This is a genomic window from Pseudomonas sp. BC42, assembly GCF_021560055.1.
Classification (GTDB): domain Bacteria; phylum Pseudomonadota; class Gammaproteobacteria; order Pseudomonadales; family Pseudomonadaceae; genus Aquipseudomonas.
In genome coordinates, this window is the sequence record NZ_CP091067.1 from 4,292,456 (window position 1) to 4,349,016 (window position 56,561).

The 56,561-nt window shown below is 65.5% G+C and carries 48 protein-coding genes (1 of these 48 cut by a window edge); 25 read left to right on the forward strand and 23 right to left on the reverse strand.

Annotated features, from left to right (window positions below; genetic code table 11):
• A protein-coding gene (locus tag L1O02_RS19200) for a hypothetical protein (protein WP_235758503.1) crosses the window boundary here: on the forward strand, positions 1-729 show its 3' end. 1,314 nt of this gene lie to the left of the window's left edge; the window shows 729 of its 2,043 coding nt (coding positions 1,315-2,043); its start codon lies off the left edge, out of view; the stop codon is at positions 727-729.
• 339 nt (positions 730-1,068) lie between these two features.
• Here the strand turns inward: L1O02_RS19200 and L1O02_RS31170 are convergent, their stop codons facing one another.
• From L1O02_RS31170 to L1O02_RS19220, 5 genes are all read right to left on the reverse strand, one after another.
• Positions 1,069-1,230, reverse strand: a complete 162-nt coding sequence (locus tag L1O02_RS31170; RefSeq protein ID WP_348636706.1) for a PoNe immunity protein domain-containing protein — start codon at positions 1,228-1,230, stop codon at positions 1,069-1,071.
• 339 nt (positions 1,231-1,569) lie between these two features.
• A complete protein-coding gene (locus L1O02_RS19205; protein ID WP_060838667.1) occupies positions 1,570-2,118 on the reverse strand; it encodes a cupin domain-containing protein in 549 nt (182 codons plus the stop codon).
• Positions 2,119-2,366: 248 nt separating this feature from the next.
• Positions 2,367-3,647: an FAD-binding oxidoreductase gene (locus L1O02_RS19210; RefSeq protein ID WP_060843181.1), complete on the reverse strand. Its 1,281-nt coding sequence runs from the start codon at positions 3,645-3,647 to the stop codon at positions 2,367-2,369.
• Positions 3,648-3,702: 55 nt separating this feature from the next.
• Positions 3,703-5,193 (reverse strand): aldehyde dehydrogenase, encoded by a 1,491-nt coding sequence (locus L1O02_RS19215; RefSeq protein WP_060838665.1) that lies wholly within the window; start codon positions 5,191-5,193, stop codon positions 3,703-3,705.
• A gap of 33 nt (positions 5,194-5,226) precedes the next feature.
• A complete protein-coding gene (locus L1O02_RS19220; RefSeq protein WP_060838664.1) occupies positions 5,227-6,603 on the reverse strand; it encodes a glutamine synthetase family protein in 1,377 nt (458 codons plus the stop codon).
• A gap of 266 nt (positions 6,604-6,869) precedes the next feature.
• Here L1O02_RS19220 and L1O02_RS19225 point away from each other — a divergent pair, with 266 nt between their 5' ends.
• From L1O02_RS19225 to L1O02_RS19260, 8 genes are all read left to right on the forward strand, one after another.
• Complete coding sequence (locus L1O02_RS19225; RefSeq protein WP_108542857.1) at positions 6,870-7,625, forward strand: gamma-glutamyl-gamma-aminobutyrate hydrolase family protein; 756 nt, start codon at positions 6,870-6,872, stop codon at positions 7,623-7,625.
• A 250-nt stretch (positions 7,626-7,875) separates the two neighbouring features.
• A complete protein-coding gene (gene potA, locus L1O02_RS19230) occupies positions 7,876-9,018 on the forward strand; it encodes a polyamine ABC transporter ATP-binding protein (RefSeq protein ID WP_060838662.1) in 1,143 nt (380 codons plus the stop codon).
• 44 nt (positions 9,019-9,062) lie between these two features.
• Positions 9,063-9,944: an ABC transporter permease subunit gene (locus L1O02_RS19235; RefSeq protein WP_164990763.1), complete on the forward strand. Its 882-nt coding sequence runs from the start codon at positions 9,063-9,065 to the stop codon at positions 9,942-9,944.
• Complete coding sequence (locus L1O02_RS19240; RefSeq protein ID WP_060838660.1) at positions 9,941-10,837, forward strand: ABC transporter permease subunit; 897 nt, start codon at positions 9,941-9,943, stop codon at positions 10,835-10,837. The genes L1O02_RS19235 and L1O02_RS19240 overlap by 4 nt, the downstream gene beginning before the upstream one ends.
• 143 nt (positions 10,838-10,980) lie before the next feature.
• Positions 10,981-12,087, forward strand: a complete 1,107-nt coding sequence (locus L1O02_RS19245; protein ID WP_308811068.1) for a polyamine ABC transporter substrate-binding protein — start codon at positions 10,981-10,983, stop codon at positions 12,085-12,087.
• Between the two features lie 350 nt (positions 12,088-12,437).
• On the forward strand, positions 12,438-12,962 hold the full coding sequence (locus L1O02_RS19250; RefSeq protein WP_060838658.1) for a DUF2867 domain-containing protein: 525 nt from the start codon (positions 12,438-12,440) through the stop codon (positions 12,960-12,962).
• 25 nt (positions 12,963-12,987) lie between these two features.
• The gene (gene solA, locus L1O02_RS19255; RefSeq protein ID WP_235758505.1) at positions 12,988-14,157 is read left to right on the forward strand and encodes an N-methyl-L-tryptophan oxidase; all 1,170 of its coding nucleotides are present in this window, start codon (positions 12,988-12,990) and stop codon (positions 14,155-14,157) included.
• 169 nt (positions 14,158-14,326) lie between these two features.
• Positions 14,327-14,767: a CBS domain-containing protein gene (locus L1O02_RS19260; protein ID WP_060838656.1), complete on the forward strand. Its 441-nt coding sequence runs from the start codon at positions 14,327-14,329 to the stop codon at positions 14,765-14,767.
• Positions 14,768-15,371: 604 nt separating this feature from the next.
• Here the strand turns inward: L1O02_RS19260 and L1O02_RS19265 are convergent.
• Together L1O02_RS19265 and L1O02_RS19270 are read right to left on the reverse strand one after the other, a co-directional pair.
• The gene (locus L1O02_RS19265) at positions 15,372-16,715 is read right to left on the reverse strand and encodes an ATP-binding protein (RefSeq protein ID WP_108542853.1); all 1,344 of its coding nucleotides are present in this window, start codon (positions 16,713-16,715) and stop codon (positions 15,372-15,374) included.
• Positions 16,712-17,371, reverse strand: coding sequence for a response regulator transcription factor (locus tag L1O02_RS19270; protein ID WP_060838654.1), 660 nt, complete (start codon positions 17,369-17,371; stop codon positions 16,712-16,714). The genes L1O02_RS19265 and L1O02_RS19270 overlap by 4 nt, the downstream gene beginning before the upstream one ends.
• A 234-nt stretch (positions 17,372-17,605) precedes the next feature.
• Here L1O02_RS19270 and L1O02_RS19275 point away from each other — a divergent pair, with 234 nt between their 5' ends.
• From L1O02_RS19275 to L1O02_RS19300, 6 genes are all read left to right on the forward strand, one after another.
• Positions 17,606-18,076: a DUF2271 domain-containing protein gene (locus L1O02_RS19275; protein WP_235758507.1), complete on the forward strand. Its 471-nt coding sequence runs from the start codon at positions 17,606-17,608 to the stop codon at positions 18,074-18,076.
• A gap of 26 nt (positions 18,077-18,102) precedes the next feature.
• Positions 18,103-20,292 (forward strand): PepSY domain-containing protein, encoded by a 2,190-nt coding sequence (locus L1O02_RS19280; RefSeq protein WP_235758509.1) that lies wholly within the window; start codon positions 18,103-18,105, stop codon positions 20,290-20,292.
• Positions 20,282-21,256: an FAD:protein FMN transferase gene (locus L1O02_RS19285; RefSeq protein ID WP_235758511.1), complete on the forward strand. Its 975-nt coding sequence runs from the start codon at positions 20,282-20,284 to the stop codon at positions 21,254-21,256. Before L1O02_RS19280 ends, L1O02_RS19285 begins: the two co-directional genes overlap by 11 nt.
• 54 nt (positions 21,257-21,310) lie before the next feature.
• A complete protein-coding gene (locus tag L1O02_RS19290; protein WP_060838650.1) occupies positions 21,311-22,012 on the forward strand; it encodes a VIT family protein in 702 nt (233 codons plus the stop codon).
• Between the two features lie 611 nt (positions 22,013-22,623).
• Positions 22,624-24,849, forward strand: coding sequence for an LTA synthase family protein (locus tag L1O02_RS19295; RefSeq protein ID WP_060843174.1), 2,226 nt, complete (start codon positions 22,624-22,626; stop codon positions 24,847-24,849).
• Positions 24,850-25,061: 212 nt separating this feature from the next.
• Complete coding sequence (locus tag L1O02_RS19300; protein ID WP_235758512.1) at positions 25,062-26,693, forward strand: methyl-accepting chemotaxis protein; 1,632 nt, start codon at positions 25,062-25,064, stop codon at positions 26,691-26,693.
• On the opposite strand, the gene L1O02_RS19305 is transcribed toward L1O02_RS19300, so the two are convergent.
• Positions 26,683-27,894, reverse strand: coding sequence for an MFS transporter (locus L1O02_RS19305; protein ID WP_235758514.1), 1,212 nt, complete (start codon positions 27,892-27,894; stop codon positions 26,683-26,685). The genes L1O02_RS19300 and L1O02_RS19305 overlap by 11 nt on opposite strands.
• A 159-nt stretch (positions 27,895-28,053) precedes the next feature.
• Between L1O02_RS19305 and L1O02_RS19310 the strand changes: the two genes are divergently transcribed.
• Together L1O02_RS19310 and L1O02_RS19315 are read left to right on the forward strand one after the other, a co-directional pair.
• On the forward strand, positions 28,054-29,019 hold the full coding sequence (locus tag L1O02_RS19310) for an AraC family transcriptional regulator (RefSeq protein ID WP_235758516.1): 966 nt from the start codon (positions 28,054-28,056) through the stop codon (positions 29,017-29,019).
• Between the two features lie 83 nt (positions 29,020-29,102).
• Positions 29,103-29,945, forward strand: coding sequence for an NAD-dependent protein deacetylase (locus tag L1O02_RS19315; RefSeq protein ID WP_060838645.1), 843 nt, complete (start codon positions 29,103-29,105; stop codon positions 29,943-29,945).
• Position 29,946: 1 nt separating this feature from the next.
• Here the strand turns inward: L1O02_RS19315 and L1O02_RS19320 are convergent, their stop codons facing one another.
• Entirely contained in the window at positions 29,947-30,849 is a 903-nt protein-coding gene (locus L1O02_RS19320) for a LysR family transcriptional regulator (RefSeq protein WP_060838644.1), read from the reverse strand.
• Between the two features lie 229 nt (positions 30,850-31,078).
• On the opposite strand from L1O02_RS19320, the gene L1O02_RS19325 reads away from it, so the two are divergent.
• The 3 genes from L1O02_RS19325 to L1O02_RS19335 are packed head-to-tail and all read left to right on the forward strand — an operon-like array spanning position 31,079 to position 33,664.
• Positions 31,079-31,777 carry a CoA transferase subunit A gene (locus L1O02_RS19325; RefSeq protein ID WP_060841913.1) on the forward strand — a complete coding sequence of 233 codons (699 nt, stop codon included), beginning with the start codon at positions 31,079-31,081 and terminating at the stop codon, positions 31,775-31,777.
• Positions 31,778-31,814: 37 nt separating this feature from the next.
• Complete coding sequence (locus L1O02_RS19330; protein WP_060838643.1) at positions 31,815-32,474, forward strand: CoA transferase subunit B; 660 nt, start codon at positions 31,815-31,817, stop codon at positions 32,472-32,474.
• An 11-nt stretch (positions 32,475-32,485) separates the two neighbouring features.
• The gene (locus L1O02_RS19335; protein ID WP_060838642.1) at positions 32,486-33,664 is read left to right on the forward strand and encodes an acetyl-CoA C-acetyltransferase; all 1,179 of its coding nucleotides are present in this window, start codon (positions 32,486-32,488) and stop codon (positions 33,662-33,664) included.
• Positions 33,665-33,720: 56 nt separating this feature from the next.
• On the opposite strand, the gene L1O02_RS19340 is transcribed toward L1O02_RS19335, so the two are convergent.
• Positions 33,721-34,644 (reverse strand): LysR family transcriptional regulator, encoded by a 924-nt coding sequence (locus L1O02_RS19340; RefSeq protein ID WP_060838641.1) that lies wholly within the window; start codon positions 34,642-34,644, stop codon positions 33,721-33,723.
• A gap of 129 nt (positions 34,645-34,773) precedes the next feature.
• Here L1O02_RS19340 and lysA point away from each other — a divergent pair, with 129 nt between their 5' ends.
• Positions 34,774-36,006 carry a diaminopimelate decarboxylase gene (gene lysA, locus L1O02_RS19345; protein WP_235758518.1) on the forward strand — a complete coding sequence of 411 codons (1,233 nt, stop codon included), beginning with the start codon at positions 34,774-34,776 and terminating at the stop codon, positions 36,004-36,006.
• A 7-nt stretch (positions 36,007-36,013) separates the two neighbouring features.
• On the opposite strand, the gene L1O02_RS19350 is transcribed toward lysA, so the two are convergent.
• Positions 36,014-37,741, reverse strand: a complete 1,728-nt coding sequence (locus L1O02_RS19350; RefSeq protein ID WP_235758520.1) for an alkaline phosphatase D family protein — start codon at positions 37,739-37,741, stop codon at positions 36,014-36,016.
• A gap of 37 nt (positions 37,742-37,778) precedes the next feature.
• A complete protein-coding gene (locus L1O02_RS19355) occupies positions 37,779-39,215 on the reverse strand; it encodes an MFS transporter (RefSeq protein ID WP_235758522.1) in 1,437 nt (478 codons plus the stop codon).
• A gap of 129 nt (positions 39,216-39,344) precedes the next feature.
• On the opposite strand from L1O02_RS19355, the gene L1O02_RS19360 reads away from it, so the two are divergent.
• Both L1O02_RS19360 and L1O02_RS19365 read left to right on the forward strand, forming a co-directional pair.
• The gene (locus tag L1O02_RS19360) at positions 39,345-40,262 is read left to right on the forward strand and encodes a LysR family transcriptional regulator (RefSeq protein WP_060838637.1); all 918 of its coding nucleotides are present in this window, start codon (positions 39,345-39,347) and stop codon (positions 40,260-40,262) included.
• A gap of 32 nt (positions 40,263-40,294) precedes the next feature.
• Positions 40,295-40,750 (forward strand): hypothetical protein, encoded by a 456-nt coding sequence (locus tag L1O02_RS19365; protein WP_060838636.1) that lies wholly within the window; start codon positions 40,295-40,297, stop codon positions 40,748-40,750.
• 75 nt (positions 40,751-40,825) lie between these two features.
• On the opposite strand, the gene L1O02_RS19370 is transcribed toward L1O02_RS19365, so the two are convergent.
• The 9 genes from L1O02_RS19370 to L1O02_RS19410 all read right to left on the reverse strand — a co-directional run bounded on the left by L1O02_RS19370 (position 40,826) and on the right by L1O02_RS19410 (position 52,128).
• Positions 40,826-42,868 (reverse strand): methyl-accepting chemotaxis protein, encoded by a 2,043-nt coding sequence (locus L1O02_RS19370; RefSeq protein ID WP_233789360.1) that lies wholly within the window; start codon positions 42,866-42,868, stop codon positions 40,826-40,828.
• 93 nt (positions 42,869-42,961) lie between these two features.
• A complete protein-coding gene (locus tag L1O02_RS19375) occupies positions 42,962-43,255 on the reverse strand; it encodes a DUF3144 domain-containing protein (RefSeq protein ID WP_060838634.1) in 294 nt (97 codons plus the stop codon).
• Positions 43,256-43,428: 173 nt separating this feature from the next.
• Positions 43,429-44,541 carry a M50 family metallopeptidase gene (locus L1O02_RS19380; RefSeq protein ID WP_129406807.1) on the reverse strand — a complete coding sequence of 371 codons (1,113 nt, stop codon included), beginning with the start codon at positions 44,539-44,541 and terminating at the stop codon, positions 43,429-43,431.
• A 173-nt stretch (positions 44,542-44,714) separates the two neighbouring features.
• Positions 44,715-45,761: an RNA 3'-terminal phosphate cyclase gene (rtcA, locus tag L1O02_RS19385; protein WP_235758524.1), complete on the reverse strand. Its 1,047-nt coding sequence runs from the start codon at positions 45,759-45,761 to the stop codon at positions 44,715-44,717.
• 8 nt (positions 45,762-45,769) lie between these two features.
• Positions 45,770-46,558 carry a nucleotidyltransferase domain-containing protein gene (locus L1O02_RS19390; protein ID WP_108542823.1) on the reverse strand — a complete coding sequence of 263 codons (789 nt, stop codon included), beginning with the start codon at positions 46,556-46,558 and terminating at the stop codon, positions 45,770-45,772.
• A gap of 16 nt (positions 46,559-46,574) precedes the next feature.
• A complete protein-coding gene (locus L1O02_RS19395) occupies positions 46,575-47,219 on the reverse strand; it encodes a hypothetical protein (protein WP_235758526.1) in 645 nt (214 codons plus the stop codon).
• 18 nt (positions 47,220-47,237) lie between these two features.
• Positions 47,238-48,581: a PBS lyase gene (locus L1O02_RS19400; RefSeq protein ID WP_235758528.1), complete on the reverse strand. Its 1,344-nt coding sequence runs from the start codon at positions 48,579-48,581 to the stop codon at positions 47,238-47,240.
• 4 nt (positions 48,582-48,585) lie between these two features.
• A complete protein-coding gene (locus L1O02_RS19405) occupies positions 48,586-49,812 on the reverse strand; it encodes an RtcB family protein (RefSeq protein WP_235758530.1) in 1,227 nt (408 codons plus the stop codon).
• A gap of 765 nt (positions 49,813-50,577) precedes the next feature.
• Positions 50,578-52,128: an RNA-binding protein gene (locus L1O02_RS19410; protein ID WP_129406811.1), complete on the reverse strand. Its 1,551-nt coding sequence runs from the start codon at positions 52,126-52,128 to the stop codon at positions 50,578-50,580.
• A 204-nt stretch (positions 52,129-52,332) separates the two neighbouring features.
• Between L1O02_RS19410 and rtcR the strand changes: the two genes are divergently transcribed.
• Entirely contained in the window at positions 52,333-53,925 is a 1,593-nt protein-coding gene (rtcR, locus tag L1O02_RS19415; protein WP_060843156.1) for an RNA repair transcriptional activator RtcR, read from the forward strand.
• 283 nt (positions 53,926-54,208) lie between these two features.
• On the opposite strand, the gene L1O02_RS19420 is transcribed toward rtcR, so the two are convergent.
• Entirely contained in the window at positions 54,209-54,628 is a 420-nt protein-coding gene (locus L1O02_RS19420; RefSeq protein ID WP_060843155.1) for a PaaI family thioesterase, read from the reverse strand.
• A 196-nt stretch (positions 54,629-54,824) separates the two neighbouring features.
• Between L1O02_RS19420 and L1O02_RS19425 the strand changes: the two genes are divergently transcribed.
• The gene (locus L1O02_RS19425; protein WP_235758532.1) at positions 54,825-55,622 is read left to right on the forward strand and encodes a DUF4349 domain-containing protein; all 798 of its coding nucleotides are present in this window, start codon (positions 54,825-54,827) and stop codon (positions 55,620-55,622) included.
• A gap of 154 nt (positions 55,623-55,776) precedes the next feature.
• On the opposite strand, the gene L1O02_RS19430 is transcribed toward L1O02_RS19425, so the two are convergent.
• Positions 55,777-56,370, reverse strand: a complete 594-nt coding sequence (locus tag L1O02_RS19430; RefSeq protein WP_235760261.1) for an ATP phosphoribosyltransferase regulatory subunit — start codon at positions 56,368-56,370, stop codon at positions 55,777-55,779.
• Between the last annotated feature and the right edge of the window lie 191 nt (positions 56,371-56,561).

The following is a 56,561-nucleotide window of genomic DNA, read 5'->3' on the forward strand; positions in this document are numbered from 1 at the left end:
TTCGACTACTCTGGTTGGTATCGATCATTAGTATCTGGCCAGGGGCTCTTATCTGGACTCCAAAATGGAATTCCCGGCATTTACCCAATTGCCTGGAATCCAGACCACAACCCATACTCAAAAGGGAAATGGTGCATAAAATTCAACCTAGAAGATGGAAGCACTCGCTATGCACATCAACGAGGCCAAGTACAAAAAATGAGCGAACAAAGCGCTATAGATTGGGCTGAAAAATTCAACACCATGTTTTCTGAAAAAAAGGAAAACGACCCCATATGCTACTCATCCAATGGCGACTCTTTCAGCACATACTCTCAACTAGTAAAAATCTTATCTAGTGATGAATACTGCGTACCATGCGTAAATGCAGAACCTGAAAAACTAGACCGCTCAATAGAAAACGCATATTCAAACATAAAGCAATTCCACGCACCTTTATTCTTATTCCTCGATCAAGATTCAGGCCTACCAATAATTCATGGGAATTTCGCTTTTCTATTAAGCGACCCATTAAAAATTAATAACTATATAGACAATTGGAAAAGAGCCGGCATCGAACTCCCTGACTATTCAATCTCTATAATACATACAGACCATGAGTTCGACAAAACCATCGAAGAATACAAATCAGATGGACTAGAAGTTTTAATAGATCCAATATTGAAACCCAATGGAGAACTTGCAAAAGGATTAGTTATTAAAAATATCAACGAAGTCACTCCAAGCTAACACCTCAAATAGCCCATACTGTAGCTGTATGGGCTAACTACCCTGCTCAGCAAGAACAATCTGAAACTCATACACTGATAAAATCAATAACACCTTATACAGACCTATCACTCAAACAAACTAGCCTTTGAAACAAAATAATCATTACACCCTACCTCTACACTACCCAATACCAGACGGTCTCCCTCTCAAACCCAGGCATCTCTTCCCCCTCTTCAAAGCAGCTCCGCGACTCCGGCTCCGCCGGCGTAAACCAATAGCTGGCCTTGCTACACGACTGCCCTGCCGCAACAGGCGCCACCTGTTGCGGATGGCTTGGCCGCAAATGTCTTGCTTAGGTCACCAGGTCTTGGGGTAAACCCTGTGCTCTACCTCGCTGTCGTCGAGGCCGTATAAAAAGACAATGGCAGCCGCCTCGAACGCCCAGTATCCGCAGTAGCTATCCTCGTCCCCTTGCAGGTGCTGTCGTGCCAGGGTGCCTGCTCGAATGCGGGATACCAGTTGTCACAGTACCGCTATAGGAGTTCGCTGGCCTCGGCCGGGTCGTCCGCGTGGATGGCCTGTATCAGCGGCGTGTAGAGCTCGTGGTACCAGTCATCACATCGGTGCGGTCGGGAACAGTTTGCTCAGCAGGTCATCGTAGAGGGTGTCGCCCCCTGCGTAGCCCGCCGGGTCGATCAGGAATACTTGTCTTCCGTCCTTGATCACCGGCTTTCTTGCTTTGACGCTGTAACGGTATTCGCCTGGCTACTTGGGCAGGGCACAAAAAACAAAGCCTGCACACAAGGCGCAGGCTGGATAGGGTTGCAGCAGGTCGTACTGGATCAATCACCCAACCACTTAGAAGTTCGCCGGGGTATTGGCGCTGATGATCTCCGCCTCATCCTGCCCAATATTCCTAAAGCTATGAGGCAAGGTGGTCGGAAAGTAATACCCATCCCCCGGATTCAACACACTCACCTGCCCATCCACCGTCAACTCCACAGTTCCACGAACAACCAGCCCGCACTCTTCGCCTTCGCTGTGCACGATGGCCTCTTCGCCGGAGCTGGCGCCGGGGGCGTATTGCTCGCGCAGAAAGCGCATCTGCCGGTTGGCCACCGGGGCGCCGATCATCAGCAGGCGCAGGCCGTCGCGGCCCAGGTCCGGCTGTTCGTTGGCGCGGAACACGTATTGGTGCTCGCGGGGCGGTTGGTCGAAGGTGAAGAAGTCGGCCAGGGACATGGGGATGCCTTCCAGCAGCTTTTTCAGGGAGCTGACGGAGGGGCTGACGCGGTTCTGTTCGATCAGGGAGATGGTGGCATTGGTGACGCCACTGCGACGTGCCAGCTCGCGCTGGGAGAGTTTGTAGCTTTCGCGAACGAGTTTGAGTCGGGTGCCCGTGTCCATAACAGCCTTATGCGAGAAGTACTTAAGGGTATTTTTGCGGCGGTTGGGTCGCGAATGTCGCGATTTGGCTGCCCTGGAGCCTGAAAAGGCGGCTATTTAAACATGTTTGACAGGCAAGCTGTAAAGACTGGCGATGAGGGGTGCCGCGGGGGAAATGTGGGCGCTGTCGGGGGCGTCGGGAGGTCCTGCGGACCTCGTCGCAGCTTGCGGCAGCGGCTACAGAGTGGGGCTGTAGCCGCTACGTGCATTTAGATGCCGAAGCGGTCGCGCAGGGCGTAGTACGCGGCGCCCATGGCGGTCAGCGGGGCCTGGAAGGTGCGCCCGCCGATCATCGGCATGTGTGGCAGGGAGGCGAAGGCGTTGAAGCGTTCGGCGTCGCCGCGGATCATTTCGGCAATCAGCTTGCCGGCCAGGTGCGAACAGGTGACGCCGTGGCCGCTGTAGCCCTGCATGTAGTAGGCGTTCTTTTCGATCCGGCCAAATTGCGGCATGCGCGACATGGTCAGCAGGAAGTTGCCGGTCCAGCGGTAGTCGATCTTCACGTCCTTGAGCTGGGGGAAGGTCTTGAGGATCTTCGGCCGGATCAACTGGTCGATGTCGTCCGGTTCCCGGGCGCCATAGACCACGCCACCGCCGTACAGCAGGCGGTTGTCGCCGGTGAGGCGGAAGTAGTCCAAGAGGTAGTTGCAGTCTTCCACGCAGTAGTTGTTGGCGATCAGGCTGCGGGCCAGTTGCTCCGGCAGTGGCTCGGTGACCACGATCTGCGAGCCGCAGGGCATGCTCTTGCGGGTCACTCGTGGATCGAGGTCTTGCTGCAGGTAGGCGTTGCCGGCGATCAGCAGGTACTTGGCGCGCACCACGCCCTTGGCGGTGCGCACCACGTTGGGTTCGCCGTAGGTGATTTCCACCGCCGCCGACTGTTCGAAGATCTTGCCGCCCAGGCCGATGATGGCGCTGGCTTCGCCCAGGGCCAGGTTCAGCGGGTGGATGTGGCCGCCCTGCATGTCCAGCAGGCCGCCGATGTAGTTCCTGGTGCCGACTTCGCGGTCGATCTGCGCCTTGTCGAGCAGCTTCAGGTTGTGGTTGCCCAGGCGTTCCCAGTTGCGTTTCTGTTCAGCCAGGCCCTTGAGCTGCTTGTTGTTCAGGGCGGCGAAGATGCCGCCGGGGCGGTAGTCGCACTGGATGTCGTAATGCTGGATGCGCTGGCGAATGATGTCGGCGCCTTCGAAGATCATGCTGCCGAGCACTTCGGCGCTTTTTTCGCCGTAGCGTTCTTCGATCACGTCCACGTCGCGGCTGTAGGAGTTGACCAGTTGCCCGCCGTTGCGCCCGCTGGCGCCGAAGCCGACCTTGGCCGCTTCGAGCACGGTGACGCTGTAGCCCGCTTCCGCCAGGAACAAGGCCGAGGACAGGCCGGTGTAGCCGGCGCCGATCACGCAGACGTCGCACTCCACCAACTCTTCCAGTTGCGGGTAGTCGGTGGTCTGGTTGCGGGTCGCCGCGTAGTAGCTGTTCACGTAGGTTTGCATGAGAAATTCCCCAGCGGGTACGGGCCCAGGCCCGCCGCCGCCGTTGTTATAAGAGTTAGAGCTTGATCCAGGTCGCTTTGAGCTCGGTGTATTTGTCGAAGGCGTGCAACGACTTGTCGCGGCCGTTGCCGGACTGCTTGAAGCCGCCGAACGGCGCGGTCATGTCGCCGCCGTCGTACTGGTTGACCCACACGCTGCCGGCCCGCAGGCCACGGGCAAAGCGGTGGGCGCGGCTGAGGTCGGCGGTCCAGACCCCGGCCGCCAGGCCGAAGATGCTGTCGTTGGCGATCTGCAACGCTTCTTCTTCGGTATCGAAGCTGATCACCGACAGCACCGGGCCGAAGATCTCTTCCCGGGCGATGGTCATGGCGTTGGTCACGCCGTCGAAGATCGTCGGCTCGACATACAGGCCGCCGCTGCTTTCCAGGGCGCGGACGCCGCCGGCCAGCAGTTGCCCGCCCTGCTCCTTGCCGATGTCGATATAGCGCAGCACGTTGTCCAGCTGGCGCTGGTCCACCACCGCGCCAACCCGGGTTTGCGGGTCGAGGGCATGGCCCGGTTTCCAGCCCTTGAGGGCCTCCACCAGCAGCGGGATGAACTGCTCGCGGATCGAGCGCTGCACCAGCAGGCGCGAGCCGGCGGTGCAGACTTCGCCCTGGTTGAAGGCGATGGCCGCGGCCGCCGCTTCAGCCGCGGCGCGCAGGTCCGGGGCGTCGGCGAACACCACGTTGGGGCTCTTGCCACCAGCCTCCAGCCACACCCGCTTCATGTTGCTTTCGCCGGAATACACCAGCAGTTGCTTGCCCACGGCGGTGGAGCCGGTGAAGGCCAGCACGTCCACGTCCATGTGCAGGGCCAGGGCCTTGCCGACGGTGTGACCGTAACCCGGCAGGACGTTGAACACCCCCTTGGGGATGCCGGCGTCCAGGGCCAGCTGGGCGATGCGGATCGCGGTCAGCGGCGACTTTTCCGACGGTTTGAGGATGAACGAGTTGCCCATCGCCAGGGCCGGGGCGAACTTCCAGCTGGCCATGATCAGCGGGAAGTTCCACGGCACGATGGCCGCCACCACGCCTGCCGGCTCCCGGGTCACCAGGCCCAGCTGGTCGTGGGGCGTGGCCGCCACTTCGTCGTAGAGTTTGTCGATGGCTTCGGCGTTCCAGCGAATGGCGTTGGCCGTGGCCGGAATGTCGATGGCCATGGAGTCGCCAATCGGCTTGCCCATGTCCAGGGTTTCCAGGAGCGCCAGTTCTTCCTGGTGCGCCAGGATCAGCTCGGCGAAGCGAATCAGGATGCGCTTGCGCTCGGCCGGGGCCTTGCCCGACCAGACGCCACTGTTGAACGCCTGGCGCGCCACCGCCACCGCACGATCGGCATCGGCCTGATCGGTGCTGGCGACGTTGGCCAGGAAGCGCCCGTCCACCGGGCTCAGGCATTCAAAGGTCGCGCCACTGGCGGCGGCGCAGTACTGGCCGTCGATAAAGGCACGGCCTTCGAGGCTGAGGGACTGGAAGTGCTGCTCCCAGTCGCTGCGGGATTTAGTCATGGCAAATACTCAAGGCAGGACGTGACACGGCCATCAGACCGTGTGCAGGTACCAGTTGTATTCCAAGTCGGAGATGGAGTTTTCGAACTCCGCCAACTCGCTTTCCTTACAGGCGACAAAGACGTCGATGTACATCGGGTCGATGTACTTGGCCATCACTTCGCTGTCGTCCAGTACGCGCAGGGCGTCCCGCAGGTTGGTCGGCAGGCTCGGCTCGCTCTGTTCGTAGGCGTTGCCTTCCATCGCCGGGCCGGGCTCGATCTTGTTGGTCAGGCCGTGATGGATGCCTGACAGCACCGAGGCCATCAGCAGGTAGGGGTTGGCGTCGGCACCGGCGACCCGGTGTTCGATGCGCACCGAGTCCGCCGAACCGGTCGGCACGCGCACAGCCACGGTGCGGTTGTCGACGCCCCAGGTCGGCGAGTTGGGCACGTAGAACTGCGCGCCGAAACGCCGGTAGGAGTTGACGTTGGGGCACAGGAAGGCCATCTGCTCGGGCAGGGTTTGCAACACGCCGCCGATGGCGTGACGCAGGGCTTCGTTGGTTTCCGGGTCTTCGCTGGCGAAGATGTTGTTGCCCTGCTTGTCGAGGATCGAAATGTGCACGTGCAGGCCGTTGCCCGCCTGGCCCGGGTAGGGCTTGGCCATGAAGGTGGTGTCCATTTCATGGTCGTAGGCGATGTTCTTCACCAGGCGCTTGAGCAGCACCGCGTAGTCGCAGGCTTTGATCGGGTCGCTGACGTGGTGCAGGTTGACCTCGAACTGCGCCGGGGCGCTTTCCTTGACGATGGCGTCGGCCGGGATGCCCTGCTCTTTCGCGCCCTCGAGGATGTCCTGCAGGCAGTCGACGTATTCGTCCAGATCGTCGATCAGGTAGACCTGGGTCGACTGCGGACGCTTGCCGGAAATCGGCGAGCGCGGCGACTGCGGACGGCCGTTCACGTTGTCCTGGTCGATCAGGTAGAACTCCAGCTCGAAGGCGGCGCAGATGGTCAGGCCCAGCGCGTCGAACTTGCTCACCACCTGGCGCAGCACTTCGCGCGGGTCGGCGAAGAATGGCTGGCCCTCGATCTCGTGCATGGTCATCAGCAGTTGCGCGGTGGGGCGCTTCTGCCAGGGTTCGACGCTCAGGGTGCCGGGGATCGGGTAGCAGATGCGGTCGGCGTCGCCGATGTCCAGGCCCAGGCCGGTGCTTTCCACCGTGGAGCCGTTGATATCCAGGGCAAACAGCGAGGCTGGCAGGTTGATGCCCTTCTCGTAGACCTTGTGCAGCGCGGTGCGCTCGATGCGCTTGCCGCGCACCACACCGTTCATGTCTGCAATCAGCAGATCGACGTAGAGAACCTCGGGGTGTTTTTTCAGGAAGGCGTTGGCTTCATTGAGCTGAATGGCACGCGGGGGGACCGACATGATGCACCTATTGTGTTAATTATTATGTTCACTGCTGTGACACGCCAGCAGTCAACCCGAAAGAAAAACCGGAGTCAATAGCCAACAGCGGCGGCTTTTCGTCAATTATTTTGCTCCACTGGAGACAAATAACCGGCGCAATCCGCGCCGCCTGCGGGTTTCGGACGAGTAACGTTTAGAATTTTTTACATGGAAGTTGTTAATTAAAATCAACGAGGATAAGCTCTGGAAAAACTCGTTCCAGCGTGAATTTCGAGGTGATAAAAATGGCATTCAAGCCATTGATCGGCGTTACTGCGTGCGTCAAAGAGATCGGCCTGCACCCCTACCACGTCAGCGGCGACAAGTACTTGCGTGCTGTCAGCGTCGCGGCCGAGGGCCTGCCCCTGATCATTCCTTCCCTGGCGGATCTGATCGATATCGACGATCTGCTGCACAACATGGACGGGCTGCTGTTCACCGGCTCGCCGTCCAATGTCGAACCCTTCCATTACCAGGGCACGCCCAGCGAGCCGGGCACCGCCCATGACCCGCAGCGCGATGCCACCACCCTGCCCCTGCTACGCGCGGCGATTGCCGCCGGCGTGCCGGTGCTCGGCATCTGCCGCGGCTTCCAGGAAATGAACGTGGCCTTCGGTGGCAGCCTGCACCAGAAGGTGCATGAACTGCCGGGCTACATGGACCACCGCGAAGCTGACGACCCGCGCATCGAAGTGCAGTACGCCCCGGCGCACCCGGTGGCGATCCAGCCCGGCGGCGTGTTCGAGGCCATGGGCCTGGCCGGCGAGATCCAGGTCAACTCGATCCACAGCCAGGGCGTCGACCGCCTGGCCCCCGGCCTGCGGGTCGAGGCCGTGGCCCCGGATGGCCTGATCGAGGCGCTGTCGGTGGAACACAGCGCAGCCTTTGCCTTCGGCGTGCAGTGGCACCCGGAATGGCAGGTGCTGTCGAACCCGGCCTACCTGCGGATCTTCCAGGCCTTTGGCGACGCCTGCCGGCAACGGGCCGCGCAACGCCGCTAACCGGCAAACCCCGGCCGCTGCGGCGGCCTTCCAGGCATTCAACGAGATTCACCACGCCCTGCCCCGCGGCGAGCGCGCCTGTGCGCGCCCGACGTCCGGCGTGAGCAACAAACGGCAAGACCACAACAACAAATAGCGTCAGGCCGCCAGGAAGGCAGCGCCGAATCAGCCCGCACCCCTTGCGGGCTGGCAATCAACCTTTAGGCCCGGCCGAATTGGCCAGGCTGCTGACACCTGTTGGGAGTTTCACATGGCAAACGCCTCCAGCACTTACCGCAAGGCCCTCGAAGGCACCCCGAGCCCGCAGAAGGTCCTGGTCAAGATCGACCGGGTGACCAAGAAGTTCGATGAAACCGTGGCCGTGGACGATGTGTCCCTGGAGATCCACCAGGGCGAGATCTTTGCCCTGCTGGGCGGTTCCGGCTCCGGCAAATCCACCCTGCTGCGCATGCTCGCCGGCTTCGAACGCCCCACCGAAGGCCGCATCCTGCTGGATGGCGTGGACATCACCGACATGCCGCCCTATGAGCGGCCGATCAACATGATGTTCCAGTCCTACGCCCTGTTCCCGCACATGACCGTTGCCCAGAACATCGCCTTCGGCCTCAAGCAGGACCGCCTGCCGCCCGCCGAGATCGAGGCCCGGGTCGAGGAAATGCTCAAGCTGGTGCACATGACCCAGTACGCCCGGCGCAAGCCGCACCAGCTGTCCGGTGGCCAGCGCCAGCGGGTGGCCCTGGCCCGCTCCCTGGCCAAGCGCCCCAAGCTGCTCTTGCTGGACGAACCCATGGGCGCCCTGGACAAGAAGCTGCGCTCGCAGATGCAACTGGAACTGGTGGAAATCATCGAACGCGTGGGCGTGACCTGCGTGATGGTGACCCACGACCAGGAAGAGGCCATGACCATGGCCCAGCGCATCGCCATCATGCACCTGGGCTGGATCGCCCAGACCGGCAGCCCGGTGGACATCTACGAGGCGCCGGTGAGCCGCCTGGTGTGCGAATTCATCGGCAACGTCAACGCCTTCGACGGCACCGTCACCGAAGACCTGGAAGGCTACGCCATCATCGACTGCCCGGACCTTGAGCAGCAGATCTATGTCGGCCACGGGGTCAGTACCTCGGTACAGGACAAGTCGGTGACCTACGCAATTCGCCCGGAAAAGATGCTGGTCACCACCCTCAAGCCCGACGCCCGCTACAACTGGTCCAAAGGCAAGGTGCACGACATCGCCTACCTGGGCGGCCACTCGGTGTTCTACGTCGAGCTGCCCGGCGGCAAGATCGTCCAGTCGTTCATGGCCAACGCCGAGCGCCGTGGCGCGCGGCCGACCTGGGACGACCAGGTCTACGTCTGGTGGGAAGACGACAGCGGCGTGGTGCTGCGGGCATGAGGACTTCGAGCATGAGCACTGTCAATCAGAAACTGTTCCGCATGCTGCCCAGCGGTCGCAAGCTGGTGATCGGCGTTCCTTTCCTCTGGCTGTTCCTGTTCTTCATGCTGCCGTTCTTTTTGGTGATGAAGATCAGCTTCTCGGAAGCGGCCCTGGCGATTCCGCCCTACTCGGAGATCTACAGCTACGCCGAACAGAAATTCCAGCTGCTGCTGAACCTGGGCAACTACGCCATGCTGGCCGGCGACGAGCTGTACTTCTCGGCCTACCTGGGGTCGCTAAAGGTGGCGCTGCTGAGCACCCTGATGTGCCTGGTGGTGGGTTTCCCCATGGCCTACGCCATCTCCAAGGCCAGCAAGGAAGCGCAGAACGTCTTGCTGCTGCTGATCATGATGCCGACCTGGACCGCGATCCTGATCCGCGTCTATGCCTGGATGGGCATCCTCAGCAACAACGGCCTGCTCAACAGCTTCCTGCTGTGGACCGGGCTGATCAGCCAGCCGCTGGAAATCCTCAACACCAACACCGCCGTCTATATCGGCGTGGTCTACGCCTACCTGCCGTTCATGGTGCTGCCGCTGTACGCCAACCTGGTCAAGCATGACCAGAGCCTGCTGGAAGCCGCGTCGGACTTGGGGTCGAGCAACTTCAACAACTTCTGGAAGATCACCGTGCCCCTGGCCAAGAACGGCATCATTGCCGGTTGCATGCTGGTGTTCATTCCCGTGGTCGGCGAGTTCGTGATTCCGGAACTCCTGGGCGGCCCGGAAACCCTGATGATCGGCCGCGTGCTGTGGCAGGAATTCTTCAACAACCGTGACTGGCCGGTGGCCTCCGCCCTGGCGGTGGTGATGCTGGCGATCCTGATTATTCCGATCCTGCTGTTCAACCGCAGCCAGGCCAAAGAGATGGAGGCACGGGCATGAAACGCTTCGAATTTTCCAAACTGATGCTGGTGCTGGGCCTGCTGTTCATCTACCTGCCGATGCTGATCCTGGTGATCTACTCGTTCAACGCCTCCAAGCTGGTGACGGTGTGGGGCGGCTGGTCAATCAAGTGGTACGTCGGCCTGCTGGACAACCAGCAGTTGATGGGCTCGGTGGCCCGCTCCCTGGAGATCGCCTGCTACACCGCCGTGGCGGCGGTGGCCCTGGGCACCCTGGCGGCCTTCGTGCTGACCCGGGTCACCCGCTTCAAGGGCCGCACCCTGTTCGGCGGCCTGGTCACCGCACCGCTGGTGATGCCCGAGGTGATCACCGGCCTGTCGCTGTTGCTGCTGTTCGTGGCCATGGCGCAATTGATCGGCTGGCCCATGGAACGCGGCATCGTCACCATCTGGATCGCCCACACCACATTCTGCGCCGCCTACGTGGCCGTGGTAGTCTCCGCGCGCCTGCGGGAGCTGGACCTGTCCATCGAAGAAGCGGCCATGGACCTGGGAGCGCGACCGTTCAAGGTGTTCTTCCTGATCACCATCCCGATGATCGCGCCCTCACTGGCGGCCGGCGGCATGATGTCCTTTGCCCTGTCCCTGGATGACCTGGTGCTGGCCAGCTTCGTTTCCGGCCCGGGTTCCACCACCTTGCCGATGGAAGTGTTCTCGGCGGTGCGCCTGGGGGTCAAACCCGAGATCAACGCCGTGGCCAGCCTGATCCTGCTGGCGGTATCGCTGGTGACCTTCCTGGTCTGGTACTTCGGCCGTCGCGCCGAAGCGGCCCGCAAGCGGGCGATCCAGGAAGCCATGGACTTCACCGCCAACGAATCCTGGCAGCCACCGGCGGCGAAAAAACCTGCGGTACCCGCGCCGGCGACGGCCTGACGGCCTCTTCGCCAGCCAGCTGGCTCCTACAGGGTTTGTATGGTCCCTGTAGGAGCGAGCTTGCTCGCGAAAGCCTCCACCCCGATATCCACCTTGCACACGCAGCAATCTGCACAATAAGAAATGGAGTTGTAGTAATGAAAATGCCTGGCAGGACACTGTTCGCCAAAACCCTGCTCTCAGTGTCCTTGATGGGCGCACTGTTGACCGGCGCTCAAGCCAACGACAAAGTGCTGCGCGTCTACAACTGGTCGGACTACATCGCCCCGGACACCCTGAAAAAGTTCGAGGCCGAAACCGGCATCCATGTCACCTACGACGTCTTCGACAGCAACGAAACCCTGGAAGCCCGCCTGCTCACCGGCAAGTCCGGCTACGACATCGTGGTGCCGTCCAACAGCTTCCTGGCCAAGCAGATCAAGGCCGGGGTCTACCAGGAACTGGACAAGTCCAAGCTGCCCAACTGGAAGAACCTCAACCCGGTGCTGCTCAAGAACGCCTCCGCCAGCGACCCGGGCAACGCCCACGCCTTCCCCTACATGTGGGGCTCGATCGGCATCGGCTACAACCCGGACAAGGTCAAGGCGGCCCTGGGCACTGATGCCCCGATCAACTCCTGGGACCTGCTGTTCAAGCCGGAGAACGCCGAGAAGCTCAAGGCCTGCGGCATCAGCTTCCTCGACTCGCCCACCGAAATGCTCCCCGCCGCCCTGCACTACCTGGGCTACCCGGTGACCAGCAAGGACAAGGCGCAGATCCTCGAAGCCCAGGAACTGTTCATGAAGATCCGGCCTTCGGTGACCTACTTCCATTCCTCCAAGTACATCTCGGACCTGGCCAACGGCAACATCTGCGTGGCCGTGGGTTACTCCGGCGACGTGCTGCAAGCCCGTTCCCGCGCCGAAGAGGCCGGCAACAAGGAGAAGGTCGCCTTCAGCATTCCCAAGGAAGGCGCCGGCAGCTTCTACGACATGATGGCCATCCCCAAGGACGCCACCAACGTCGACAACGCCTACCTGTTCATGAACTTCCTGATGCGCGCAGACATCATCGCCGAGGTCACCAACAGCCTCGGCTACAGCAACGCCAACGCGGCGGCCACGCCACTGGTGGACGAAGCGATCCGCAACGACCCGGCGTCCTACCCGCCACAAGAGGTACTGGCCACCCTCTACGCGGTGCCGGACCAGCCGATTGCCATCCAGCGCGTGATGAACCGCGGCTGGACCAGGATCAAGCTGGGCAAATGATCCAAGGTGCCCGCCGCGGGCGGGCACGGCTGCCCTTTTTCCGTTCATGTCGCGCCTTACCACCGCGACACTCCTGCGAACGGCTTCACCCGGCTCCCTCGGTTGGGGTGAATCCTTGGCGCCTTCGGGCGCCTTTTTTGCGTTCTCTGTAGCCGCTGCCGCAGGCTGCGAACGGCTTGGGCGGCAGACCGATGCAGCAGACGCAGCGATCCTGAAGGCAGCAGAGGGGCCTGCGGCCCCTGTCGCTGCCACAGGCTGTTCCCCGCTCCTGGAAGTGGTATTTTTTGCCGCTTCTGGCGTGGCTGATCGGCATATAGCCCCAGCCGCCAGTTCTACAGGGAGCCGTATCGATGAAAACCGCTGTTCACCCTTGCCCACTGCCCAGTGACTCCAGCATCGCTGCCCTGGCCCCGGGGGCGAGCTTCATCGACTGTCGCCGCACCCTGGCCGAGGACCCCGAGCGCAGCGCCATGCGCCACCTGCTGTGCCTGATGAGCCAGACCCCGGCCTGGATCGACCGCATGATGGGCCTGCGCAACCGCGTGGTGCAGCTGTTCGGTCTCAAGGACCTGGGGCGCCTGACCCGCATCGACCTGGCGCGCCCTGACGAGGATTACCAGCCCGGCGACCGGGTCGGCATCTTCACCCTGATCTCCCAAAGCCCCGACGAAGTGCTGGTGGTGGACCGCGACAAGCACCTGGACGTGCACCTGTCGCTCAACCTCCAGCCCCTGACCGCCGAGGGCCTGCGCCCGGTGGTGCTGAGCACCGTGGTGCATCCGCACAACCGCCTGGGGCGCCTGTACATGCTGCCGGTGGCGCCGTTCCACCGGATCATCGCGCCCATGACCCTGGCCACGATCAACCGTCGCTGAGCCGCCACCCTTCAAGGATCTTGCCGTGCAGACACCCGAATTCGATGTTGTCGTCGTAGGCCTGGGCGCCATGGGCGCCGCCACCCTCTATCAACTGGCCAAGCGCGGGGTCAAGGTGGCGGGCATCGACCGCTTCGCCCCGCCCCATGATCAGGGCTCCAGCCACGGCGACACGCGCATCACCCGCCAGGCGGTGGGCGAAGGCGCGGCCTACGTGCCCCTGGCGATCCGTTCGCAAGAGATCTGGCGCGAGCTGGAGGCCGAACTGGACGTGGCGCTGTTCGAGCAGTGCGGGGTGCTGGTGATGACCGCCAGCACCGACCCACAGCGCCCGGCGCAGGACCGGGACTTCACCGACAACAGCATCGCGCTGGCCCGGCACTACGGCATCGAGCACCAGGTACTCGATGCCGCCGAGATCCGCCGGCGCTTTCCGCAGTTCGCCCCGTTGGCCGACAGTGCCCGGGGCTACTTCGAACCCGGCGGCGGTTTTGTCCGCCCGGAACGCTGCATCGACGCGCAACTGACCCGGGCCCGGCAACTGGGGGCGACCCTGATCACAGGCCAGACCGTGCAGGAGCTCAAGTCCGACGCCGAGGGTGTGGACGTCATCAGCGCCGGTTCGCGAATTCGCGCCCGGCAGGTGATCGTCAGCGCCGGCATGTGGTCGGCGCAGCTGCTCGGCGCGCCCTTCGACGCCCTGCTGCAGGTCTGCCGCCAGCAGCTTTACTGGTTCCGCCTCGATGAGCCGCAACACTACCCGGCCCGCTCGCCGAGCTTCATCCTCCACAGCGCCGACGACGTCGACACCTGCTATGGCTTCCCGCCGATTCCCGGCGAAGGCAGCGTGAAAATCGCCACCGAGCAATACAGCGTCAGCAGCCAGCCGGACAGCCTCGACCGCCAGCCCAGCCTCGCCGATGCCCAGCGCCTGTTCCGCGAGCTGGTAGCCCCGCATATCGCCGGGCTCGCCCCGGAGCTGGTGAAGGCCAGCGTCTGCGCCTACACCGTGACCCCGGATTCGGGCTTCATCATCGACCGTCACCCGCGCCTGGCCAACGTCACCGTGGTCAGCGCCTGCTCCGGCCATGGCTTCAAGCACTCGGCGGCGATTGGCGAAGCCTTGGCCCAGTTGCAGGTGGACGGCCGCAGCGAAATCGACCTGCAGAGTTTCTCCCTGCAACGCTTCCACTGACAGCCACGGCCCCGTTATCGGGGCCGCGATGAAAAAAAATCCCCGGGCTGACGTTTTTCGCCGTTTATCTGCCGTTTTCAGCCTTGCCGGTTGGTCGAGTCTCTACGATTCTTTAGAAACCCCTCAGGGCGGCACATCGCCGCCCCACGTAGAACCCTCGGAGCGCCCCATGAAGAGCGTCGCAGAACTGCTGAAACTCAAGGCCAAGCACAACCAGCAAGTGCACACCATCGCCCCGCACCAGATGGTCCTGGAAGCGCTGATGCTGATGGCCGAAAAAAACGTCGGTGCCCTGCCGGTGATGGAGAACGGTGCAGTGGTCGGGGTCATCAGCGAACGAGACTACGCGCGCAAGCTGGTACTGCACGGGCGCTCATCGGTGGGCACCCCGGTCAGCGCCATCATGAGCTCGCCGGTGATCACCGTGGACTCGCACCAGAACGTGGAAACCTGCATGAGCATCATGACCGACCACCACCTGCGCCACCTGCCGGTGGTGGAGAACGGTCAGTTGCTGGGGTTGCTGTCGATCGGCGACCTGGTCAAGGAAGCGATTGCCGAACAGGCCGACCTGATCCGCCAGCTGGAGCAATACATTCGCGGCGAGTAAGCCCGCAAACCTTGCACCGCCCCAAACGGCCCCTTCGCTGGCCAGCCAGCGCCTACAGACGCCCGCTCAGCGGCAGCACATTGCGTAGGAGCCGGCTTGCCGGCGAACAGCCCCCACAAGCCTTGCACCAATCCAACCCGCATCTTCGTTGGCCAGCCAGCGCCTACAGACGCCCGCTCAGCGGCAGCACATTGCGTAGGAGCCGGCTTGCCGGCGAACAGACCCCACAAGCCTTGCACCAATCCAACCCGCATCTTCGTTGGCCAGCCAACGCCTACAGACGCCCGCTCAGCGGCAGCACATTACGTAGGAGCCGGCTTGCCGGCGAACAGACCCACAAGCCTTGCACCGATCCAACCGACGCCTTCGCCGACCAGCCAGCGCCTACAGACGCCCGCTCAGCGGCAGCACACTGCGTAGGAGCCGGCTTGCCGGCGAACAGACCCGCAAGCCTTGCACCGATCCAACCGACGCCTTCGCCGGCCAGCCAACGCCTACAGACGCCCGCTCAGCGGCAGCACATTGCGTAGGAGCCGGCTTGCCGGCGAACAGACCCGCAAGCCTTGCACCGATCCAACCGGCGTCTTCGTTGGCAAGCCAGCTACTACGATTGGCTCGGCCTCTCCAGGGGAAAGTGCACGCGCACTTCGAAGCCGTCGTCGCGGCCGCTGGCCGGTGAGGCCAGGTGCAGCTGGCCGCCGACTCCGTGGACGATGCTCTGGGCAATCGCCAGGCCCAGGCCCGAGCCGCTGGTTTCGCTGTTGCCACGCACAAAGCGCTCGGTCAGGCGCTGCAGTACCTCCGCCGGCACCCGCGGCCCGCCATTGATCACCCGCAAGCAACCGTCGGCGCCGAGGCTGACGTCCACCGGTTGCGCCGGATCGCCGTATTTCAGGGCGTTCTCGATCAGGTTGCGCAGCAGGATGCCAAAGGCGTCCGGATCGATGGCCGTGCACACCCGGGCCGCCTCCGGCAACTGCAGGTTGATCCGCGCCGCCGCGCCGCGGTTCCACTCCTCCACGCCATGGGCCAGCAACGGAATCAGGTCCTCGGGGGTTTGCGAGAGCAGCCCGCCGCCTTCGGCCTTGGCCAATTGCATGAGCTTTTCCGAGAGCCTGGCCAGTTCCCGCAGGGCGTTCTCGATCTTCGCCGCCCGCACCTGCAAGGGTCCCTGCGGCGCTTCCTGGCGCAGGCGCTGGATCTGCGCCAGGGTCGCGGCCAGGGGCGTGCGCAGTTCATGGGCGCTGTTGGCGGTGAAGCTGCGTTCCGCTTCCAGGGCTTTGCGCAGGCGCTCCAGCAGATGATTGACCGCTTCGGCCAACGGGTCGATTTCCGCCGGCAGGCGCGCCACCTGGATCGGCGACAGATCGCCCACGCCGCGCGACTCCACCGCGCGCCGGTAAGCCAGCACGCTGCGCAGGCTGATGCGCACGAACAGCCAGGTGCCCAGCAGGCTGATGGGAATCAGCCCGAGCAGGGGCAGCAACAGGGCCAGCAACGCCTCCCGCGATGCCTCGCGGCGGTGGGCCAGGGGCTCGGCGATTTCGATGACGATCGAGCCGTTCTCGATGCTGGCGCTGTACAGGCGGTATTTGTCCGTGGTGCTGAAGCCGGGGCTTGGGCGGTGGCTGAAGATCTTCAGTTTGGCGTCATGGGAGCGCATGAGGATCCGCCCGTCGGCATCGCGCACCAGGTAGGTCAGGTACTCGCTGTCCATCTTCAGGGTCGCCACGTGCCGCGCCCGGCGCGGCCCGCGACGGTTGCCGATCTCCAGCGCGGCCAGGGGCAGGATGCGCTGGGCAGTGGCTTCCAGGGCGCTGTCGAAGGTTTCGTCCAGCTCGTGCTGGACCACCAGCCAGGTGCCGGCGGTGGCCCCGAGCCAGAGCAGGGTCATGCCCAGGGTCAGGCCCAGGCTCAGGCGTTTCTGCAGGCTGATGGGACGCTTCATGCGGGCATCAGCCGATAGCCCATGCCGCGCACGGTTTCAATCAGCTCGCGGCCGAGCTTCTTGCGCAGGCGGCTGACGTAGACCTCGATGGTGTTGCTCTCGATTTCCGCGCCGAAGGCATACAGCCGCTCCTCCAGCTGGGACTTGGAGAGCAAGGCGCTGGGACGCTGGACAAAGGCCTCGAACACCGCCCATTCGCGGGCGGTGAGGTCGATGATGCTGCCGTCGCGCTGCACGGTACGGGCGTTCAGGTCCACCTGCAGCTCGCCGAGGCGGATCTGCGGGTTGGGGTTGCCGCTGTAGCGCCGGGCCACCGCGGCGACCCGCGCCGACAGCTCGAACAGGTCGAAGGGCTTGACCAGGTAGTCGTCGGCGCCGGCATTGAGCCCGGCGATGCGCTCGGATATCTGGTCCTGGGCGGTGAGGATGATCACCGGGGTCACGTCGCCGGCGCCGCGACGCTGGCGCAGGAACTCCAGGCCGCGCCCGTCGGGCAGCATCAGGTCCAGCAGGATCAGGTCGTAGGGCGTGCTGGCGACGCTGGCCCGGGCCTGCTCCAGGCGCTGCACCCAATCCACGGCGTGGCCATCGTCGGCAATCTGCTCGCGCACCGCGTCCCCCAGCCCTGCCGCATCCTCGACCAATAACACCCGCATCGACGCTCTCCTGTACCTGTGTGGTGCTGCACCTTAACCGCTGAACCTGACGCGAATCTGAAGACGCCGCCGGCCTGATCAGGGTAGCCAGTGTCGCGCCCGCGGGATGCGAGGCAGATCAGCAAAAGCCCGAGTCGCCGAGAGCACCACGACCTGAAGTTTTTTCCCGGCCTTCAGGTTGCTGTCAGCTAGACGGCCCAGGCTGCGGCCACATTCAGCAAAAAGGACAGCCTCATGAACAAGCTTGTGATCGCCGGTTGCCTCACCGCGGCCCTGGCCCTGCCGACACTGGCCCAGGCCCGTGAAGTGACCCTGACCACCCAGCTCAAGCCCTACAGCGGCAACGGCGCGTACCTGGCGGTCTACCTCACCGACGCCAGCGGCACCTACCAGAAGACCCTGTGGGTGGCCGGCAAGAAGGCCAAGTACTACAAGCACCTGTCAGGGTGGGCCCGCAGTGGCGGCGCGGCGGCCGGCCAGTACGACGGCGTCACCGGCGCCAGCGTCGGCAGCGGCGAGACCCTGACGGTCAGCGCCGACCTGGCGGACAGCCTGATCGACGCCGGGTATCAGATCCGCATCGACAGCGCCGTGGAAGACCAGCGCGATGTCCGCGCCGACGTGGTCCTGCCCCTGACCCTCAAGGGCAGCGGGCAACCCGCCAGTGGCAGCACCTACCTGCAGTCCCTGCGCTACGACCTGTAGCCCCTGCGCCCCGAGGAGGCCCGACCATGTTGCGCTCGTTGCACTCAATCCCCGGACTGCTGGCCGCCCTGCTGGTGATGCTGCTGGCCATCAGCGGCGCGACCCTGGCGCTGAACCCGGCCCTGGAACGCCTGCAGGCGCCACCGGCGGCGGCTGAAGTCAGCGTCGCGCAGCTGGCCGGGCGCGTGGCCGGCCAGCTCAGTGGGATCGAGCAGATCCGCCGCACGCCCTCCGGCACGCTGATCGTCTACCACCGCGAGCATGGCCAGACCCTGGCCAGCCGCGTCGATCCGGGGACCGGCGCGGTACTGGCGCCCTACACACCCTCGGCCTTTGCCCGCTGGGTCAAGGAGCTGCACCGTTCGCTGTTGCTCGACACCCCGGGGCATGTGGTGGCGGCCCTGGGCGCCCTGGCGATGCTGTTGCTGGCGGCGTCCGGCGCGCTGCTGCTGGCCCGCCGCGCCGGTGGCTGGAGCAAGCTGCTGCGGCCGTTGCGCGGCAGTTTCAGCCAGCGCTGGCACGCCGAGGTGGGACGCCTGACGATCCTTGGCCTGCTGCTGTCGGCCCTGAGCGGGCTGTACCTGTCGGCCGGCACCTTGGGCCTGATCGCCGACGACGCCCAGAACCAGCCCGCCCTGCCGGCCGCGATCAGCGCCGGCCCGGCCTTGCCGGTGGCGAGTCTCTCGGCGTTGCACGCCGTGGACCTCAAGGATCTGCGCGAGCTGGTCTACCCCGACCCTGACAGCCCTGGGGATCTGTTCAGCCTGCACACCCGCAGCGGCCAAGGTTATGTCGATCCGGCCAGCGGTGCCCTGCTGGCCTTCCAGCCCGAGGGCGCAATGCAGCAGGTTTCCGGGTTCATCTATCAACTGCACACCGGCGAAGGCCTGTGGTGGCTGGGCCTGCTGCTGGGCGTCAGCGCCCTGGGGGTGCCGCTGATGAGCCTCACCGGCCTGTGGCTGTGGTGGCGCCGGCGTCGCGACGCGGTGGCGATCGACGACAACTGCCCGGCCGACGCCGCCGACTGCGTGATCCTGGTGGGCAGCGAAAGCAACGGCACCTGGGGCTTTGCCCGGACCCTGCAGCAGGCCCTGGTGGCGGCGGGACGCCGGGTCCACAGCGCGCCCATGAACCAGCTGCGCAACGACTACCCCAAGGCCCGCCAGTTGCTGATCCTCACCGCCACCCACGGCGACGGCGATGCCCCGGCCTCGGCCCAAGGCTTTCTCGCACGCCTGCAACAGCGGCCGCTGGCGCCCGACCTGGCGTATGCCGTGCTGGGCTTTGGCGACCGGCAGTTCCCGCGTTTCTGCGGCTTTGCCGAACAGGTGCAGAACGCCCTGGACGCCGGCGCGGCGCAGTGCCTGCTGCCCCTGGAAACCATCGATCGCCAGTCGCCCCAGGCGTTCCAGCGCTGGGGCCAAGCCCTGGGCCGGGCCTTGGGCCTGCCCCTGGACCTGCAGCATCAGGCCCACGCCCTGCCCTGCCACCAGTGGCAACTGGTGGAGTCGGTGGCCTATGGCGATCAGGTCCAGGCGCCGACGCGGATCCTGCGCTTCAAGGCCGCCGACGGCAGCGGACAGCCGTTGCCCGAGTTCCAGGCCGGCGACCTGGTGGGCATCTTGCCCCCCGGCACGGCCCAGCCACGCTTCTATTCCCTGGCCAGCAGCCGTGCCGACGGGGTGCTGGAGATCTGCGTGCGCAAGCACCCGGGGGGCCTGTGCTCGGGCTTTCTCCATGAGCTGCACGCAGGCGCGCGAATCCAAGGTTTCATCCAGCCCAATCCGCAGTTTCGTCCGCTCAAGGGCGCGCAGCCGGTGATCCTGATCGGTGCCGGCACCGGCATCGGCCCCCTGGCGGGGTTCATCCGCGGCAACCGGGCCCGGCAGCCGATGCACCTGTATTGGGGCGGGCGTCACCCGGCCTCGGATTTTCTCTACGAGCCGGAACTCAAGGGCTATCTGGCCGACCGGCGCCTGACCGCCCTGCGCGCGGCCTTCTCCCAGGTCCAGGAGCGCGGCTACGTGCAGGACCGGCTGCTGGCCGATGCCCTGGCGCTGCGCCGGCTGGTGGAAAAAGGCGCCCAGGTGCTGGTCTGCGGCAGCCGGGAGATGGCCAAGGGCGTGATGCAGGCCCTGGACGAAGTGCTGGCCCCGCTCAACCTCAGCGTACTGACCCTCAAGGCCCAAGGACGTTACCGTGAAGATGTCTACTGAATCCGCCGCACTGCAGCGCTACAGCCTCAATGGCCCGACCATGGGCAGCCGCTACAGCGCGCTGTTCTACGCCGCCCCGGGCTTCGCCACCCAGGACCTCGGCGAGCGCCTGGCCCAGGCCGTGGCCAGGGTCGAGCAGCAGATGTCGGGCTGGAACCCCCAGTCCGATCTCAACCGCCTCAACGCCGCGCCCCGGCACCGCTGGATCAGCGTGCCGCGGGAGCTGATGCAGGTCATCAGCACCGCGCTGCGGGTCAGCGAGCAATCGCGCGGCGCCTTCGAGATTGGCGTGGGGGAGCTGGTGCGCAACTGGGGCTTTGGCCCCGCGCCGCGGACCCTGGAACCTGCGGCCTTGTGTGAACTGGGCCGGCAGCGCCGCCACTGTGCCGGCAGCGCCCTGGTGCTGGAACCCAGGCGCCACCGCCTGCGCAAGCGCGGCCCACTGCGCCTGGACCTCAACGGCATTGCCAAGGGCTTTGGCGTCGACGAACTGGCCCGGGCCCTGGACGCCTCGGGCATCCGCGACTACCTGGTGGGGATCGACGGCGAAATGCGCGCCCGGGGCCGCAAGCCCGGGGGCCAGCCCTGGAGAGTGGCCGTGGAGAAACCCCTGCGCGGGGAACGCCAGGTCATGGGGGTGATGGAGCTGGAAGATGCAGCCATCGCCACCTCCGGCGACTACCGTCAGTGGGTGGACATCGCCGGACAGTCCTACGCTCATACCCTGGACCCGACGACTGGCGAACCCCTGCGCAATCGTCTGGCCTCGGTCAGCGTGGTGGCCGGCAGTTGCATGCTGGCCGATGCCTGGGCCACCGCGCTGCTGGTGCTGGGCGAAATCGAAGGGCCACGGCTGGCCCAGGAGCGCGGTATGGATGCCTTGTTTGTGATCCGCGACGCGGGGCAGTTGCGGGAAGTGTCTATTGTGGGTGGGCAGTTGCAGGCCGACATCGAGGCCCGTTGAAGCCCGGGCCCACCCGACAAATTGTTCAGTGCCCTCCACCTGAGTCCATCGCCGATGAAATTCATGCACCGACACCGCGAACTGCACCGTAACGACCGTATTGGCTGGCTGCGCGCCGCCGTCCTGGGGGCCAACGATGGCATTGTCTCCACCGCCAGCCTGCTGATCGGCGTGGCCGCGGCCAGCGCCAGCCACGGCACGCTGCTGGTCACCGGCATGGCCGGGCTGGTGGCGGGGGCCATGTCGATGGCCGCCGGAGAATACGTGTCCGTGCACTCCCAGGCCGATACCGAACAGGCCGACCTGGCCCGGGAACGCGCCGAACTGGCCAGCGATCACCAGGCCGAACTCAACGAACTGGCCCACATCTACCAGAGCCGCGGCGTCAACCCGGAACTGTCCCGCCAGGTGGCGGTGCAACTGATGGCCCACGATGCCCTGGGGGCTCACGCCCGCGACGAACTGGGTATCAGCGAGGCCCTGGCGGCCAAACCGCTGCAGGCGGCCCTGGCCTCGGCGGCCAGCTTCGTGGTGGGCGCGGCGCTGCCGCTGGCGGTGACCTTCATCGCCCCGACCCACAGCGTGGTGCCGTGGATTGCCGGCATGTCCCTGGTGTTCCTCGGTGGCCTGGGAGCCGTGGCGGCCAACGCCGGCGGCGCCAGGGTGCTGGCGGGGGCCTGGCGCGTGACCCTCTGGGGCGCCCTGGCCATGGGCCTCACCGCCGCCGTGGGCAGCGTGTTCGGCACTGTGGTCTGACCGTGGGCGAACGGGTCCGAACGCCATGCACCGCCCGTGGGGCCGCCTTCGCTGGCAAGCCAGCTCCTACGGTCGCCCTGACACCGTGCGATATTCCCGTGGGAGCCGGCTTGCCGGCGAAAGGGCCCGCAAGCCTTGCACCGTCCATGGCAACGCCCTCGCTGGCAAGCCAGCTCCTACGGTCGCCCTGACACCGTGCGATATTCCCGTGGGAGCCGGCTTGCCGGCGAAAGGGCCCGCAAGCCTTGCACCGTCCATGGCAACGCCTTCGCTGGCAAGCCAGCTCCTACGGTCGCCCTGACACCGCGCGATATTCCCGTAGGAGCCGGCTTGCCGGCGAACAGGCCCGCAAACCTTGCATCGCCCATACGGTCACCTGCGCTTCTGAGCTGATCCGTAGACGGCGGCTTTTTAACACCCTGAAATAGTAAATCCCGCCACCATCAGACTCGGCCGCAGCCGCAATAAGACACCTGAATACGGGCCTTCAGCCCGGTCTTGAGCCTATCCAGGCCAATTCTCAGGCCGCCTGGAAATAAATTCCCCCCACTAATAAGAAACGTCTGAGCTGTCGCTCTTGTTACCATTGCGCACATTTGCGTGAAGCTTTGATGACAGGCAGGTTATTTGTGAAGTTGATCCGTCGTTGCCTACAACACCCTCTTGCTCCCCTGTGCACCTTATTCGGCCTGCTGTTGCTGGTGCCGATGGGCGCGCGCCTGGCCCTGGGCTGGTCCCACCCGCTGGGCTATCTGTCGGACCTGGCCAGCGCCAGCCTGCTGACCCTGCTGCTGTATCGCCGCCGCTGGTGGCTGGCGCTGCCGGTGCTGCTGGTCTGGGCACTCCTGACCCTGGTCAGCGCCGAGCTGGTGAGCGCCGTGGGGCGCATGCCCAACCTCGCCGACCTGCATTACCTGGTGGACCCGCAATTTGTCGGCAACTCCACCGGCGGCGGCCTGACCCACCCCGAGCTGGGGCTGACCCTGCTGCTGGGGCTGGTGCTGTGGCTGGTGGTCCAGCGCAGCAGTCGCGGGGTGCGACGCCCGGCCCTGCCACGGGCGCTGTGGGCCCTGCCGCTGGGGCTGCTCCTGGTCCATGGCACCACCCAGTACCTGAAACCCAGCGAAGCCGACCAGTGGCAGCTGTTCAACCTGCCCCACCAGGCCCTGGCCACCGCTACCGGCCAGGCGCAGATGCGCATCGAAGACTGGCTGCAAGGCGATGTCGCCGACGTGCCGCCGGTGATGACCGGCCTGACCCGGCTGGACCTTGAAGGCCAACCCCTGCTGCCCAGCGCCGGTCGCGCGCGCAACGTGCTGCTGATCACCCTGGAAGGCATTCCCGGGGCCTATATCCGCACCAACCGCGAGGCCCTGAACAGCCGCTACCAGGAAGACCTGATGCCCAAGCTCAGCGCCTGGGCCGAGCGCGGCATGAACACCCCGGACTACGTGCTGCACAGCCACCAGACCATCCGCGGCCTGTACGCCATGCTTTGCGGCGACTACGACAAGCTCGACAACGGCACCCCCAAGGGCGTCGAGATGCTCACCCAGAGCCAGCGCAACCAGGCCTGCCTGCCGGCGCAGATGCACAAGTTCGGTTTCAACACCCACTACCTGCAGGGCGCCGGCCTGCGCTTCATGGCCAAGGACAAGATCATGCCGCACATCGGCTTTGATTCGACCCATGGCCTGGAGTGGTTCAAGAACGACAACTACCTGGAATTCCCATGGGGCAAGGACGACAAGGCCTTCTTCGAAGGCGCCCTGAGCTACGTGGATCAGTTGAAGAAGAAAAAACAGCCATGGATGCTCACCCTGCTGACCGTCGGCACCCACCAACCCTACTCCGCGCCCGAGGACTACCTGGAGCGCTATGACACGCCCAAGCAGGCGGCGGTCGGTTACCTGGACGACGCCATCGACCAGTTCCTCACGGGGCTGGAGCGCAAGGGCGTGCTCAAGGACACCCTGGTGATCATCACCTCCGACGAGTCCCACGGCATCGACGGTGTGCGCCTGGCCTCGTCCTGGGGCTTCAACCTGATGCTGGCCCCGGACCAGGAGCTGCTGCCCCATCTCAAGTCCGGGACCTACGGCCACGTCGACCTCAGCGCCTCGGTGCTCGACTACTTCGGCCTGCCGGTGCCCGCCAGCCTCAGCGGTCGCTCGTTGTTCCGCGACTATGCCCAGGGCCGGGAAATCATGTCCTACACCAACGGCAAGCTGCGTTACCACGACGGCCAGGGTACCTTCACCGAGTGCGACTTCCAGCAGCGCTGCCGCTACTACTCAAGCACCGGCTTCATCGCCGACAGCGCCAGCCTTCAGGGCCAGTACGGCGGTCAGCGGGCGCGGCAGATCAGCGCCCGGGCCACGCACCTGGACCGCAGCCTGCTGCAGTCGCCGCTGAACCAGCACTATCAGTTCGGCAGCCCGGCAATCATCCCGCTCAAGGCGCAGATCAAGGATGACTGGGCCGACAACCTGATCGGCGCCCAGTACCTGGAAATGCCCAAGGGCTCGCAGACCCGGGTGCGCTTCACCGTGCGCTCCGCCGACCCGCAGCAGAACGCCTACATCCTGCTCAAGGGCAAGGAGCTGGAGCAGGATGTGCCCCTGGGCCTGCCTGAAGAAATGCTGGTGACGCCCGACCAGCCACTGCAGATGGACTTCAGCTTCGACAACCCGCAAACCCGCAAGGCCTTCTCCTTCCACCTGCTGGGCTATGGCCTGGGCGCAGTGGAAGTCAGCGATTTCAGCGTGATCACCGAGTTGCCGGGGCAGACCGAGAGCGTCGAGCCCGAGGACGACAGCAACGCCCACTCCAGCTGAGCCCCGCCGAGCATCGAGCGGCGCCCTTTCGGGTGACGCTCGATGCCCCCTTCTACACGCCCCGCAAAAATATTTTCTTGTACATGAAACTTTTTTTGTACAGGAAAAGTCGGACCGTTGATGTCATTTGAGCATCATTGAGCTATCACGCTGCCTCGTCGAGACACAGCCCTGTGAAGCATTCAGTCAACGGTTTAGGAGCGGTCCTTCCTATGTTTTCCAATCTGAGCATTTCGCAAAAGCTCTATGCCGGTTTCGGCGTCGTCCTGCTGATCCTCCTGCTGCTGGTGCTGGCGGCCCTGCGCGGCTTCGATCAAGTCAGCAGCAGTGTCAAAAGCAACATCCACAGCTACGAGGTCCTGAGCCAGTCCGACGCCTTGCTGCGCAGCCTGATCAATGTCGAGACCGGCATGCGCGGTTATGCCCTGACCGGCCGCGACAGCTTCCTCGAACCCCTGGAGCAAGGCGAGAAAGCCTTTGCCGAGGACTACGCGCGGATCAAGGACAGCACCGCCGACAATCCCGAGCAGCAGGCGCGCCTGGAACGACTCAAGGCCCTGCATGATCAATGGCTGCGCGACGACGTCCAGGGCAACCTGGCCCTGCGCCGGGCGATCAACGCCGGCAGCCAGCCGGCCACCGCCATGGCCGAACAGATCAGCGCCGGTCGCGACAAGGCCAAGATGGACGCCATGCGCCAGCTCACCAGTGAATTGCGCGACGCGGAAAAAAGCCTGCAGGACGCCCGCAGCCAGGCCATGGACGACGCCAAGGCCTCGGCCCTGGCGATCCTGATCGGCGGTGGCTTGCTGGCGGCGGTGCTGGCCATGCTGGTGGCCTGGTCGCTGTCCAGCAATCTGGTGGGCCGTATCCGCCAGGCCGTGGACGTGGCCAAGGCCATCGCCGCCGGCCGTCTGGACAGCAGCATCAGCGCCACCGGCCGTGATGAGGTGAGCAACCTGCTGCACGCTTTCGCCGCCATGCAGGAGCGCCTGCGGAGCATGATCAGCCAGATCAAGCAGGGGGCCGACCAGTTGGTCAGCGCCTCCCAGAGCATTTCCAGCGCCTCGTTGCAGCTCTCGGCCTCGGCCCAGGAGCAGTCCCACTCGGCCTCCTCCATGGCGGCCACGGTGGAAGAACTGACCGTGAGCATCAATCACGTGGCGGACAACGCCGGGGATGCCCACGCCCTGTCCAGCGAGTCCGGGCGCCAGTCCGAGGAAGGCGGCAGCGTGATCCAGGACACCCTGGGCAGCATGCGCCTGATCGCCGAGACCGTGCAGGCCTCGGCTTCCCAGATCGGTGAACTGGGCCAGCACGCCGAGCAGATCTCCAGCATCGTCGGGGTGATCAAGGGCATTGCCGAGCAGACCAACCTGCTGGCCCTGAACGCGGCCATCGAAGCCGCCCGGGCCGGGGAACAGGGTCGCGGCTTCGCCGTGGTCGCCGATGAGGTGCGCCTGCTGGCCCAGCGCACCGCCAATTCGACCCAGGAAATCACCGAGATGGTTGGCAAGATCCAGCTGGGCACCCGAGAGGCGGTGAGCAGCATGGACGTGGGGGTCAATCAGGTGAAAAGCGGCGTCGAACTGGCCCAGCAGGCCGGTGAGGCCATCGTCAATATCCGCACCTCGTCCGGCAACGTGGTGCGAGTGGTGGACCAGATTTCCCTGGCCCTGCGGGAGCAGACCGCTGCCAGCCAGGATGTGGCGCGCAATGTCGAGCGCATCGCCCAGATGTCCCAGCAGAACAGCCAGGCGGTGGAGGAAACCAGCGAAACCGCCCGTTCCCTGCAGCAACTGGCGCAGAACCTGGAACAGCAGGTGAGTGTGTTCAGGCTCTAGGACTGGCACTGGCACTGCCCGACTCAAGCGCTCGGGCACGCACCAGCATCAGACTCAGACCCGCACCCAGCAGCAGGACCGCGATCAGCATCAGCCAGGCGCTGGCAAAATCCGCCGCGCCTTGCTGCACGGCGCCGAACAGCACCGGACCCAGGGCGAACCCGGCGAAGAAGCCTGCCGAGAGCAGACCCGAGGCGCAGGCCGGGCTGCCAAAGGCCGGATCGCGCAGCAGCATGCTCATGGCGATGGCGTTGGTGGCCACGGCGCTCAGGCCCATGCCCAGAGCGCCGAACCACAAGGGCCAGTGCGCCTGAGGCGTGGCCTGGGCAGTCACCGCCAGGGCCAGGCTGGCCAGGAGCATCAGCGTCAGCAGCAGCCAGGACTCCTCGGCCATGCGGGCCGCCAATGGCGTCAGCAGGGTTCGGGCCAGGATGCCCATGACCCCGAACCCGGCGACCATGGCCCCGGTCTCGCCGACCGTCACTCCTTGGCGGGCCGCGAATACCCCAAGAAAGGTCACGAAGGACGAAAGCACCAGGCCGACACACAGCTGCACGCTGAGCAGCAGCGTCAGCCGTGAATTGGGCCGGGGAATCGTCAGGCTCACGGCCTTGCCCACGGCGCGGCCCGGCGCCACCCTGGGCCCCCACAGGGCCAGCAGCAATGTCGGCACAAGCAGGCAGGCCAGGGCAGCGCGCCAGCCCAGGGACCCGGCCAGAGGCGGCAGCAACAGGCCGGCGATCAGCGCGGACAACTGCACCCCGGACTGTTTCAGCCCCACCACCGCGGCCTTGTTGCGGGCCTCGACACACTCGGCCACCAGCAGTTGGGTCACCGGGTTGGCCAGGGCCTGGGCCACTCCGCAGATCGCCAGGGCCAGCAGCGCCCCGGCAAAGCCCGGCAAGCTGACCAGCAGGCCATACTCCGCCAGGGTCGCCCAGAACAGCAAGGCCAGGCCCCGGCGGATGCCGAGTCGGCTGGCCAGCGGCCCCGCCCACAGGGACAGCAATGCCGCCAGGCCAAAGGCGCTGGTCAGCAGCCAGCCCAGCCAGTGGGGCGCAATCCCAAGATCGGCGATCAGCAAGGGCCCGAGGGCGCCGATGGCATAGAAGATCAGCATCGGCAGGCCCATGGCACACACCAGCACCGTACGCAGCCAGAGCCCCCGGGGACTGGCGTTTTTCAAGCTCTGAGGGTTCATCCCTTGCTCCGTGACAGGTGGCGCGCCGCCAGGTGACGACGCTCACCCCTGCTTGGGAAACAGCTTACCTTCCATCGAGAATGCTTATCATGCGTGTTCATATGGGAAACGGATCCATTCCCATGGCAAACGCAGAACATCCATTGCAGGAGCGCGAACATGGCCGTTGCACCCGGTTCTTCCCAGTCCTATCGCTTGCCGTGCCACGCACCACGCGAGCACCGCCAGGCCCCGGGCGGCGGGTCACGCCAGCAGTTGCCCCAGGCCCTGGGCGATTGCTACAGCGACAGCCTGCCCCTGGCCCAGGACCTGACCCTGGTGCGCTCGCGCTACCACCCCAATCGCCCCTTGATCGAAGAGGCCAGCAGTTGCCACGCCGGCCGTCTACTGGTGATCACCTGCGCCCTGCAAGGCACCTCGGGCTACCTCGACGCCAAGGGTTCGAGCCTGGTGTTTCGCGCCGGGCACACCAGCGTCAGCGCCTTCCAGGCCAACCGCGGCGAACGCCGTTATGGCGCCAATGAAACGGTGGAGCAACTGCGCCTGCTGGTGGGCGAAACCCTGCTCCAGCAGTACCTGGGCCCCACCCGGGCTCGCCAGTTGCTGGGCCAGGACGCCGTGCAATTGCTGGCCTGCGGGCCCACCTCCCGGGCCAGCGCCGGCCATCTCAGTGCCCTGGCCCAACCCTGGGGCCGGCAGCAGCCAGCGACGCTGGAGTTGCACACTCACGCCCTGAGCCTGCTGTCCCTGCAATTGCAGGCCCTGGCCCCCGCCCCTGTCGCCCCGGGCCGGCGCCTGAAGGCCGCCGATCTTGAACGGCTGCAGCGGGTACGCGACCTGATGTTCGAGCAGATGCACCAGCCCTTGAGCGTGGCCTATCTGTGCGCCGCTGTGGGGCTGAACGAGTTCAAGCTCAAGCAGGGCCTGCGCGAGCACTACCACACCACGCCGCAGCGCATGCTCCTGGAAATCCGCATGGGCCATGCCCACCGCCTGTTGGAAGGCGGCTGCCAGGTGGCCCAGGCGGCCTATCAGGTGGGCTACCGCTTTCCCGGCAACTTCAGCGCGGCCTTTACCCGGTTCTATGGCAAGTCACCCAAGTCGGTGTTCGGCCCCCGGCGCTGAACCACGGGTAAGACACTGGCGCCGCGAAGGCTTTGCGTCTATTTCTGGTAGGCGTCCCTGGTCACTGGAAACGAGTGCAGCCCATGATCGACCGCCCTACTGCCCCACCGCTCGAACAACTCGCCGCCGCCATGCACGGCAAGCCGTTCATGGTCCTTACCGGCGCCGGCATCAGCACCCCGTCGGGCATCCCCGACTACCGCGACAACGACGGCGTGCGCCGCGGCAAGCAGCCGATGATGTACCAGGAGTTCCTCGGCCAGGCCGAAGCCCGGCGCCGCTACTGGGCCCGGGCCATGCTCGGCTGGCCGCGCATCCGCCAGGCCCGGCCGAATGCTGCGCACCAGGCGTTGGCGCAATTGCAGGCGGCAGGAAGCATCGCCGGGGTGATCACCCAGAATGTCGACACCCTGCACGATCAGGCCGGCAGCCTGGACGTCATCGAGCTGCACGGCAGCCTGCACCGGGTGCTGTGCCTGGACTGCGGCCAACGCAGCCAGCGCGATGCCATCCAGCAGCAGTTGCAGGCACTCAATCCGTACCTGGCCGGGGTCGACGCGGTGCAGGCACCGGATGGCGACACCCTGCTGGACCCGGCCTTCGAGGAACGCTTCCAGGTGCCCCGCTGCCCCTACTGCGACGGCGACCGCTTGAAGCCCGACGTGGTGTTCTTCGGCGAGAACGTGGCCCAGATCACCGCCGCCCGGGCCTTGAATGCGGTGCACGAGGCCGCCGGCCTGCTGGTGGTGGGCTCATCGCTGATGGCCTACTCGGCGTTTCGCCTGTGCCGCGCCGTGGCGGACCAGGGCAAGCCGCTGCTGGCCATCAACTTCGGCAAGACCCGCGCCGACGAGTTGCTGGACCTCAAGTTCGGCGAGCCCTGTGACCAGCTCCTGCCGCTCCTGGCCGAGCGCCTGCTGGGTTGAATCAGGCAGCGCCCAGGCGCTCACCGAGGTTCTCCTGGCGCAGGATGTCGAACAGCGCCTGGGCCGCGGTGGACAGCTCTTCCCCAGGCTTGGTCAGGATACCGATGGCACGCTCCACCACCGGGTCGTCCAGGGTCAGGCAGTGTCCGCCCAACTCGCGCATGTGCTGGGCACACAGGGCCGGCACGGCACTGACGCCCAGGCCGCTGGCGACCATGCGCCCCACGGTCGCCAACTGATGGCTTTCGAATTCCACCGGCAACTGCACGCCCCGGGCCCGCAGGTGGTCTTCGAGCATCACCCGCACCGTGGACGGCCGCTGCAGGGTGATAAAGGGCTCCTGCAGCAAGGTCCGCCAGTCGATGCGGCTGCGCTGCGCCAGGGGCGAATCCTGGGGCACCACGGCCACGAAACGGTCGACGTACAGCGGGGTGAACAGCAGGGAGCTGCTGTCCTGAGGCTCGAAGGCCACCCCCAGCTCCACCTCGCGGTCGCGGACCATCTCCAGCACCTGCTCGTTGACCACGTCGTTGACCGTGACGTTGACCTGGGGGTAACGGGCGCGAAAGTGCTTGAGGATCGGCGGCAGCAGGTTGCCGGCAAAGGACGGCATGGCCGCCACCGTGACCCGCCCGCGCTGCAGGGTGAAACGCTGGCGCAGCTCGTCCTCGGCGTTGTCCCAATCGGCGATCAGCCGTCGCGCCAGGGGCAGCAGCGCCTCGCCTTCCGGGGTCAGGGCCACATTGCGCGTATTGCGCGTGAACAGGCGCCCGCCCAGCCCTTCTTCCAGGGCCTTGATGGTCAGGCTCAGGGCCGACTGCGACAAGTGCAGGCGCTCACAGGCCAGGGCAAAGCTCAAACTGTGGGCCACCGCCAGAAAGGCCCGTATCTGTTTAACCGTCATCTCTCATCCTCGGGAGGGCAGCGGCAAGCTATAAGCTTCAAGCCGCAAGCTTGTAGCCTGGAGCTTGCAGCTTGCAGCTTGCAGCTTGCAGCTTGCAGCTTGCAGCTGATTATGCTGCTTTTAAAATCAATCAACCTTAAAAATCAACTTAACAAATCAATCCCGCAGCGCAACACTGATCCGCAAACGGCTGGCCAGCCGCCAACGAACAAGAAAGAGGATGGTGCAAATGGCAGGTTTCGATAAGCGTGTGGCGTCCTACGAGGAAGCCCTGGAAGGTCTGCAAGACGGCATGACCGTGATCGCCGGCGGCTTCGGCCTGTGCGGTATCCCCGAGAACCTGATCGCCGAGATCAAGCGCCGCGGCACCCGCGACCTGACGGTGGTGTCGAACAACTGCGGGGTCGACGGTTTCGGCCTGGGGGTGCTGCTGGAAGACCGCCAGATCAGCAAGGTGGTCGCTTCCTATGTGGGTGAAAACGCCCTGTTCGAGAAACAGCTGCTCAGCGGCGAGATCGAAGTGGTGCTGACCCCCCAAGGCACCCTGGCGGAAAAAATGCGCGCTGGCGGCGCCGGCATCCCGGCCTTCTTCACCGCCACCGGCGTCGGCACCCCGGTGGCCGAAGGCAAGGAAACCCGCGAATTCAAGGGCCGCACCTACCTGATGGAAGAGTCCATCACCGGTGACTTCGCCATCGTCAAGGGCTGGAAGGCCGACCATTTCGGCAACGTGATCTATCGCCACACCGCACAGAACTTCAACCCCCTGGCGGCCACCGCCGGTAAGATCACCGTGGTCGAAGTGGAAGAAATCGTCGAGCCGGGCGAGCTGGACCCGACGCAGATCCACACCCCCGGCATCTACGTCGACCGGGTCATCTGCGGCACCTTCGAGAAGCGCATCGAACAGCGCACCGTGCGCAAGTGATCGCCCTTCCCCAGCCCGACTAACAAGGACAACCAACATGGCTCTTACCCGCGAACAAATGGCTCAGCGCGTCGCCCGCGAACTGCAGGACGGCTTCTACGTCAACCTCGGCATCGGCATCCCGACCCTGGTGGCCAACTACATCCCCGAAGGCATGGAAGTCATGCTGCAGTCGGAAAACGGCCTGCTCGGCATGGGCGCCTTCCCTACCGAAGACCAGGTCGACGCCGACATGATCAACGCCGGCAAGCAGACGGTCACCGCACGCATCGGCGCCTCGATCTTCTCCTCCGCCGAATCCTTCGCGATGATCCGCGGCGGGCATATCGACCTCACCGTGCTCGGCGCCTTCGAGGTGGACGTGCAGGGCAACATCGCCTCGTGGATGATCCCCGGCAAGCTGGTCAAGGGCATGGGCGGCGCCATGGACCTGGTGGCCGGTGCCGAGAACATCATCGTGACCATGACCCACGCCTCGAAAGACGGCGAATCCAAGCTGCTGAACCGCTGCAGCCTGCCGCTGACCGGCGCCCAGTGCATCAAGCGCGTGCTCACCGACCTGGCCTACCTGGAGATCGAGAACGGCGCCTTCATCCTCAAGGAGCGCGCCCCCGGGGTCAGCGTCGAGGAAATCGTCAGCAAGACCGCCGGCAAGCTGATCGTGCCGGACCACGTGCCTGAAATGCAGTTCGCCTGAGGAGCCCCAACATGCAAGACGTCGTCATCGTTGCCGCCACCCGTACCGCCGTGGGCAGTTTCCAGGGCTCCCTGGCGGGCATTCCCGCCGTTGACCTGGGCGCCGCGGTGATCCGCCAGCTGCTGGCCCAGACCGGCATCGACCCGGCCCAGGTCGACGAAGTGATCATGGGCCAGGTGCTCACCGCCGGCGCCGGGCAGAACCCCGCGCGCCAGGCCGCGATCAAGGCCGGCCTGCCCCACGCCGTGCCCGCCATGACCCTGAACAAGGTCTGCGGCTCCGGCCTCAAGGCCCTGCACCTGGCCGCCCAGGCCATCCGCTGCGGCGATGCCGAGGTGATGATCGCCGGCGGCCAGGAAAACATGAGCCTGTCCAACTACGTGCTGCCCGGCGCCCGCACCGGCCTGCGCATGGGCCACAGCCCGATGATCGATACCATGATCAGCGACGGCCTGTGGGACGCCTTCAACGACTACCACATGGGCATCACCGCCGAGAACCTGGTGGACAAATACGCCATCAGCCGTGAAGCCCAGGACGCCTTCGCCGCCGCGTCCCAGCAAAAAGCCGTGGCCGCCATCGAGGCCGGGCGTTTTGTCGACGAGATCACCCCGATCCTGATTCCCCAGCGCAAGGGCGAGCCGCTAAGCTTCGCCACCGACGAACAACCGCGCCCCGGCACCACCGCCGAGGCCCTGGCCAAGCTCAAGCCGGCGTTCAAGAAAGACGGCACGGTGACCGCCGGCAACGCCTCGTCGCTGAACGATGGCGCCGCCGCAGTGCTGCTGATGAGCGCCAGCAAGGCTCGGGCCCTGGGCCTGCCGGTACTGGCCCGGATCGCCGCCTACGCCAACGCCGGGGTCGACCCGGCGATCATGGGCATCGGCCCGGTGTCGGCCACCCGCCGCTGCCTGGACAAGGCCGGCTGGACCCTGGACCAGCTGGACCTGATCGAAGCCAACGAAGCCTTTGCCGCGCAATCGCTGTCGGTCGGCAAGGAGCTGGAATGGGATGCGAGCAAGGTCAACGTCAACGGCGGCGCGATTGCCATCGGCCACCCGATTGGCGCGTCGGGCTGCCGGGTGCTGGTGACCCTGCTGCATGAAATGCTCAAGCGCGATGCCAAGAAAGGCCTGGCGACCCTGTGCATCGGCGGCGGTCAGGGCGTGGCACTGGCCATCGAACGCTAACGCTTCCTCCGTGGCGAGGGAGCTTGCTCCCTCCCACACCAGAGGCGCTGTTGCAGTTACAGCGCTTGCACCAGCCTGCTCAACTGCTCATCCAGACGCCCCGCCTCGCCCCGCAACGACTCGCAGAACCCCTCGACAAAACTCGATGACGGCCGGTAATCCGGGCGGATCAGCATCACCCGGTACGGCACCGAAAACTCCAGCGGCCGGATCGCCAGACCGCGCCCGACCTCCTCCATGGCGCTCAAGGGGTTGATGATCGATACCCCGAGTGTCTGCCGCACCATGGCGCACACCGAGGCGGCGTTGGTGGTTTCCACCACCACCCGGCGATCGACCCCGGCCTGGCGAAAGTGCTCGTCCAGGGTCTGCCGGTAGATATCCAGGCCCGAGAGGTTGATGAAGTCCTGGCCGCGAAAGTCCTCCAGCGCCAGCCGTGGCTTGGCCAGCAGCGGATGGTGGTCGGCGAGGATGCAGACCATGTCGGCGCAGAACAGCAACTCGCCCTGGGTGCCCCGGGGCAGGTGCTCGCTTTCGGTCAGGCCCAGGTCATGGCGCTGGGCGCTTAGGGACTCTTCCAGCAGCGGCGACTCCTGGGCGGTGATGCTCAGGCCGATCCCCGGATGCTGTTGCAAAAAGCGCTTGCACACTCGGGGCAGTAGGGTCTGGGAGAACAGCGGCAGGCAGCTCAGGCTCAACTGGCCGTGTTCGAAACGGCGGATCGACTGGGCCACGCTGTTGATCCGCTCCAGCCCCACATAGGCCCGCTCCACTTCTTCCAGCAACAGCAGGGCCTGGGCCGTGGGCAGCAGGCGCCCGCCTTCGCGGTCGAACAGGCGCAGCCCGGAAAGGCTTTCCAGCCGCGCCAGTTCGCGGCTGACCGTGGGTTGCGAGGTAAACAGCAAGCGTGCAGCACCGGTGACGCTGCCGGCCTGCATGATGGCGCGGAAGACTTCGATATGGCGCAGGGAGATGTCCATCAACAGAGGCTCGTTCGATCAACCAGTCCATATCAAATATGAATCGACCAACAAAGAATAGATATTTTATTGAATAGCCAATCATCGGCATGCTGCAACCACTCTCACTGACCACAGATTGCAATCGCCATGGCCATACCCTTCGCCCCCGCTCAACTCGCTGCCGCCGCCCGTCAATATGGCACTCCGCTGTGGTGCTACGACGCCGCCACCATCCAGGCGCGCATCGCCCAATTGCAGGCCTTCGACGTGGTGCGCTACGCCCAGAAGGCCTCGTCCAACCTGCACCTGCTGCGCCTGATCCGCGAAGCCGGGGTGCGGGTCGATGCCGTCTCCCTGGGGGAAATCGAGCGTGCCCTGCTGGCCGGCTTCAGCCCGGTGGAGGCCGGTATCGTCTTCACCTGCGACCTGTTCGACGAAGCCACCCTCAAGCGTGTGGTGGAGCTGCAAGTGGAAGTCAACGCCGGCTCGATCGACATGCTGCGCCAGCTCGGGGAGCAGTCCCCGGGGCATCGGGTGTGGCTGCGGATCAACCCGGGCTTCGGCCACGGTCACAGCCGCAAGACCAACACCGGCGGCGAGAACAGCAAGCACGGCATCTGGCACGACCAGGTCGGCGAGGCCCTGGCGGTGATCCGCCAACACGGCCTGCACCTGGTGGGCCTGCACATGCACATCGGCTCCGGGGTCGATTACGACCACCTGGAGCAAGTGGGCGCGGCCATGGTGACGGCGGTGAAATCCCTGGACCACGACATCGAGGCCTTTTCCATCGGCGGCGGCCTGTCTACCCCCTACCGCGACGGTGACACCCCGGTGGACGTGCAGCGCTACGCCAATGCCTGGAAAGTCGCGCGCCAGGAGATCGAGGCCTACCTGGGCCACGGCGTGCGCATGGAGATCGAACCCGGGCGCTTCCTGGTGGCCGAGGCCGGCTGCCTGGTCAGCGAAGTGCGGGTGGTGAAAACCGCCGGCCAGCACCACTTCGTGCTGGTGGACACTGGTTTCAACGACCTGATGCGCCCGGCCATGTACGGCGCCTACCACGGCATGAGCCTGCTGGACGCCGCCGGCCAGGCGGTGGACCGCCCGCAGCAACTGACCGTGGTCGGCGGTCCGCTGTGCGAGTCCGGCGACATCTTCACCCAGGACGACGAATGCCTGACCCCGCGCCTGCTGCCCCAGGCCCGGGTCGGCGACCTGCTGGTGCTGCACGACACCGGCGCCTACGGCGCCAGCATGTCCTCCAACTACAACAGCCGGCCGCTGCTGCCGGAAGTGCTGTTCAGCAACGGCCAGCCACGGCTGATTCGCCGGCGCCAGCCCCTGGCGGACCTGCTGGCGCTGGAACTGGGGTTGTAACGCCCCGCTACCAGGGCTCCAGCTGCAGCCGTTGCGGCTGGTTGTCCACGCTGTCGTCCTGCTTGCGGGTCACCAGTGGCTCGCCGTCGGCACCGTAGAACTGCACCACCAGTTGAGCGTGATCGGGCTTCACGTCCAGGCGGGCAAAGTTGTCCGCCTGGGTGAAGGCCCAGGTGTGGTAGTCCATGGTCTGCGTACCGTCGAAGAGCGCAAAGCTGTCCGGCGTCTGCGGTGCCGTCGAGTCGTGCACGTACCCGGCCGGATCGCCGTCGGCAAAGGGAAAGGGCCAGTAGAACGCCGACGAGGTGACCGCGAAGCACTTCAACCCCTGCCCCGCGGCGCTGAACTGCAAGCGGGAAATGTTCGAGCAGTGAATGTCCCCGGAAAGGAACACCACGTTCTGCACCTGGTGCTTGATCATGGTTTCCAGCACGGCGCGCCGCGTGGAGGGGAAAGCCGACCAGGCGTCACTGTCGTTCTTGTGGCGCACGGCATCAGGGTCTGTGCCCACGGTATCCACACCGTTTGGCACAAAGACGCTGGAAGTGACCACGAACTTGGGCACGTTGCCCCGATCCTCCTGCATGTGCCGCAGCCAGGCACACAGCCGGTCGAGCTGACCCGGTTCGCTGGGGTGCAGCGAGGGGCGGCCCAGCAGGTGGTTGTCGTCCAGGGCGTCCGGCACATCGTCGAGAAAGCGCTGGGTCCGGGTGTCGAGGACGAAGAACGGGTAATGGCCACAGGAGAAGTCATAGAACAGCTGGTTGGTCTGCAACTGCTGCAGGTACTTGTCGTCGCCGGTCATGGCCCGGCCATGGACATAGCTGTCGGCGAAGCGTGGCCCATGACTCCACTGGTAGCTCATGTAGGCGCCCATGGCGAGGTTGAACAGCAGGCGCTTGTCACGATCCTTGCGGATCCGGTCCTGGGTCCAGTTGTCCTCGATCTCGTGGTCGTCAAGGATCATGTAGGTGGGCATGTGGGCCAGCAGTTGGCGGATGTTCGGTGAGCCAAAGGCGCTGTGGTAGCGCTCCTCGAACTCCTCGAAGGTGTCCGCCAGCCCCACCGGCACCAGGCGGTTGAACAGGTCGGCGTAGATCTGGTCGCCGACCATCAGCACCATCTGCGCATCGGCGTGTTCGCTCTGCATCGGCCCGAAGATCGTGTCGGAGTTCTTGCGTTTCCACAGCAGCCCCGGGTAGCGACAGGAGCCCAGCAGGAAGCTCAGGGCCGATGCCTGGCCGGGCACCGCACTGGCCCGAGTGGTGAACTCGGCCTCGACGTACATCTTGTCGGCCCCGCTGCGGTTCAAGTCATTGGCCCAGGCCCCGGGATCGGGCAGGCGCTGCACCACCGACTCGCTGGACACGTCGTCATCGTTGTTGCCGGCGTCATCGACGTTGAGCGAGGCCATGCGCACCCGGTAACGGGTGCCCGGCGTCAGCACAAAGGGCTTGAGCTGCTTGCGCGCGGCCTCGTTGCCCCACAGGCTGGTGTCGACCCCGAGATTGAAGGTGCCGGTGCGGTGGTACTCACGCCGCAAGCGAAAGTAGAAAATGTTGTCCGCCGCGACCCGGCCGTTGCTGCTCACCACGCCAATGACGCCGATGGTGCGGATGTCCTCCGCCACGCCCTTCTCGTCCAGGGCATCGGACGCGGCGATCCATAAACGGCAGGAAGTCTCGGTGGTGTGCCCGACGATCGGGCCTAAGGAAGGAGTGCGAAGGGTGCTCACGATGACCTGCTCCTTGGTGGGGGTGTGCAGGCAAAGCCTAGCTCGGGCGCGGCGCCCGACAAGCGTCGTCGAGCCGCCCTGACAGCCGGTCGGAGCAGGCGATGGCCAGGGCCGGCAGGATCAGCAGCGCCGCCACGCCGTAGGTCCAGTGCATGCCACTGACGACCGCCTCGACGCTGGCCCCAGCAGCGGTTGGCGCTCGCGCCACCCAGGCGAACAACGCCCCCATGGCGGCCACGCCGCTGATCAGCCCGAGATGGCGCGACAGGCTCAGCAAGCCTGCCGTCAATCCCCGCTGCGCAGGCGCTGCATCGAGCATCACCAGGCTGTTGTTGGCCGCCTGGAACAGCGCATAGCCGGCGGTGACCAGGACGATGGGCAGCAGGTAACCCGCCAGCCCCAGATGGCTGGGCAACAGGGCCAGCAGGCTGCAGCCGGCGAACAGTCCCAGCAACCCCAGGCGGCACAGTGGGCGAGCGCCGTAGCGATCCACCAGGCGCCCGGCGGGCACCCCGGCGAGGGCCGCCACCAGCGGTCCCAGGGACAGGCACAGCCCCACCCGGGCGGCGTCCAGACCCAGCCCGCGGGACAGATAGAAAGGCCCGACCACCAGGGTGGTCATGATCACCGTGGACACCAGCAGGCTGCCGATCAGGCCGCTGCGCAAGACCGGTCGGCGCAGCAGGGCCGGCTGCAACAGCGGCGCAGCGGCCCGGCGCTCGACCCGCATCAGCAGCCCGCCTCCCAGCGCCGCCACCAGCAGCAGCCCCAGGTTCTGCACAGCCCAGGGCCGTTCGCCCAAGGTCAGGGCCAGGGCATAGGCCCCCAGGCTCAGGGCCAGGAGCACAGTGCCGGACAGGTCGAAGCCGGCGACCGAGGCTGACCGGCGATCCCGCGGCAGACTGCGCCAGGCCAGCCCCAGCGCCAGCAGTCCCAACGGCACATTGACCAGAAACATCCAGCGCCAGCCGCCACCGGCCAGCAACAGACCGCCCAGGGACGGGCCCAGGGTGGTGCCCAGGGCCGACAGGCTGCCCAACAGGCCCATGGCCGCACCGGTGCGCGCCTTGGGCAAGGCATCCCCCACCAGGGCCATGCTCAAGGCCAGCATCAGCGCCGCCCCCAGCCCCTGCAGGGCTCGGCCCGCCAGCAGCCAACCCAGGCCGGGGGCCAGCGCGCAGCCCAGGGAAGCCAGGGTGAACAGGACGATCCCGCCCAGCAGCAGGCGCCGTCGCCCCAGCAGGTCGCCCAGGCGCCCGGCGCCGGCAATCAGGCTGGTCATCACCAACAGGTAGGCGAGGACGATCCACTGCACCTGCTGGAAGGAGGCGGCGAACACCTCGGCCAGCGCCGGCAGCGCGGCATTGGCAATGCTGCTGTCCAGCGACGGCATCAGCATCGTCAGCGACAGGCTGGCCAGGGCCAGGCGCGCCCGGGGCTCAAGCGCGGGAAGATTGGATTCGGGACGGGACATTGCACGGACTCCTTCAAGGCATTGCCCGGCAGCCTATGCCCCGGCCCGAGCAGGCGGAAGACGCAGCAATTGCACTGAATGAATGCAGGTAACGCCATGCCAGCGAGCGCCCTGTGCTAGATTCCGCCCATGTCGACACCCGATCTGAATCTGCTCGTCACCCTGGATGCGCTCCTCAGCGAAGGCAGCGTGGCGCGCGCTGCCCAGCGCCTGCAACTGAGCCCTTCGGCCATGAGCCGGGCCCTGTCGCGCCTGCGCCAGGTCACCGGCGATCCCTTGCTGGTGCGCGCCGGACGCGGGCTGGTGCCCACGCCCCGGGCCCTGGAACTGCGCCAGCAGGTCGGGCCGCTGGTGGAGCAGGCCCTGATGGCGCTGCGCCCGGCCCGGCAGATCGACCTCGGGCAGCTGCAACGCACCTTCACCCTGCGCAGCCGCGACGGCTTCGTCGAGAACTTCGGCCCGGCGCTGATCTGCCGCCTGCAGCAGCAGGCACCCGGCGTGCGGGTGCATTTCGTGCCCAAGCTCGATCGCGACAGCCAGCCCCTGCGCGAGGCCAGCGTCGATCTGGAAACCGCGGTGATCGCCAGCGACACCAGCCCCGAGTTGCGCACCCGGGCGCTGTTCCGCGATCGCTTTATCGGCGTGGTGCGCAGCGGTCATCCCCTGAGCCGCGGCCCGGTGAGCCTGGACCGCTACCTGGCCGGCCAGCACATCCTGGTGTCCCATCAGGGCCATGACCACGGCCGCCTGGACGAAGCCCTGCAGGCCCTGGGCCGGCAGCGGCAGATCATCACCCTGGTCAGCGGTTTTTCCGCGGCCCTGGCCCTGGCCCGGGGTTCGGACCTGATCGCCATGGTGCCCGAGCACCACACCCGTCATCTGCGAGCCGGCCTGCACAGTTTCAGCCTGCCGGTGGCGCTGCCGGAGATGACGGTGTCCCTGCTCTGGCACCCGCGCATGGAGGCCGACCCGGCCCATCGTTGGCTGCGCCAGTGCGTGCACGAAATCTGCAGCGCTGCCGCGACCACTCTCGGCGACACCCAGTAGCGCTGACCCACCCTGAACTGCGAGCCCCTGCAATGCCTTCCTCCTCACCCGCTGTACCGGCTGCTCCCCTCAAATACCTGCCGGCCATCGCCGCCCTGCTCTGGGGCCTGTCGCTGGCAGCCGGCCGGGCGCTGCCGCAGTGGGACTATTTCCTGGAGAACTTCGCCGCCTACTGGCTGCCCCAGGGGCTGATTCTCGGACTGCTGCTGGCCACCCGCCCTACCCCGGCGCTGTTCACCGGCGTGGCGCTGGCCCTGGCGGCGCACCTGCAGCTGTTCTGCCTGTGGATCACCTCCCCGATCGACAGCATGGGCTGGCTGTTCTACCTGTTCGATTTTCCGGGTGCGCTGATCGGCGCCGCCATTGCCCGCTTCCTGGCCGCGCACAGGGCCGCGGGCAAACCGCTGGTAAGCGGGCTGCTGGGGTTTGGCGGGGTGGCCTTGGGGCTGTTGCTGAACTTTCAGCTGGTGCTGTTCAGCCAACACTGAATCGGGGCGACGACAGCGCCCCGCAGAGGGAGTTGAAACTCACCCGGACCGCCGGCGGCCCGGGTGAGTGAGTCTTCAGCTGTGGCCCTGGCTCAGGTGCGACAAGCGCCCGGACAGGGCCTGCATGGCCTCGCTGACCTTGTCCAGGGCCTGGGCGTCCCGGGCGTTGTCCTCGCTGATGCCGTGGATGCGCACCGCCAGTTCGTTGATCTCCTGGGTCACATGGCTCTGCTGCTGCGCGGCCACGGCGATCTGCTGCGCGCGCTGGGAAATATCGTCGAAGCTGGTGACCGTGCTCGACAGGGCATCCGAGGCTCCGGACGCCTCGCCCACCGCTTCGCGGGTACGCGATTCACCGGCCTGGATCGCCTGCACCGCCTGGCGTGAGGCCTGCTGCAGGTCGCTGATCATGCCGCTGATCTCGTTGGCCGAGGTCTGGGTCCGACCGGCCAGGGTCCGCACTTCATCCGCCACCACGGCAAAGCCGCGGCCCTGCTCGCCGGCCCGGGCCGCCTCGATGGCGGCGTTGAGGGCCAGCAGGTTGGTCTGCTCGGAGATGGCCTTGATCACGTCCAGCACCGCGCCGACCTGCTGGCTGTCCTGCTCCAGGCGCTGGATCACCGCCGCCGCCTCGGCCATTTCCGTGGATAACTGCTGGATCGACTGACTGTTGGCCGCGACCCGCTGCTGGCCATCCTGCACCACCACCAGGGACTGGCGGGCGGTGTCGGCGCAGTTGTTGGTGTTCTGCGCCACTTCCAGGGCACTGGAGGACATCTGGGTAATGGCCGTGGCCAACTGGGTGTTTTCCTGGCGCTGCTGCTCGGCGCGCTGGGCCAGGGTGCCGCTCAACTCGCCCAGGCGCCCGGCCTCGTTCTGCAGCTGCCGGGCTTCGCTGGCGATCTTCTGCAGCATCTGCCGCAACTGTCCGGCGTAGCGGTTGACCGCGCCGCGCAAGGCGCCGATCTCATCGGCCCGCGCCACGTGCAGTTCGGCGTTGTCGCTGGCCTGGCCACTGCCCAGGGCATCGATCTGCCGGGTGGTTTCTTCCAGCTGGGCAATCAACCGGTGGCCGCCCAGCCAGGCGAAGAACAACAGCAGGGCCAGCAATGGCAGGAGAAACACCAGGATCTCGGTGGTCATGGCCCGGGCCAGGCCGGTGACCTTCTGCTCCGGGGTCACCAGGCCGATGGTCCAGCCACTGCCGGGCATGCTGAACAGACTGACCCGCGCCGCTTCCTGCAGCCGACCATCCTGCTCAAGGTCCAGGCTGCGCACCTGGCCGGGGCTGCCCGCGGCCCTGCCCAGGGCCTCGGCCACCGGACGGAGCCAGGGCTGCTGTTTGCTCAGGGCCTCGAAGCTGAGCATCTGCCCGTCGGCACCGGCCTGGGCCTCGGGGAAATACAGCACGTTGCCGGCCTGATCCAGGGCGAAGGCATAACCGCCGGTGACCGCGCCCTGCTCCTTGAGGAAACGCGCCAGGTCATCCAGGCGCAGGTCGACGGTGGCAACCCCGGCAAAGCGGCCATCCTGGCGATACGGCACGCTGCAGGTGGTCATCGGCACCCGGGTCACCGGGTCCTGATAGGCCTCGGACCACAGGCAGCGCCCGGGCGCGCTGTTGCGGGCGCCGGTGTACCAGGCTTCATGGTGATAGCCGGCGCTGCCGGCGGCGTTGTAGTCATCGGAGAACGCCAGGGGCCCGGCGTCGCTGCGAGCCCAGAAGAAGCTGCGGCGCTCGACGCCCGCCGCGAAGGCATCGGGCTCCGGCCAGATGCCGCCGCCGGCAATCGCCTTGTCGCCTTCATGGTCGATCACCTTGGGCAAGGTGGCCATGAACAACGCCTGCTCCTTGGGCAGCCCTTCCACCAGGTGGGCCATGCTGGCGGTCACGCCCTCGATCCCCGCCAACTGCAAGGCCAGTTGGCGGACGATGGCGCTGCCGGTCTGTTCGATCAATGCCGAGCTCGCCTCCACCACTCTGGGCTGCCCCCGCAGGGTCATCACGGCAAAAACCGCCAACGCCGTGAACAGCAACAGCAACACACTGCCGAGGGTCAAACGATGAGACAGACGAACCGGTAGCAAGGCCATGACGAACTCCATATCAATAGGCATTCAGAGCTTATCGACCAGGAGCATGGATCACTTGAGCAAAGAGTGACGCAGGTCACACAATCCGCCGCTGACTCAGCGACGGCGCTCGACCTTTCAGTCCTGCTTGCCGCTCATGTAGCGCGGGAAGTTCTCGATGTAATCGTTGAGGTTCTCTTCGAGCATCAGGCGGAACTCCTCCAGGAAATAGTCCACTGCCTGCTGCTTGGCCGCTGTCAGTTCCTCGGCATTGCGGCAACCGCAGGCGCTGACCCAGGCACTGAAGCGCGCGTTGGCGTACATCAGCGACGCACTGGCCTTGCCGCGGCTGCTGTCGGCGATATGGGAGTTGGTCAACTCGATGATGGCGTCGGCGCGGTTGTAGAAATCCTGATCCGGTTCGTTGGCCACGGGGCGTTCCTCTTGCTGGCTAGGGAAAATAAGGCGCCGGAGTATAAGAGTTTTACGCTCGTATACCGATGACTTTCACTCTCGCCGGCAAAGCGGCCCAAGAGCCCGGCCTCGTCTCCGGGGCGCCTCACCGGACAAGCGCTGCGAAGAACTGCGCCCGGCGCAGCGGCGCGCTACGGCTGCGCCAGGGCCCGCAGGTGTGCGGCCAGCAAGGCTTCGCTGCGCCCCTGGGAGCGCACCACGCAGTTATCCGCCGCCTGCAGCGCTTGCTGCACATAGGCCTCGCCCTGCCGATGATCACCTGCAAGGATGGCCGCCAATGCCTGGCAGCGCGGCCGCAACCAGGGCGTAAACCAGTCGACATCGGCACTCATCGACAGGCCCTTGAGCAGCCCGGCGTCGCGCTGCAGGTAGGCCCGGCTGAAACCCAGCTCGCCACGCAACAGCTCGATCAGGCCGCTCATGCCGGTCAACTCCCCGGCCCGGGCGGCAAGCAGCTGGTCCAGCTCCTGCTCCATCTGCAGAACCCCGGACCAGTCGCCCTGGTCCTGCCTTGCATTGAGCCGGTAGCCGAAGGCAACCAGAGGGCCGGGCATGGCGCCCTGGGCCAGCAGGTCGAGGTCCCGGGCCGGCAGTTGCGCGCTGGGCACCCCGGCCACGGTCAGGGCCAGCAGACGCGCCTGGGCCAGCTCCGGACGTTGATCGTCGCGGTGCAGGTACCACCCCAGCGCCAACATGCCGTCGCTGGGCAATACCTGCCAGGCCGGCAGCAGATTACCCACCCCCAGCACCAGATTGATGATGGCAAAGGCCAAAGCCAGGGCCCCGGGCACCCCTTGCCAGTACAGCCCGAGCGCCAGGGCCATGCCCGCCACCAGCAGATTCAGCAGCGGCCCGCCGAGGGCCATCAGCATCCATTGCCGACGCAACGGCCGTTGCAGGTTGCTCGCCGCCATCACATAGCCCCCCAGGCGATTGCGCTTGAGCTGCGGCGACCAGCGCAGGCGCCAGCCGCGGCGCAACACCTGCACCTCCACCGCGGCGATCCGCGCCTGCAACACCGGCATCCCGCAGCAGCGGGCTCCCAGGTAGTGCCCGCCTTCATGCACCATCACGCCGATGATCATCAGCAGCGAGGCCAGGAAGACCGCCAGAAAGGGCTGCCACTCGGACTTGATGGTGAACCCCAGTAACAGCGCGGCGAGAAAAAAGCCGCCGAGCACCACCAGGTGCTGCACCAGCGTCAGCAGTTTGTTCAAGGCCTTGAGCCAGCTGTTGCGATCCATTGCGTACTTCTCCGAACGTGAAGCCGGGCATTATCCGGCAACGCCGCCCCCCGTGGGAGACGGTGTGCCAGCGAAGCAGCCCTTGAGTCCTGCGGCGATGTCAGGGCCGCTTCCACGGGCAAGCCAGCTCCTGAGGGATGAGGAGCGCCGGGCAATGCCGGCCCCGATGGCGATCAGGTGGCGGACTCATTGCCGTGGCGGGCCAGACACTCGACCCGCAGCGCCTGCGCATTGCCCGTCTGTGTCTGGATGCGCACCGGCAGGAACGCCTCGATCACGCGGATATTGCTTTCCAGGTGCTCGGTCATGCGCGGCGTGGTGAAGCTGCCGCCGCCGGCCAGGGCCATGGGCAGCAACAGTTGATCGGCCAGGTGCTCGGCCACCGCGGCGCCGGAATCCAACCAGTCCCGGGCCTGATCGATGGCAAGGTCAGCAACCTTCTCCGCCCGCAGGCTGTTCTGACCGAAGCCGCAAAACAGCTCGGTCAGGTGTTCAAAGGCGTACTCCAGCAACAGCACATTGCCCGGGCCGTATTGTTCATCCAGCTGCACCGGGGTGAGGTGCTCCCGTGGCAGTTCCAGGCGATTGTGCACCCGACGCAACTCGCGCTCCGCCACATGCTCGGGCAGGCCCGCGCTCAGCGCCCAGGCCCGGCTGCCCAGCAGTGCGCCACGCTCTTGCAGGTGCAGGGGCTGCAGCACCGACGGTTGGACAAAGGCCTCCAGCTCGCCACCGCCGGCCGGGACAAAACCGTGGCGCAGCAGTTGCAGCTCGACCCGCCCGCCCATGCGCCGCAGTAACGGCAACCAAGCCTGCTGGAGGAAATCCACTGGTGGCGCCAGGGGGTTATGGGTGCCGCCGCTGATGCTCACGCGGCTGGGTTGCGGTGCATGCAACAACGCGGGCAGCAGGGTCTGCAGCACCAGGGTGCAACTGCCCGCCGTACCGATGGCGAAGCGGTAATCACCGCCACGGATCGGCCCCGGTTCGAAGGTCAGGGCCTGGGAGCCGAGTTCGACCCCCGAGGTCTTGGCGCCACAGACCTGGGCCGCGGCCTGCACCGCCGTCAAATGCTGACGCAGCAGCCCCGGGCGGCTGCGCCGGGCACGAATATTATGGATACGCAGGGTCTTGCCGCTGAGCATCGACAAGCTCAAGGCGCTGCGCAGTACCTGGCCGCCGCCGATGGCGCCGTCCAGTTCGATGACTTCCTGTTTCATTTCATTCCTCAGGCGTAGTGCCGGACCGTTTCCCGCAGGTAGGCGTCCAGCAACGCATTGTCTTCATGGGTGCGCGCCAGTTTCGGCACCGGGCGTTCCAGCTCGGCGGCGATAAAGGCGTGCAGTGCCGGGCGTCGCGGCCCGTAGGCGGACTCCTCGGCGCTGCGTTTCAAGGCCAGCAGCTCGGCCACTTCATCCAGCAGCGGTGGGTGGTCGACCGTGGTCAGCAGGTCGGCGAAGGTCATCGGCGGTCGGCCGCGGCCTTGATCGATCCAGCGCACCGCGAGCAAGGGCCGCAGTACGTAGAAGTACTTCTTGAAACGCACGCTGTCGCCTTGCAGGTAACCGCGAAAGTTCTTCTTGGCCATCGACAGATAATGATTGCGCGCCGCCGGCGGGCTGTAGAACGCCTCCGCCAGCTCCCGCAAGCGCGCGGTGGCGGCCGCTTCGCTGCGATACACCAGGGGCGAATCCAGCCATTCCAGCAGGGTCGGGTTGGACTTGCGCAACAGCCCGAGGGTCTTGCGCAGTTCCCAGCCGCTGATGTCCAGCTCGTCGTCCAGGGGCCGCTCGATCACGTCGCGCCCGGCATCCACCTGGATGAACCATTCGGGCTTTTCCACGTAGACGAAACGCACGTCGTAATCACTGTCGGTGGAAGCAAAACCCCAGGCCCGACTGCCGGATTCGCAGGCGTACAGCACCTGCACATTGCGCTCGCGCTCGATCCGCGCCAGCTCGGCCAATACCCGCTCGCGCATGGCGCTGCTCAAGGGATGACGCTCCAGGTGTTCCATGATCCTTTTTCCTTGTTCAATCGGTGGCGCTGGCAGCCAGCACACTCAGGGTCCGGCGCACGGGGTTCCACACCGTCAGGCACCAGACGCCCCACCACTCCAGGCCTTCGTCGAAATAGTCACTCCAGGGCTGCAGGTGCGGGCCCATGTCCGGCGCCTGACAGTCCAGTTCCAGGTTGCCTACCCAGTCGATCACCTGGGGCTGCTGTTCGGGGTCCAGCCCCAGCACGTCCAGCCACTGGCCGTACACCTGCCGCGCCTGTTCGGCGCCGCCGGGGAAATGCAGTCCGTATGGCGGCTGGCGAAACGCCCGGCACAAGGCCAGCTCCTGCTGCTCCAGGTTTTCGCAAACCAGCTGCCGGACCTGTTCCTGACTGAGCGCCTCGGGCACCGCCCGCTCCTGCTCCCAGCGCATCGACGTCAGGCCGACGTCGGCATAGCGCGGGTCCTGGCGCAGTTGCTCCCAGCGCTCGCGGCGTTCGGCCATCAAGTGCTGGTAGAGGTGCTGCAAGCCCTGGCGATGCAGGGCTTGATCCACCACCGCCTCGGGTTCGACCGCCAGCAGCACAAAATCGAAGACGCAATACACCTCCTTCAGTTGCTGGCGTAGCGCGCGACAGTGTTCATCTTCTATTCGGGTCAACAGTGGCCGCGGCTGCATAAAGGCGCTCTCCATTCTTCAAAGCAGGCGCTGGGCTGTACCTGCGGGCAATTCACCGGCTGCCTCCATGGCCTGCAAGCGCTGCAGCATGGCTTCGCGCAGCGGCTTGGGGGTGACCGGGTCGAACATCCCGTAGCGGCTATCGCACCAGTGCGCCAGGGTCTGGCGCCAATAGGCGGCTTCGCTGCCGCCCTGCCCCAGGCGCCACAGCAGGTACTCCAGCTGGCGCCAGCCCGGCTTGAGGGCCAGCAGGGCCCAGCGCCGCGCCTTCGGCAGGTCGTGCCAGTGCTGGTCCAGACGCTGTTCCAGGGCTTCGTCGAACACCGCCCAGGGTTGCTCGTGCAACAGGCCCAGGGCGCAGTTGAAGACCTTGTCCGAGGCGTCGTCCAGGGCCGCCAGTTGCTCGGCCATGCCACGCTCGCCCAGGGTCTGCAGGGCCTGCAGGCGCACACTCGGCGCCGGCGACGCCAGGGCCTGGCGCACCATGGCATCGGCCATGGGCTCCTGCAGCTCCTTGACCAGCCCCAACAGCCCCAGCCAAGCGCGCTTGTTCCGTGGTGCCGGCTGTTGCAGCCGTTGCAGCAATACCTCGCGCGGGTCCAGCCCATGACGGGGCGCGGCCCAATGGGCCAGGCAACGCAAGGCCCCCGAAGGGTCCAGCAATGCCTGACTCAGATACTCGCGAGGATCGGCCAGCAACGGCAGCAGCAAGCGCAGCGCCTTGACCCGCACACTGGCACCGCAGCTGTGCATCACCTCTTCCAGCAGGGGCACGGCCTGCCCCGCAGGCAGCTCGGCGCAGGCATCCACGGCCATCTGCCGCACGCTGACTTCGCTGTGGCGCAAAGCCCGGGCCAGCAGCGCTGCCCGATCCTGCGCCCCTTCGAGCAACAGTTCGAAGACAAAGCGCGCGGCCTTGCCCCGGCAATCACCAAAGGCGTCTTCAACTACTTCGCGTACCTGGGCCAGTTGCAACACCGAACGCGCCCGTTCCAGGGTCGCACCGTGGTCGGCGCGCTGTTTGCCGGCCAGGGACAGCAGCGGCTTCAGGCTCTGCAACAGCAGCTCGGCGCGCTCTGGCGCCAGATACCCCTCGACCGCCGCGGCGGCCTCTTGGCGCACCTGGGGCACCCAATCGTTGAGGCGCTCCAGCAAGGCCGCCAAGGCCTCGGCCGAAGGCAGCGCGGCCAGGTGGCGCACCGCCGCCTGACGCACGAAACCGTTGCCGAAGCGGCTCAGTTCCAGCCAGGCGCTGTGCCGGTCCAATTCGTCCATCACCTCCCGCACGCGGCGGGCTTCATAGTCGCTCAGCTGGTAATGCCAGCCGGGCGGCGCCGCTATCAAGGCGTCCATGTCGTCCATTGTTCTACCCCTTAACGCACACCACCTGACGCAGGGTGTGCAGCACTTCCACCAGCTCGCGCTGGGCGTGCATCACTTGGTCGATGTCCTTGTAGGCCATCGGGATTTCGTCGATCACCGCTTCGTCCTTACGGCACTCCACATGGGCGGTCGCGCGGATCTGGTCGGCCAGGGTGAAGGTGTTCTTGGCCTTGGTGCGGCTCATGGTACGCCCCGCGCCGTGGCTGCAGGAGCAGAACGCCTCCTCGTTACCCAGCCCGCGAACGATGAAGCTCTTGGCCCCCATCGAACCCGGAATGATCCCCAGCTCGCCCTTCTTCGCCGACACCGCGCCCTTGCGGGTCACCAGCACCTCTTCACCGAAGTGGCGCTCCTTCTGCACGTAGTTGTGGTGGCAGTTGACCGCCTCCAGCGCCACCTCGAAGGGCTTGCTGATCACCTTGCGGGTGGCCTGGATCACCAGTTGCATCATCAGCTCACGGTTCTGCCGGGCGAAATCCTGGGCCCAGGCCACGGCTTCCACGTAATCGTCGAAGTGTTGGCTGCCTTCCTCGAAGTAGGCCAGGTCACGGTCCGGCAGGTTGGCGATATGTTGACGCATATCAGCCTGTGCCAGATGAATGAACAGGTTACCGATGGCGTTACCTACGCCACGGGAACCGCTGTGCAGCATGAACCAGACCCGGTTGGCTTCATCCAGGCAAACCTCGATGAAGTGGTTACCGCCGCCGAGGGTTCCCAGGTGCTGGCGGTTGTTGCTGTTGGCCAGGGCCGGGTACTTATCGGTGATCGCCTTGAAGCGCGGGTGCAGCGCAGCCCATGCCTGGTCGGTCTGCTGCGGCACATCGCCCCAGGCGCCCTTATCGCGACCGCTACGGGGCGAGGTACGACCGTGAGGCACCGCCGCCTCGATGGCGCTGCGCAATCCGGCCAGGTTATCCGGCAGGTCGGAGGCGGTCAGCGAAGTACGGGCGGCGATCATTCCGCAACCGATATCCACCCCGACCGCGGCCGGGATGATCGCGCCTACGGTGGGGATCACGCTACCGATGGTCGACCCCTTACCCAGGTGCACGTCGGGCATCACCGCCAGGTGCTTGAAGATGAACGGCATCTTCGCGGTGTTCATCAATTGCTGGCGGGCTTCGTTTTCCACCGGCACGCCCTGGGTCCACATCTTGATCGGCTTGCCGTTGGCCACTTCCAGCAGTTGGTAGGTTTTTTGTTCCATGTCGTTGACTCTTTTTCCTGTGGCCGCTGATCCGGCCTTGTTCATTAGGGTGTGTAGGAACCGGGGGCGCAGAAGACGATCTCAAGGGTCTCTTCGCTGGCAAGCCAGCTCCTACGGAATTGCGGTGTTCGGTACAGACGGCGACAAGTGAAGGTGGAACATGCAGCGCGCTCTGCCTCTGAGCTAGCACCTTGCGGTGAACGGGACTCGAACCCGCGACCTCGCTGTCCTGTAGTTCCACCGGCATTCGCCGGGTCAATCGGTGCAGGCCGGGCCTGCGGGCAGCGACAAGGGAACAGGCACATTTGCTCTACCGACTGAGCTACAGCCTTGCGGCTGGCGGGGCTCGAACCCGCGACAAAATGTAGTACCCGTGGCATTCGCTGCCATCCCGCCGAGGCGGGAAAAAAGATGCGACGACAAGAGTCGATGGAACAATGCGTTCGTGTTCTGACCATTGAACCACGGCGCCGTTTTCCAGCACCGGCGGGAATCGAACCCGCATCCCGAACCTGGGATGTAGTTCCACCAGCATTCGTCGCAAAAACTGCAAAAAAGGTGGCACGACAAAAGTAGTGACTGATGGCCGGATTCGAACCGGCTTGACCAGGATGTACAGCCACTGGCATTCGTGCCCTCACCGGCCCTGACAAAATTTGCTGAGACGCCTTTGGATGTAGTCACAGCGGCATTCAGGGCCAATGATCAAAAAATCTGTGGTGTGCGCCGGCTGGCCGGCGCACGGTTTATCTCATGTTCCAGCGATCAGAGCGGCATCGCCTCGATTGCCTTGACCCAGTGCTGCGCACCGTAGTTGCCCGCAGTGAACTGCTCGATCACATCGAACACCGCATCACTGAAGCCGCCGACGTTGAGGATGTCCTCGCGGTCTGGCGCCTGGGTCGTGGCGCCGGGTTGCATGTCGATGCACACCAGCTTCGCCTGCGGGTTGATGGCCCGGATCCGCTCCCACTGGCGCATCGTCTCCGTGGCGCCATGACGCCGCGCATCGATCCACGACTCGTTATCCGAGACCAGGATCAGGGTGTCCACGCGGCTCTTGGCGTTGGCCAGTTGAGCCAGGGGCGCCGAGCAGTTGGTCCCGCCTCCGCCGATGTTGGCCAGCTTCTGTGCATTGCTCATCACGCTGTCCCGCGGGTTGAGGTGGATGTTCACCACACCCCGCTCGAACGGCATGACCCGCGCCGCCGGCTGCTTGCGCAACACCGCCGCCGCCACCAGTGCCGCCACATCGATGCAACGCACCGCGGTGGTGGCGCCCTGGCGATAGCCGGTGACCGGGCTGTGCATCGAGCCCGAGACATCCGGGCAGACCACCACGTGGCCCGCCAGCGCCGGCACGTTGGCCAGGGACAGCTCCAGGGCATCCTGCAGCGCCTCGCGGACCGCTTGCGGCACGTCCTCGCCCGCCATGCGGTAGGCCGCCAGCAACTGGTACGGGTAGACCCGGGCCTTGGCCACCTCCCCCGCATCCGCCAGCCGCGCCGCCACGTACTCGGTGCAACCCGGCACCTGGAACGCGCCGTGGCGCGCCAGGGTGTTGAGGTTCATGCGCAGCCCCTGCCAGCCCATGTTGCGGGCCTGTGCCGCCCATTGTCCGGCGCTCAGTGTCTCGTTGCCGAGCAGCTGGAACGGCACCTGCGGCACTTCCTGTGTCGCCCCGCTGCGAAACGCCAGCAGGTCCCGGGTCAGCTCAGGCAGCGCCTGGGCATCCACCGGCTTGCCGATCACCCAGGCAAAGAAGGCTTCGCGCCAGGCATCGCTTGGCTTGGGGTGAACCATCTTCAGCACGTCCGCCAGGGAGGGCTTGGTGCCGATCGAAGCCTGCAACAGCTGACGCTCGCTGGCCGTGTTCAACCAGTTCTGCACCAGGCGCTTGGGCTGCGACCCCAGGGATTTGCGCCCGGTCACGCCGCTGCGCAGGATCTGCACGAAGTTGCGCAGCATCTTGCCGTTGTCCACCACCTGGGCGAACAGCTCCGGCACCAGGGCCGAGCGTTGCGCGGTCAGCGCCGCCAGCAGCAGCGCCGGCATGTCCTTCATATGGCCTTGCTGCCGAGCGTAACGGGCGGCCTGGGCGACGAAGCGGCTGTCCAGCTCGCTCACCAGTTGCAGCACCGCGTCCAGCTGGCCTTCAGGCGAGGTGTAGAAGGTCGAGTTCAGGCAACCGGTGACCGCCAGCTGGGCCAGGCGATGCTTGGCGTTGTAGGCATAGGCCGGTGCCTTGGAAGCGTTCAGGGTGGTGCTCGCTGGCGCTTTTGCCTGTTGGGTGTTGAACAGCTGGAAGTTGGCCATCTTGGCGTCTCGCTCTGTTGTCTCGTTCGTTGCCAGATACATTGCAGCCGCTGTGCCAGGTTTTATTTTTCCAGCAAATTATTTTTTAACTTATTGATTTATAAAGGTTTTATTTTTATTCGCTTTTTCACTGGCCATTCGACAAGACAAACGACTCGATATTTTTATATCTTTACCTATCGCTTTTTATCTTCAGGTATAAACATGTCGAGCAAGCCCACGGTCGCCATCGGTTTTATCGGTTCCACCCTCGATCGCGTCGGCAAGGGCGCCAATCGCTGGAGCCATTGGCGGCCCACGGTCGGTCTGTGCCAGCAGCAGGACGTGCTGATCCAGCGCCTGGAACTGATCCACGGCCTGGACGCCCGGGATGTCAGCCTGGCCGAACGGGTGGCCAACGATGTGCGCCAGGTGTCGCCGGAAACCGAAGTACGCCTGCACCCCATGGGCCTGAACAACCCCTGGGACTTCGAGGAGGTCTACGCCGCCCTGCACGACTTCACCAGCGCCTACCCGTTCGACACCGAGCGCGAGGACTACCTGGTGCACATCACCACTGGCACCCACGTGGCGCAGATCTGCTGGTTCCTGCTGACCGAGGCGCGCTACCTCCCTGCCCGGCTGATCCAGACCTCGCCGGCCCGGCGCCGCGACCCCAGCGAACACGCTACCGGCACCCACGCGCTGATCGACCTCGACTTGTCGCGCTACGACCGCATCGCCTCGCGTTTTGCCCACAGGCGCCTGGAAGGCCTGGCCTTCCTCAAGTCCGGGATCGCCACCCGCAACCCGGCGTTCAACCGCTCCATCGAGCAGATCGAGCGGGTCGCGGTGCGCTCCAAGGCGCCGATGCTGCTGATCGGCCCCACCGGTGCCGGCAAGTCGTTCCTGGCCCGGCGCATCTATGAACTCAAGCGTGGGCGGCATCAGGTGCAGGGGCGTTTTGTCGAGGTCAACTGCGCCACCCTGCGTGGCGACGGTGCCATGTCGGCGCTGTTCGGGCATATCAAGGGCGCCTTCACCGGCGCCCAGAACGCCCGGGAGGGCCTGCTGCGGGCGGCCGATGGCGGCATGCTGTTTCTCGACGAAATCGGCGAGCTGGGGCTGGACGAACAAGCGATGCTGCTCAAGGCCATCGAGGAAAAACGCTTCTTCCCCATGGGCGCGGACCAGGAGGTGCAGAGCGACTTCCTGATCATCGCCGGCACCCACCGCGACCTGCGCGACCGGGTGGCCCAGGGCCTGTTCCGCGAAGACCTGTATGCGCGGATCAACCTCTGGACCTTCAACCTGCCGGGGCTGGCCGGGCGCCGCGAAGACATCGAGCCGAACATCGACTTCGAACTGGAACGCCACGCCCGGGAGCAAGGGCAACTGGTGCGTTTCAACCTGGAGGCGCGGCGCCGCTACCTGGCCTTCGCCAGCTCCAGCGAAGCGGCGTGGCTGGGCAACTTCCGCGAGCTGTCGGCATCCATCACCCGCATGGCCACCCTGGCCGACAGCGGACGCATCGACCAGGCCCAGGTCGAGGAGGAAATCCAGCGCCTGCGCCACGCCTGGGGCCTGGAAAATGCCGAAGATGAACTGCAGCAACTGTTGGGCGCCGAGGTAGAGCTGGACCTGTTCGACCGCCTGCAACTCAAGGCGGTGATTGCCGAATGCCGCCGCGCCGACAGCCTGTCGGACGCCGGGCGTCGGCTGTTCGGCGTATCGCGCCAGGGCAAGGCCAACCCCAACGACGCCGACCGCCTGCGCAAATACCTGGCGCGCTTCGGCCTGGACTGGAAGCAGCTGTAGCCGCTGCCGCAGGCTGCGCACGGCCCGCAGGGACGCAGGGTTCTCAAGATCGATAGCGGTTTGGCTGGCGATCGCCAGGCAAGGTCCTGCGGACCGTTGCGCAGCTTCGCCATGGCTCAGCAGCGGCTACAGGCCCATGCCTATCCGGGATTTGTGTAGCCGCTGCCGCAGGCTGCGAACGGCCCGTAGGGACGCGGGGTTCTCAAGATCGATAGCGGTTTGGCAGGCGATCGCCAAGCAAGGTCCTGCGGACCTTTACGCAGCTTCGCAAGCTCAGCAGCGGCTACAGGGCTGCGGTTGGGACGGCGAAGACGCCACTGGCCCGGGCCACTTCACGCTCGCCGACTCGCAGCACCACGGTGGCAAAGGCCATCTGCCGGCCGCGTTTGGCATGCTCCAGGCGCACCTCGATCCATTCCCCGACCTGCACCGCCCCCAGGTAGTCGAGGGTCATGCTGGCGGTGATCAGCGGCAACGGCGGCTCGCTGGAGAACGCCATGGCGTAGCCCATGCCGATGTCCGCCAGGGTGGCGATGATGCCGCCATGCACCGTGCCCCGGCCGTTGGCATGGCGGGTGTCGGCGCGCAGGCCGAGGCACAGTTCACGGCCACTGCCACGCCCATAGACCGGGCCGATCAGCTCCAGCAGCGGGCTGCTGCGAGGCCAGGGACTGAAGCCCGGGGGGATGTCCGATTCGCTCATGAGGTTCTCCTTGAACCGCTGGGTAACGAGGGTTGCACAGGGCGACAGGTGTAGCCCTGATTGACCAAGGTGCCCATGAGCATCAGCCAGGCAAATGGATGAAAATAAGTTGCGCCGCGATCGTGGTGATCCCGGGAACAGCGGTAAGATGCGCGCCTGCGCCCTAGCCGCAGTTTCAAGTACTCAAGGAGCCTCCATGCAACATCAGGACGATCACCCTGCCATCCGCCGCCGACTGGCCTTTGCCTTCTTCGGTGCCCTGGCCCTCAGCGCCTGCTCCCCCAGTGATCACAACAGCTCCGCGGTGGCCCTCGGCGGCGCCCAGGGCAAGGCCGGCGCCCTGCTGGCCTACGAGCACGAACTGACCCTGTCCCTGCCTGCCGAACAGATCGGCCCGCACCTGGAACAAACCCGCGAGTCCTGCGAAAAAGCCCAGTTCGGCCCTTGCAACATCCTGCTTCTGGAGCAGAGCAAGTACCGCGCTCGGGTGGTGTTGCGAATCGCCCCGGACGGTGTCGAACCCATCGTCAAGCAGGCGTCCGAAGGGGCCGAACTGGGCGAGCGGGTCACCAGCGCCGAAGACCTGGCCGACGCCGTGGCCGATGTGCAACGCCAGCAACAGCGACTCAAGGCCCAGCAACAGCGCCTGGATGAACTGGCGGCGCGCAAGGACATCACCGTCAGCGACCTGATCGCCCTGAGCAAGGAGCAGGCAGGCATCGAGAATGACCTGCAAGCGCTGGCCCAGACAGCTGCCGGACACCAGCGTCGCCTGGACACCAACCGCCTGACCCTGAACTTCCTGCCCAGTGACGGCGCAGAACGCGGTTCAAGCCTCAAGCGCGCCCTGCGCGACCTGCCGGACAACCTGGCCGAGGGCACTGCCGCAGCCCTGGAGAAAGGCAGCCAGGCCCTGCCCTTCGTGATCCTGGCCTTCCCGCTGGCACTGCTGTGGGTCTGGCTGTGGCGCAAGTTCGTGCGTCGCCGCCCCTGAGTTTTGCGGCACCCTTGCGGGCGCCTTCGCTGGCAAGCCAGCTCCTACGGTTAGCCCACACACCGCGTAAGGCCCCGTATGAGCCGGCTCTCCGGCAAAGAGGCCGGCGAATCCTGCAGCGCTCCCAACGGTGCCTTCGCTGGCCAGCCAGCGCCTACGACTGGGGTTGCAGCGCCAGTTGCAGGCGCTCCAGGCCGATGCCGAATCCGGCACCTTCGCGGTAGGCGCCGGCACCTACCACTTGCTGTTGCGCACCCAACTGCGGGCAACGCACCTCGAAACCTTCGCCATTGAGGTAGTAGGTCAGGCCGCGCTTGACCCCGAGGTTGAGCTCGTACTCCAGGCCCAGGGCATCCAGAAAGCCAACGCACAGTTCCCGCGCGCGCTCCAGCGCCTGCAAGGGTTTGGGCCCCAGTATCTCCAGGCCCAACTGGGTGAATTCTCGATACCGCCCGGCTTGCGGCCGTTCATAGCGATAACAGCGAGCGACGTAGAAAAAGATCGCCTGCTCCCGTCCTGCCAACAGCTCGCGGGCGGTTTCCTGGAACAGTGCAGTGGCTTCCGGAATCAGGCAGCACGGCCGTCCGGCCTTGTCGTTGAAGGCCCACATCTGGCCGATGACTTCACTGCCGCCGGCCTTTTCGATAAAGGTGTCCTGGCCCCACAGCGCCGGGACTATGACTTCTTCAGCACCCGCTTCGATGAAGCCAGCTCCGGAAGCGCTCCTCCAGCGTGCGTAGGGCGGCAGCTTGCGGGCCGGTGATCATTCGAGTGCCACGGAGCATGGTCATGGGTGTTTCCTCTTGGTTTTTGACAGGCAATAAAAAAGGCGCCTTGTCGGGCGCCTTTGGTTTTTTTCATCGTTGGTCAGTGATCGCAGTGTCTGGATGACTGACCGCTCGACGCGCACACGCGACCACGGCCCCGAAGCTGAGGTCG

What these genes read in the sequence shown, in the direction of transcription:
- L1O02_RS19205 (WP_060838667.1), bottom strand. Translation starts at nt 2,118, where the DNA reads ATGGACACGGGCACCCGACTCAAACTCGTTCGCGAAAGCTACAAACTC.
- L1O02_RS19210 (WP_060843181.1), bottom strand. Translation starts at nt 3,647, where the DNA reads ATGCAAACCTACGTGAACAGCTACTACGCGGCGACCCGCAACCAGACC.
- L1O02_RS19215 (WP_060838665.1), bottom strand. Translation starts at nt 5,193, where the DNA reads ATGACTAAATCCCGCAGCGACTGGGAGCAGCACTTCCAGTCCCTCAGC.
- L1O02_RS19220 (WP_060838664.1), bottom strand. Translation starts at nt 6,603, where the DNA reads ATGTCGGTCCCCCCGCGTGCCATTCAGCTCAATGAAGCCAACGCCTTC.
- L1O02_RS19225 (WP_108542857.1), top strand. Translation starts at nt 6,870, where the DNA reads ATGGCATTCAAGCCATTGATCGGCGTTACTGCGTGCGTCAAAGAGATC.
- potA (WP_060838662.1), top strand. Translation starts at nt 7,876, where the DNA reads ATGGCAAACGCCTCCAGCACTTACCGCAAGGCCCTCGAAGGCACCCCG.
- L1O02_RS19240 (WP_060838660.1), top strand. Translation starts at nt 9,941, where the DNA reads ATGAAACGCTTCGAATTTTCCAAACTGATGCTGGTGCTGGGCCTGCTG.
- L1O02_RS19245 (WP_308811068.1), top strand. Translation starts at nt 10,981, where the DNA reads ATGCCTGGCAGGACACTGTTCGCCAAAACCCTGCTCTCAGTGTCCTTG.
- L1O02_RS19250 (WP_060838658.1), top strand. Translation starts at nt 12,438, where the DNA reads ATGAAAACCGCTGTTCACCCTTGCCCACTGCCCAGTGACTCCAGCATC.
- L1O02_RS19260 (WP_060838656.1), top strand. Translation starts at nt 14,327, where the DNA reads ATGAAGAGCGTCGCAGAACTGCTGAAACTCAAGGCCAAGCACAACCAG.
- L1O02_RS19265 (WP_108542853.1), bottom strand. Translation starts at nt 16,715, where the DNA reads ATGAAGCGTCCCATCAGCCTGCAGAAACGCCTGAGCCTGGGCCTGACC.
- L1O02_RS19270 (WP_060838654.1), bottom strand. Translation starts at nt 17,371, where the DNA reads ATGCGGGTGTTATTGGTCGAGGATGCGGCAGGGCTGGGGGACGCGGTG.
- L1O02_RS19275 (WP_235758507.1), top strand. Translation starts at nt 17,606, where the DNA reads ATGAACAAGCTTGTGATCGCCGGTTGCCTCACCGCGGCCCTGGCCCTG.
- L1O02_RS19280 (WP_235758509.1), top strand. Translation starts at nt 18,103, where the DNA reads ATGTTGCGCTCGTTGCACTCAATCCCCGGACTGCTGGCCGCCCTGCTG.
- L1O02_RS19285 (WP_235758511.1), top strand. Translation starts at nt 20,282, where the DNA reads ATGTCTACTGAATCCGCCGCACTGCAGCGCTACAGCCTCAATGGCCCG.
- L1O02_RS19290 (WP_060838650.1), top strand. Translation starts at nt 21,311, where the DNA reads ATGAAATTCATGCACCGACACCGCGAACTGCACCGTAACGACCGTATT.
- L1O02_RS19295 (WP_060843174.1), top strand. Translation starts at nt 22,624, where the DNA reads ATGACAGGCAGGTTATTTGTGAAGTTGATCCGTCGTTGCCTACAACAC.
- L1O02_RS19300 (WP_235758512.1), top strand. Translation starts at nt 25,062, where the DNA reads ATGTTTTCCAATCTGAGCATTTCGCAAAAGCTCTATGCCGGTTTCGGC.
- L1O02_RS19305 (WP_235758514.1), bottom strand. Translation starts at nt 27,894, where the DNA reads ATGAACCCTCAGAGCTTGAAAAACGCCAGTCCCCGGGGGCTCTGGCTG.
- L1O02_RS19310 (WP_235758516.1), top strand. Translation starts at nt 28,054, where the DNA reads ATGGCCGTTGCACCCGGTTCTTCCCAGTCCTATCGCTTGCCGTGCCAC.
- L1O02_RS19315 (WP_060838645.1), top strand. Translation starts at nt 29,103, where the DNA reads ATGATCGACCGCCCTACTGCCCCACCGCTCGAACAACTCGCCGCCGCC.
- L1O02_RS19320 (WP_060838644.1), bottom strand. Translation starts at nt 30,849, where the DNA reads ATGACGGTTAAACAGATACGGGCCTTTCTGGCGGTGGCCCACAGTTTG.
- L1O02_RS19325 (WP_060841913.1), top strand. Translation starts at nt 31,079, where the DNA reads ATGGCAGGTTTCGATAAGCGTGTGGCGTCCTACGAGGAAGCCCTGGAA.
- L1O02_RS19330 (WP_060838643.1), top strand. Translation starts at nt 31,815, where the DNA reads ATGGCTCTTACCCGCGAACAAATGGCTCAGCGCGTCGCCCGCGAACTG.
- L1O02_RS19335 (WP_060838642.1), top strand. Translation starts at nt 32,486, where the DNA reads ATGCAAGACGTCGTCATCGTTGCCGCCACCCGTACCGCCGTGGGCAGT.
- L1O02_RS19340 (WP_060838641.1), bottom strand. Translation starts at nt 34,644, where the DNA reads ATGGACATCTCCCTGCGCCATATCGAAGTCTTCCGCGCCATCATGCAG.
- lysA (WP_235758518.1), top strand. Translation starts at nt 34,774, where the DNA reads ATGGCCATACCCTTCGCCCCCGCTCAACTCGCTGCCGCCGCCCGTCAA.
- L1O02_RS19355 (WP_235758522.1), bottom strand. Translation starts at nt 39,215, where the DNA reads ATGTCCCGTCCCGAATCCAATCTTCCCGCGCTTGAGCCCCGGGCGCGC.
- L1O02_RS19360 (WP_060838637.1), top strand. Translation starts at nt 39,345, where the DNA reads ATGTCGACACCCGATCTGAATCTGCTCGTCACCCTGGATGCGCTCCTC.
- L1O02_RS19365 (WP_060838636.1), top strand. Translation starts at nt 40,295, where the DNA reads ATGCCTTCCTCCTCACCCGCTGTACCGGCTGCTCCCCTCAAATACCTG.
- L1O02_RS19370 (WP_233789360.1), bottom strand. Translation starts at nt 42,868, where the DNA reads ATGCCTATTGATATGGAGTTCGTCATGGCCTTGCTACCGGTTCGTCTG.
- L1O02_RS19380 (WP_129406807.1), bottom strand. Translation starts at nt 44,541, where the DNA reads ATGGATCGCAACAGCTGGCTCAAGGCCTTGAACAAACTGCTGACGCTG.
- rtcA (WP_235758524.1), bottom strand. Translation starts at nt 45,761, where the DNA reads ATGAAACAGGAAGTCATCGAACTGGACGGCGCCATCGGCGGCGGCCAG.
- L1O02_RS19390 (WP_108542823.1), bottom strand. Translation starts at nt 46,558, where the DNA reads ATGGAACACCTGGAGCGTCATCCCTTGAGCAGCGCCATGCGCGAGCGG.
- L1O02_RS19395 (WP_235758526.1), bottom strand. Translation starts at nt 47,219, where the DNA reads ATGCAGCCGCGGCCACTGTTGACCCGAATAGAAGATGAACACTGTCGC.
- L1O02_RS19400 (WP_235758528.1), bottom strand. Translation starts at nt 48,581, where the DNA reads ATGGACGACATGGACGCCTTGATAGCGGCGCCGCCCGGCTGGCATTAC.
- L1O02_RS19405 (WP_235758530.1), bottom strand. Translation starts at nt 49,812, where the DNA reads ATGGAACAAAAAACCTACCAACTGCTGGAAGTGGCCAACGGCAAGCCG.
- L1O02_RS19410 (WP_129406811.1), bottom strand. Translation starts at nt 52,128, where the DNA reads ATGGCCAACTTCCAGCTGTTCAACACCCAACAGGCAAAAGCGCCAGCG.
- rtcR (WP_060843156.1), top strand. Translation starts at nt 52,333, where the DNA reads ATGTCGAGCAAGCCCACGGTCGCCATCGGTTTTATCGGTTCCACCCTC.
- L1O02_RS19420 (WP_060843155.1), bottom strand. Translation starts at nt 54,628, where the DNA reads ATGAGCGAATCGGACATCCCCCCGGGCTTCAGTCCCTGGCCTCGCAGC.
- L1O02_RS19425 (WP_235758532.1), top strand. Translation starts at nt 54,825, where the DNA reads ATGCAACATCAGGACGATCACCCTGCCATCCGCCGCCGACTGGCCTTT.